The sequence below is a fragment of the Nocardia sp. MDA0666 genome, from assembly GCF_003023875.1.
GTDB classification, from domain to species: domain Bacteria; phylum Actinomycetota; class Actinomycetes; order Mycobacteriales; family Mycobacteriaceae; genus Nocardia; species Nocardia aobensis.
In genome coordinates, this window is record NZ_PYHT01000012.1 from 57,672 (window position 1) to 115,342 (window position 57,671).

Here is a 57,671-nt window from a genome sequence, read left to right on the forward strand (position 1 = left end):
CATCGCAACAACCTGATCGCGGCCTCGGTGAACGCCGACCCGGTTCCGGCGAAGAACCTGCTGAACACCGGCGAGGGCACACCTCCGGCCGGGACGAATCCGGCCGACACCGAATGGCGGCGGGTGATCGCCACCGGTAGCTATGTGCCGAATTCGATGGTGGTCGAGCGTTTGCAGCGGCTCAACGATCAGCCCGCCTACGGCGTGCTGGCCACGTTCCGGCTCGACGACGGCCGGGTCGTGCTGGTCGATCGCGGCCTGATCGCGGCGGTGAACGGCTCGGATCTGCCGATGATCGCGGAACCGCCGTCGGGTCCGCAGCACATCGAGGGACGGGTGCGCAGATCCGAGGGCGTCGTCCCCGGCAAGGATCCGATGGTCCGCGACGGCCTGCGTCAGGTGTACTCGGTCGATACCGCTCAGCTCTCCACCCTTCTCGGCACGCCGCTGGCCGGCTTCGCCACCGCCGAGCACGGCGGCTATCTGCAGTTGGACGCCGGCCAGCCCGGCGCCTTCACCCCGGAAGCACTCCCCCAGCTCGACGCGGGCCCGTATCTGTCCTACGGCCTGCAATGGATCGCATTCGGTGTCATGGCCCCGCTCGGCCTCGGCTATTTCGTCTACGCCGAACTCCGCGAACGCCGCCGCGACCGTGCCGCCGCGCAGGCGGCCACGGCCACACCGAGTGAACACGTTCCGGCGATGAGCACAGCCGGATCGCGCGCCGAATCAGCAAGCACCGCAACCGAAGACACGAGCACCGGTCCGGCCACCGCCCCCTCGGACCCGGCTCCGAAGGCGCAATCCGAGACCACGCCCGTATCCGACGAACCACCGGCGAAACCACGCACCACCGCGGACCGCCTCGCCGACCGCTACGGCAACGGCCGCCGCTGACCGCGAAGGTGGCCCGGGACCGGCAATACCTGGACACCGCGGCCCTACTCCGGCAATTCGGCCCGAACTGACCGGCGCCGGCCGAACGCATACGCAGCCGCTGCCACCGCGGCCGCCAGCTGCACGCCGTTCGACAATCGCACCGCTCGCCGCAGATCGGGCACCTGCGGAGTCCGCCCGCTGCCCAGCACCGGCCGTATCTCGATCCCGTGCCGGTACTCGGTCCGCCCGCCCAGCGCGATGCCCAGCGCACCGGCCATCGTGGCTTCGGCGACGCCCGCATTGGGGCTCGGATGTGATCCGGCGTCGCGGCGCCACGCCTGCCAGGCATCGCCGGGCCGGCCGCCCACCAGCGGCGCGAGCGCGACGGTCAGCGCACCGCTCACCCGCGCGGGCAGCAGATTCGCGAGATCGTCGACGCGCGCGGCGGCCCAGCCGAAGTTGCGGTACCGCTCGTTGCGATAGCCGACCATCGCGTCGAGGGTGTTGATCGCGCGGTAGCCCAAGATGCCCGGCACACCCGCGATCGCACCCCACACGAGCGGTGCGACGGTGGCGTCGGAGGTGTTCTCGGCGATGGATTCGACTGCGGCACGGGCCAATCCGTCGGCATCGAGCACCTCGGGATCGCGTCCGCACAGCGAGGGCAGCACCTCGCGCGCACCGCTCAACTCGCCCGCCTCCAGCCGATCCGCCATATCGCGTCCGGTCCGGGCGAGCGTGGTGCCGCCGAGCGCGATCCAGGTGCCGACCGCGGTGATCACGACGGTGCCGAGCCCACGGATAGTTCCCGACCGCCGGCCGACGATTTCCACACCGGCACCCAACGCTACGACCCCGCCCACCAAGACGATCTCGTGCGCGACCCCGGCGGCACGCGTATCGCGGTACCAGGGCGATTCCAGCGCGGCAGCCGCCGACCCGAACAGCGCCACCGGATGTCCCCGCCGCGGATCACCGCATATCCGATCCGCCGCGAATCCGATCAGCAGTCCCGCGGCCCGCGCCGTTCCATATCGCACCGGGCGAGACTATCGGCCGCGACCGGCACCCCGATGTCACACTCGGCACAGCCGCATCGTCACCATGGGGAAGCACCCGGGCGGCGGGCCCGCACGGCGAGACGAGGATGGCACCTGTGACGACCGGACACGACGATATCGACCAGACCGAACTGGCACGCCAGTTCGAGGAGCACCGCCAGTATCTGCGCCGGGTGGCCTACAGCACGCTGGGCAGCCTCAGCGATGCCGACGACGTCGTGCAGGAGGCGTGGCTGCGGCTGCAACGCTGGTACGAGACCCGTTCTCCCGGTGATCGAATCGACAATCTGCGGGCCTGGCTGACCACCGTCACCGGCCGCCTCGCCCTGGATCAGCTGGGTTCGGCCCGGGCGCGGCGCGAACAGTACGTCGGCGAATGGCTGCCCGAACCGGAGGTCACCAGCTGGGACGACCCCGCCGACCGCATCTCGCAGGACGAGCGCGTCACCACCGCCCTGCTGGTGGTCCTCGAATCGCTCTCGCCCGCCGAACGCACCGCCTTCGTACTGCAGGACATCTTCGGCATGACCGGTCCCGAGGTCGCCGACGTGGTCGGCCGCACCCCCGCCGCCGTCCGCCAGCTCGCCTCCCGCGCCCGCAAACACGTCGAGGACGGCACCCCGCGCTTCCCGGCGTCTCGCGACGAACACGAGCGGGTGGTCTCGGCCTTCTCGACGGCGTGGCGATCCGGCGATCTGAGCGGTCTGCTCGGTGTGCTCGACGAGAACGTCACCCTGACCGCCGACGGTGGCGGCCGCGTGCCGGCGATCCGGCAGCCGGTGCAGGGCGCCGAGTTGGTGGCCAAGCTGTACTTCGGCTGGTACCGCGCCGGAACCGGTGCGTGGGCGCGCATGGTTCAGGTCAACGGCCTGCCCGGGCTCATGGTGTTCGACGGCAACCACCTGGGAATCATGGCCTTCACCGTCGAAGAGGACCGCATCACCTCGATCGCGATCGTCCGCAATCCGGAGAAGCTGCACGATCTGCCCGAGGGCGAACCGGACTGGACGATGTGAGGCCGTGCTCGGTCAGCCCCGCCACCTCGCGCCGTGACCGGCACCGACCAGGCCGTGCGCTCGCGCCACCGCCGCGGAACAGAGCTGTCCCGCATCGGCATTGAGCCCGGCCTCGAGCCCCGCGTCGGCCCGGCAGGCCTCCCGCCAGCCGAGATCGGCGATGGTCCGCACATACGGCAGGGTGGCGTTGGTCAATGCGACGGTGGCGGTGTGCGGGACCGCGCCGGGCATGTTCGCGACACAGTAGAACAGCGAATCAGCCACGGCGAAGGTCGGTTCGGCGTGCGTGGTGGGATGCGAGCTCTGGAAACAACCACCCTGGTCGATGGCGATATCGACCAGTACGGTCCCCGGGCGCATCCGCTGCACCAGGGTGTCCGGAACCAGTTGCGGCGCACGGGCTCCCGGCACCAGCACCGAACCGATCACCAGATCCGCGGCGACGACGGCCCGCTCGATATCGGCGGCATTCGAGGCGAGCGGGGTGACGCGACCGGCGAACCGGACATCGAGTTCCCGCAATCGCACCGGATTGTTGTCGAGCACGATCACGCGCGCGCCCATTCCGACCGCGACCGTCGCCGCACTCGTTCCGGCCACCCCGCCGCCGATCACCACCACTTCCGCCGGCCGCACCCCCGGCACACCGCCCAGCAACACGCCGGCGCCGCCCTCGGGCGCCATCAGGTGGTAGGCGCCGACCTGCGGTGCGAGTTTGCCCGCGATCTCGCTCATCGGCGTCAGCAGCGGCAGCGATCCGTCGGGTCCGCGCACGGTTTCGTAGGCGATGGCGGTGATGCCGGAGGCCAGCACGGCGTCGGTGCATTTCCGGGAGGCCGCCAGGTGCAGGAAGGTGAACAGCACCTGCCCGGCGCGCATGCGTGAATATTCGGGCGCCACCGGCTCTTTCACCTTCAACACCAGTTCCGCCTCGTCCCACACGGCGTCGGCGGTCGCAGCGATCGTCGCCCCGGCGGCCGCGTAATCGGCGTCGGTGAATCCGGACTCGAGTCCGGCGCCGGATTCGATCAGCACCCGATGACCGTGCCGGGTGAGTTCGACGGCGCCGGCCGGGGCGAGGGCGACCCGGCTCTCCTGCGGTTTGATCTCGCGCGGAACACCGATTCTCATACCGCCATCGTGGCCCCGATCCGGGCGCGGCGCCATGATCATGTCGCGGTGATTCGCCGAACCGCAACCAATCGGCAATCGATTCGCGCCCGGCCGTCCGCCGTCCTCGTCACACCGTGATCGACTCGCCGAGCGGCGGGATCCGCAGCTGCTTCTCCCGCCCGCCGTAGCCGAAGGTGCGTCGCAGATGATCGAGGGTCTCGGTGAAGTGGGCCCAGCCCTCGGCGTGTACCGGCACCACGACCGCGTCGCCCAGCACCGCCGCCGCGGCCAGCGCCGTGCGCGCGTTGAGCGTGACGTCGCGATCCTCGAACCGGCCCACGTTCGCGGCGCCGACATTGAGCAGGGCGATGTCGATCCGGCCGAATCTCGCCACGATGCGCTCGACGTAGTCGACGGAGGCGTTGTCGCCGGAGATGTACACCGTCGGCAGATCCTCGGCCTGCAATACGAACCCGGTGACCGTGCCGCTCAACGCCTCGGCTCCCTCCGGACCGTGCAGGGCGGGTACCGCGGTGACGGTGACGGCGCCGATGCGCACCGACTCCCACACCGTCAGTCCCCGAACACCTTCCAGTCGTCCGGCCGCTTCCGGTGTGGACAGTACGGTTTCGACGCCGGCCATGACGTCGCGCCCGGCCGGATCGAGGTTGTCGGGATGCTGATCGTGCGACAGCAGCACCACGTCCACCGGACCCACCCGATCCGCGGCGATTGCCGGTCCGGTCAGTTTGTGCAGGGTGAGCGCGCCGGCGGAGTAGTCGCCGGGGTCGTCGAAGGTCGGATCGGTCAGCCAGACCAGCCCGCCGTAGTTCAGCCGGACGGTGGGGCCGCCGATGTGCAGGAGTTCGACCGTGGTGGAGAGCGTGTTCGTCATGAGCAACAGCCTGTACCGCTCCGGCACGTTCGAACAGTGGCCCGCAGGCCACGCTTCGATAAGATCGGGCCATGCATGTGGTCGCGGTGGTCGCCTTCGACGGGGTCAGCCCGTTTCATCTGTCCGTTCCCGGAATGGTGTTCGGGCGCATCGGCACCAGCGTGCAGCACAGCGCGCCCTACCAGGTGCTCACCTGCGCGGAAGTTCCCGGAATTCTCAGCACGCCCGGCGATTTCGACCTCGTCGTGCGCCACGGCCCCGAGGCGATCGACCGGGCGGAGACCGTGGTGATCCCCAGCTGGAACCCGGAACTGCCCGTGCCCGAGGTCATTTCGTCCGCCCTGTGGCGCGCGCACGACCGTGGCGTCCGCATCGTCGGATTGTGCCGCGGTTCCTGGGTCGTCGCGGCGACCGGTCTGGCGGACGGGCGCGAAGTCACCACCCACTGGGGTCTGGCCGCGAGCCTGGCTCGCGCGTTTCCCGCGGTGACCGTGCGCGCGGATCGGCTGTGGACCGATCTCGGCGATGTGGTCACCTCCGCGGGAGTCGCCGCGGCACTGGACTGTTGCCTGCACCTGGTGCGCGCCGACCACGGCGCCCGCGCCGCGACCGAACTCGCGCGCACGCTGGTCCTGGCTCCCTATCGCGCCGGTTCACAGGCACAGTACATACCGCTCGCGGTGCCCGACGCCGACGACGATGATCCGATCGAACACGCGATGGTCTGGGCGCGAACACATTTGGATCATCCGATCGATCTGGACGGCTGGGCCCGCACCGCCCTGATGTCGCGGCGCACCTTCACCCGCCGCTTCCGCGAACGCACCGGCTCCAGCCCGCAGCGCTGGCTGCTCGATCAGCGCATCGACCGCGCCCGGCTGCTGCTGGAATCCACCGACGACACGATGGACCGCATCGCCGCCGAGACCGGCCTGGGGACGGCGATGAATCTGCGCCACCATTTCCACCGCACCCTCGGGCTGCCACCGGCCGCACATCGCGCCCAGTTCCGGGCCAGCTATGTTGACCTGCATGAGGATCAAGCTGGGTGAGCACGAGCCGCAGATCGATGACACCGCGTGGGTGGCGCCGACGGCCGCGGTGATCGGCCGGGTGCGGCTGGGTGAACAGGTCAGCGTCTGGTACGGCGCGGTGATCCGCGGCGATATGGAGGACATCGAGATCGGCGCCGGCACCAACATCCAGGACGGGTGCGTCCTGCACGCCGATCCGGGATTCACACTACAGGTCGGCAGCGGAGTGTCGGTGGGCCACAACGCGATCCTGCACGGTTGCACGATCGGCGACGACGTCCTCGTCGGCATGGGCGCGACCGTGCTCAACGGCGCGGTGATCGGCGAGGGCAGTCTCATCGCCGCCAATGCCCTGATTCCCGAGGGGGCGAAGATCCCGCCCGGCTCCCTGGTCGCGGGTGTACCGGGCAAGGTGCGGCGCGAACTCGGCGATGCCGAACGCGATCGCATCAAGCTCAACGCCGCGGTCTATCTGCACAATATGACCACTCACCGCGACACCGGCAGCCAGCTGTGAGACGGGCCACATTGGTCAAGCGTCCAGGTTGATCTCTTGATAGCATCGTCGCAGCATGTTCGCGGTCCGCGGCAGTGAATCATCGCCTCGGGCGGCGTACTGCGACGTGGGTATGCAGGAGGTTAGACGGTGTCGTACGAGCAGTCCGGTATGCACCGACCCAAGGGGCGGATCAGTGTGGCCGATATCGCGGCCCAACCCGGTGGCATCGAGGCGCTACAGCGCCGGGTCCACGAATTACGTTCCAGCGGAAGCGATTTCGCCGCGAATGCGATCGAGCAGGAGATGGCCGCCTTGAATCTGCGATGAGCGCGGGCGGTCGACGACGTCGGTGGCGGTCCGGCGCGATGAGATAATGAGCGTCAGCCTTCCGCATCGACGCGGTCCTTCGCCGACTCGACTGGAGACCCCATGCCCCCTGTTCCGTCCATCCTGGCCCGCATCCTCGAGAAGCCCCGCTCCGACGGTGAGCAGCTGCTCGAGAGCGCTCTGTCGGCCTTCCTGGACTTCGGGATCAAGCGCACCAGCATGGGTGAGATCGCGCGTCGCGCCGGCATCAGTCCCGCGACGCTGTATCGCCGCTTCGAATCGAAGAACGATCTGGTCGAGGCGGTGAGCGTGCGCGAGGCGCAGCGCTTCGTCGCCGATATCGAACAGCGGGTCGGCAGCATCACCGACAACGAGGATCAGCTGGTGGAGATCTTCGTCGTCTTCATCACCGCGCTGGCGCACAACGAGCTGCTGCAGCGATTGCTGCGCACCGAACCGGAGCTGATCCTGCCCCGATTGACCACCGACGCCGGTCCGATCCTCGCGGTGGGCCGCGCCTATCTGGGCGACAAGCTGCGCGGTCTGCAGAAGGCCAACGCCGAGTTGGATTTCGATGCCGACCTCGTCGCCGAGATCATGGCCCGGCTGGCGCAATCGCTGGCGTTGACGCCCGACGGGCTGATCCCGCTCTCGGATGCGGAGGCCGCCCGCGTCTTCGCTAGACGGACCTTGCTGCCGATGGTCGGCGGCCGCACCGCCTGACTGCCTCCGGGCGGGCTATCCGGCTTCGCCGAGCCCGAACGCCGCTGCCACTCGCCGGTCGAGCAGCGCGGCATCGGGTTCGGCGCCGCCGTTCGCCAATTCGCGAGCCAGATCGGTGAGCTGCTGTCCCGCACCGGTATTCGGGTCGGGCAGCGGAAGCCGGGTGACATACTGCGTGATCCAGCGCCGCCGCCCGGCGTAGAGCCGATTCCCGCACACGGCATCGTAGAACCGCAGACCGAGCGTCGAATTGGCCACGCCCATCAGCAAATAGGCGATGTGCTCGTCGCCGATATCGGCCAGCGACATCCAGTAGCAGTCCCCGTTCACCACCGCACCGCTGCGATCGAGCGCGAACCGCGGCGCCACACTGATATCCGGGAACACCACCTTCGGCCGGCACCACAGATGCGGCCGCTGCGGCACCCAGATCTCGAACCACTCCCGCCCGGTGCCGGTGAGGTAGTCCCGAGCGGCCAAGGTGTCCTTGTGCTGAGCGAGATAGGCTGCGGCACGGGGGTATTCGTTCAGGTCGATCGGTGTGCGGCACGAACACGAAGCGTCATAGGGATACAGCACGCGGGTATCGTGGGCACGTGTGATCCGCCACGGAACGAGATCGTGATGAGTCAGTAGTCCCTGGAGCAATTCGGGCTCCGGACAGCAGGGCCGATCTTCCCACTGGTCCGAGATGAAGACTCGATCCGCATTCGTCTTGATTCCCACCCTGATTCGCGCGACCTCACCGAACGTGCGCCACGTGCCGGCTGCGATTCGCGCCAACCATTCATCCGTATCCGGTCGCGACATGCGCCACGGAGTAGCGGGATCGAAAGTGCTGGTACGCGATTCGTCTTCACACTTCACATCGGCGTCGACACCCTCGGCGGGTGTCCACGAAGGCGCGTCCGCGGGCGGTTGCCCAGGCTCGACCACATCCCCGCGCCGCCGGTCGATCGACGCCACGTGCCCTGCCATCCCGAATTCAGCGTCATGCTCGCGGCCGATCAAGGTGCTGCGATGCACCGGAACACCACCGGCAGGTCGGCTCGCCCCCGCTCGGCTTGCGACCACTGGTGACTCTTCACTCGCCGTGGACTTTTCGCTCGACGGTGACTTCCCGCCGGCCGATGCCACGGAGGGGGCCATACCGGGCTCCGGATTCCGCACTCGCCCCGCGCTGTCGTGCGCACCGGTCCACAGCGTTCCGCTCTCCACCGCGATGCGGCGCCCGCCGTGTTCCACCACGGAATCGGCCGGGCTGACCAAAGCGTCGAACAGGTTGGCATCGCCTGTCGGTTCGCGCTCCGACTCGTAGGCCGTGACAAACCGGCAGGTCCGCTGCTCGTGCCCGCGCACAGCGATCGTCACCGCCGGCAACACCGCCGCCTCGAACAGCCGAGTATCCCCGAGGTCGTAGAGCTCCACCGGCGTCAGCTCCGCATACAACAGCGCCCGCAGATTCGCTCCCGCCTTCGTGCTGAGGAATCGGTTGGCGCACAGCAGGCCCAGCACTCCGCCGGGCCGCAACAGCCGTGGAATCGTCGCGACGAATGGATGGGTCAAATCGATACGTCCCGACAACCCGAACTGCTTGCTCAGCATCTGCGCGGTCGCGCCGCCGAGCTGCTGAGTCCGCACATACGGCGGGTTCGTGATCACCGCGTCGAAGTGCGCGTCAGCCAACTCGGTTGCGGCACAGAGGAAATCGCCAACCCGCCAATCGATGACGACACGTTTCGACGGCGGCGCGACATCCGTCCCGGGCACCGAATCGAAAGAGGCACCGACGGCGCCCGCCACCCGCGATCCGGCCCACGATTCGGCGGCGCCCTCCTCCTGCCAGACCTGCGACCAGCTCCCGAATCGGCTGTTCCAGGCCCCACCCCGGGCCCGAGCTTCGTGAACCGCCGCGGCATTCAGGTCGTATCCCACCAGACGCAAGGATGTATCCGGAAAGCGTTGCGCCGCAACATGTGCCAATGCCGACAGCAACTCACCGTCCCCGCAGGCCGGGTCGAGCACCGACAACTCATCGCCCGGTCGCACATGCGCGAGCATCCGCTCCGCGAGAAACTCCGCCAACCGAGGCGGCGTGTAATGCCGCCCGTGTCGTTTCCGCGCACCACCCCCGCCCGGCTCCCGTCCCGCCCGGCGGTCTGCTGCTGGCTGCTCCCACCCGCCGCGCATGTCCGCATTGTGCCTGCTGCGAGCACAAATGTGGGCGAACTCGACGTATCGCGCCCCCGACGGTCAGCCCTACCCGCGTGCGGCGCCGGCGACAGCGACGCCCTCGTTCACCGGCGTTGAACGCGCTGCTCCGGCGGGCCGACCGCGCCCCGCTGACGCAGGTAGGTCTCCAAGGCGTCCAGATCGGTCGGGCCGACCGTCGTGTCCGTACCCCGCGTGAACACCGCGAAGCCGTCGCCGCCGGAGGCGAGGAAGTTGTTGGTGGTCACCCGGTAGGTCGCGACCGGATTTACAGGCCGGTCGCCGATGCGGACGGAGTCGGCGACCACCTTGTGCCCCGGCGCGGCCTTGTCGTCGTAGGCGTAGGAGATGCCCGCGACCGAGAGCACGGCGGGTTTGCTCTTGTTGTCCCACTGCTGTTCCAGCAGGTCCAGGATCTGGCGGCCGGTCAGGGTGACGGTGACGACCTGATTGCCGAACGGCTGCGTCTCGTAGATGCTGCCGTAGGTGATCGGCCCGGGACCGATATCGGCGCGCACCCCGCCCGGGTTCATGAACGCCGCGACCGCTCGAGCCGAATCGTGGGTGACGTCGAGCATCGCATCGGCGATCACCGCACCCAGCGGCGATTCACCGCCGCCGCGATCGCTGCGCGTCAGTGGCGCCGTGGCGGTGCCCACGACCCGTTGCGCACGCGGCGCTGCCTGACCGGAGAAGAACCCGATCAGCTCGTCCACCGCCGGATCGGGAGCGACATCGCGCGTGACCACCCGGTTCACCGCGTGCGCGGACACTTTCCCGTGGTCGAACCGCAGTGTGACGTCGGTGATCAGGCGGCCGTAGGACGCGGCCTGGGTCACCACCTTGCCGTCGAATTCGCAGTTGTACGCCTGGTGGCTGTGACCGGTGAGCAGCACCCGAACGGCAGGATCCGTATGCGCCGCCAATGCCGGCACATCGGGACTGATCTCGGCGCAACCGTTGTAGTCGGTGGTCTTCGCCGCTGTTCCCTGTGCACCGCCGTCGTGCACAAGGGCGACAACGGTTTCCGCACCGGCCTGTTTCATGGCAGGCACGTACTTGTTGATCGCCTCGGCCTCCTCGCCGAAGGTGTAGCCGCGAATGCCTTCCGGGAAAACGAGATTCACCGTATCCGGCGTCACCACACCGACCACGCCGATCTTGTGCCCGCCAACCGTCAGCATCGTCCACGGCCGCACCCCGGACGGGGGTTCACCACGGGAGTCGGTGAGATTGGCGGCGAGGAAATCGAACCGCGTACCCGTGAACGGCTCCCCCGGCGAGCACCCGTCGAGCGCACAACCGCCCGCCCGCAACCGTCCCAGCTCGACGACCCCGTGGTCGAGCTCATGATTACCCACCGCCGACGCCGCGACCCCCACCTGATTCAGGAAATCGATCGTCGGCTCGTCGTGGAACAGCGACGACACCAGCGGACTCGCCCCGATGTTGTCCCCCGCCGACACCACCGCGCTGTCCGGATACGCCGCCCGCAACCGCTGCAGATGCGTGGCCAGATACGCCGCCCCACCCGCGGTGTACTCCCCCACCTGCCCGTTGCTCGCCTCCGGCGGTTCCAGATGACCGTGCAGATCGTTGAAGCCGAACAGATGCACCTCACCGGGCTGCGCCGACGGGAGATCGCCGGTGGACACCAGAGGTATCGCGCCCTGATGCGCGGTGTCGCTACTCCCGCCGCATCCGGACAGTGCGACCAGACTCATCGCGACGACACCACCGGCCGCCATGCGCCGCAGAACACCCATACCGTCAGACTCTGACATACCGGAACGTCCCCGAGACGACAGTTCGGTGAACTCTGCTGCCGCACCGCACTTCCGCCGAATCGAAACGGCCGATCGCACGCACGAGTCGAGCGAGCGACCCGAGCCGACATTCCGTCCGGTCGGAATCTGTTGTCTCATCTCACTTTTCGATCGAAAATCGCCGCCGTAGCAGCCCACCAGCGATGACGTAGCGAAACCCCTTGCAGCGCAGTGTTATCACGCGGCTTTTCGTGGAAGAACTCGGTTAACGTTGATGTGTTACAACGCTTCTGGAGGTCGAACCGGCCATGCTGATAATCAACGGCGACATCACCAAACCGAAGACCGAACAGCAGGTCGTCGAATGGCTCGCGAACTACGTCACCCATCCCGGAATCGCTGTTTCCGGCGTCTACGTCCCGAGGCTGGACGGCGGGAGCACCGAAGCCGGTCTCCTGGTTTTCACTCCGCACGCGGTGGCTGTCATCGAGGTCGACGTGCTTCGCAAGAAGGCCCGCGGACCGCTGTCCTGTTCGATGAACGAGCGGTGGTCGGCCCCCGGCATCCACGGCGACCCGGTCCAACTCCGCGGCGACGCCCTCAACCCCCTGCACCAAGTGCGCAGGCCTGTCTCCGCGCTGAGAACCTTCGTCGCCGAACTGACACGAGGCCCGGAACCGTTCGTCGACGGCCTGATCCTGCTCATGCCCAAGTCCGGCAACACACTCACCCTCGACAAGGGCCCGATGCCCGGCGGTTTCACCGTCCTCCTCGGCGACAGCGCCTCCCAGCTGTACTCGTGGTTCGGCCGAACCGCCCAGCACCGCGACCGAACCCCATGGACCGCCGAATTGGTCGTCACCGTACTGACGGCCCTGCGAGTCGACCGCACCCGCGACGCCGAAAGCCGCCGGCGGCTCTACGCCGACCTGGTGGCGGAGGGCTTCCCGACCGAGGTGCCGGCGGCCCGGAAGCTGGAAGACCCGGACCCTGCTGCTTCGTCGGCCGCCCCCTCAGGCGCACCGACCGCCCAGCCGGATCCAGCAGGCCAAACCGAACCGAATTCACAAGCGGATCCAGCAAGTTCGCACATCCGGCCTGCACAAGACGAGTCAGCCCCCGCAGCCCCGTCGACCCCGGCCTACATCTCCACTCCGTCGGGCACACCGGACGCCCAGCCTGAGATAGCAGGCCAGGTCGAAGCGAATTCGCAAGCGGTCCCGACAGGTTCACCCATCCCGCCCGCACGGACAGATTCGATCTCCGCAGCCCCGCCGGCTCCAGCCCCCGTCTCTTCAGTCCCGCCGACCTCGTCGGCCGGACCGATTTCGTCGACCTCACCGGTCCCCTCCGCCAAGCCGCACCCCTCGACCTCGTCTACCTCGCACGCCGAACCACACCCCTCGACCGCGTCGGCCGCGCATGCCGAGCCGACACCCTCCTCTACACGAGCTTCGCAACCGTTCCCCAACGATCCAGCCGCAGCAGCCCCGGCAGCCACAACTCATCCTTCGAACTCTGCCCCGCTCCCCTCGTCCGGACCGCCCCGGAGATCGGCCGAGCCTATCCCCGCCCCTTTCCCATCCGGCACCACCGCCCACACCGCGCCGATCACATCCCCGCAAGCTGACGCACCGGAGCCCAACTGGCACGAGCCCGCCCCAGACGTCGACCCACGAACCCAACCGCCGGCAAACCACCGCCTCCGCACCGCACTCCTGGGAATCGCCGCCGCGCTGATCCTCGTCTGCGGCATCGGCTACATGGCCGGCAAAGACCACCCCCGTGCCCAACCCGGCTCTCAACCGGCACCATCCCAGGTTCACCCACCCGAGAGGACAACAACACCGATCCCGACGTCGCCCGTCGCGCCCACTGACCGGCAAGGCACCTCACCGCGTTCGGCAACGCCTACCGAAGGGGCAACCTGCTATCCGTTCCAAGCAGGCTGCTGACGCATTTCAGCCGCGAGTTCGGCATCAGCGTCGCTCGTTCACCGAGAAGGCTCTGCTATAACAAATAGGTTGTACTCGATGCGGTGACCTGGGAGATCAGTCTTCATCCGGAGGTGGAGTCGTGGTTCTTGGGAGTCTGCGCGGACGAGCCGACAAGCGCTTCACTGAGCATCTGGAAGCGTTGAAGGAGCAGCGATGAGTTCGAAGTTCAGCACTTGGAGCGAAGTAAAGGCCAAAGCGCGCCATGCCGATTCCCGAACCGAGCCAGAACGCGCTGCAGCACGAGATCGTGCCCGAGAACGGCACGAGGCTTATTTGCGTGGCCACCAGCTCGCCGAGATCCGAAAGTCGACCGGCCTCACGCAGACGGAAGTCGCTGAAGCTTTGGGGATTTCGCAGGCGAGAGTCTCGAAGATCGAGCGAGGCGAGGTGTCCGGCATCGACACGATCCGAGCGTATGTCTCGGCTCTGGGTGGATCGGTCGACCTTGTCGTCACGCTTGGCGACCGTACCTGGAAGGTCGCCTGAGACGAGACCTCTCGCCTTGCTCAACTACTTCGCGTGGACAGTGTCTATTCGAAGCCGGGCGGCGGGGTGAATCCGCCGAGCTCCTGCTCGAGCAATTCGGCGAATCGCAAGGTTGTCGGGTCTTCGAGATAGGGCCCGATGATCTGCATGCCGAAGGGCAGCCCTTCCGGTGAGCGTCCGATCGGCGCTGCGGTGGCCGGGAGGCCGAGCAGGGTGGCGATACTCGCCCAGACCAGGTTGTAGTTGTACGGGTAGGCGGTGCCGTCGATTTCGAGCGTGCGGGTGTCCATTGCCGAATGGTCGTGGGGGAAGGCGGGTGTCGGGGTGATCGGGCACAGCACCACGTCGAATTCGCCGAACAGCTGTCGCCACCTGTCGGCCAGGCCGATGCGGACGCGGTCGGCCTTCATCCAGTCGCCGTGGCTGGCGACGAACGCTCGTTGGATGACCGCCTCGAGGGTGTCGGTCTCCGGCGGGATCTCGGCAACGACGGCTTGGATCGCCCGGACGGCGTCGGGCGACGCATCGGCGCCGAATTGCGACATCAGCAGTGTGAAATAGGTTTTCGCCGTCAGCGTGAGGTCGGGCAGTAAAGCACTCTGCCGCGCGACCGAGGCACCGGCCTGCTCGAGTCCCTGCGCGATCCGTTCGAAACCGTCGCGAATCACGGTGGAAGTCGGCACCAGCGGATGACTGTCGATGATCAGCACGCGGAATTGTGCGAGTTCCTCGCCGCGCGGCGGTGGCAGCTCGAGCTTGTAGGCGACCGCTTCCACGTCGTCAGGCCCTGCCAAGAGCCGTGTCGCCAAGGTCAGGTCGGCGGCACTGCGAGTCATCGGCCCGACGACGGGAAGGTCCATCGGTGCCGCCAGCGCCGGGGTGCGCGGCGGTATATGTCCGCGCCCCGGCAGCAGGGTGCGGGAGGGTTTGTGTGAATAGACGCCGCAGAAATGCGCCGGAACCCGCAAGGAGCCGCCGATATCGGAGCCGAGCGCGAGCGAGACGTACCCCGCCGCGAGCGCGGCGGCCGACCCTCCGGACGAGCCCCCGGGCGAGCGGGTCAGATCCCAAGGATTGCTGGTCGTGCCGTAGATGTCGTTGTAGGACTGCCAATCACGCAGGAAGAACGGCACATTCGTTTTGCCGACGACAACCCCGCCCGCTGCCTTGACACGTGACACCAGCACCGCGTCCTCGGCCGGCTCCCAGCCCTTCGCGTCGGGGAGCCCCCACGTGGTCGGCAGACCGGCGATATTGAACGATTCCTTCACCGCGACCGGAACGCCGAGGAGCGGCGCATCCTCGCCCCGCGCCAATGCCGCATCGGCCTGTTTCGCCGCAACGCGAGCGCGCTCGAAGTCCCGCACCACAACGGCGTTGACCTTCTCGTCGAACTTCTCGATCCGCGCAATGCTCAGTTCGAGCAGTTCGGTCGCCGAGATGGTCTTGGCCTGCAACGCGGCTACCTGTTCCCGCAGCGTCGCAAACTCCGGTCCGGGCATCAGTTCTCCTTGCATCTCCGGGTGCGTGGCACCCGGTGTTCGTGGCCGAGGCATCGGTCCGGATCCGCCGTGACAGACGCGATCCTATACAACTGCGAGCAGACGAGACTTATTCCCACAGAGGGTAATTCGCACCTATGCGGGGCATGGGCAGGCACCTTCTGTCAACCTCGGAAGCCACGGCAATGTCCGCGGACGGCCAGTTCGAACCGATGCTCGGCGGAGCACGGTAGCCGGTGAACCATCCGTGATCCCGAGCAACAGAAGCGACTCCTCCGCAGGCGCGCTCAACTAGGCTGCCGATCATGCCCACTGTGAACCCGCGCCCCGTCCGGATCGGTGTGCAGATCGCGCCGCAACACGTCGACTACCCGGCTATCCGCAGCGCCGCCGCCCAGGCCGAAGACATCGGCGTGGACATCATCTTCAACTGGGACCACTTCCTGCCGATCTCCGGCGACGAGCACGGCACGCACTTCGAATGCTGGACCATGCTCGCCGCCTGGGCCGAGCAGACATCGCGTGTACACCTGGGCCCGATGGTCACCTCCGTCGGCTTCCGCAACCCGGACCTGGTCGCCGACATGGCCCGCACCATCGACCACATCAGCGGCGGCAGAATGCTCCTGGGCATCGGCGCCGGCGCGATGGAACGCGACTTCGCCGAGTACGGCTACGATTTCGGCACCCCCGCCGGCCGCCTGCAGACACTCGCCGATGCACTCCCCCGAATCGAACAGCGCTTCGCCAAGCTGAACCCACCGCCGACTCGCAAGATCCCGGTACTGATCGGCGGAGGCGGCGAGCAGAAAACCCTGCGCCTGGTAGCCGAGCACGCCGACATCTGGCACTGGTTCTCCTCCGGCGCCGAATTCGCCCGCAAGAAGCAGCTACTGATCAAACACTGCGCGGATATCGGCCGCGATCCGCGGGAGATCGAACTTTCGGCAGGGGTACAGGGCGACCCCGAGGTAGTCGGAGCCGAACTGCTGGAACAGGGCGTGACGATGTTCACATTAGAAGTCCACGGCCCCGACTTCGACATGTCGACCGTCCGCGCATGGCTTGCATGGCGTGACAAGCTCGCTGATCGACCATGAAGTATTTCTTCCGAATTTTTGGGGCTCTCCGGCGAATCAATCTCGCCCCAGAAGCCGTTCGATACTGGCCAACCCGATTCGGGCGTGAGCCGTCATCGTCTCCGAGGCAATCTCCGAGGCGATATCGAGAACGGGATACTCCCCCGTGCCCTCCATGCCGTAGAGCTGATAGGCGATGTAGTCGACGTCGGCATCATCGGACCGCCGTCCAATTTCCTCGAGAACGGCCAATAGGCCGGCCACACCTCCGCGTTTCGTCAACGCGCCGGCAGCGGCCGTCTGAACCGCCACATCTCCCGCATCATGCAGCAATTCGGTCAAGCGCGCCCGCGCCACCGGCTCGTCCACCATCTCACCAAGCTTCTCGGCCGCATCGACCCGCTTCCGCCAGTGCGTGCTGTACGACAAGTCGAGCAGCGCCCGCAACGCGACTCGGGAACGGCCTCGACTGATCACCGAACCTCCTCCTACAGCGACGTGATACGCACAGCAGTCGTCGTCCCCGCTACCGGTTGAAGACGGTGATTGCGTGACGCTCAGGCGTACAGGCACCGATATGCGCTTTGCGCGCGGGTCTCGGAGCTCGTCCGCGCTGATTCCGCCGACACTTCTGCGGCTACTGCAAACCCCTCAACTGTCGCAAGTTTTCCAGTCCGATCCGTGCGTTGCTCGTCATTTTCTCTGAATCGATTGCAGCCGCCATAGTCAGGACTGGTAGTTCGCCACCGGCATCCATTTCATAGAGACGATTGGCGATGTAGTCGACATCCGGGTCGTCGGTTCGTCGACCCATTTCTGTCAGCACCGCCAGCAGGCCTGCTTCACCGCCCTGCCTGACCAAGATATCGGCTGCGTCCACCTCGACCGTTACTACGTCGTCGCCGAGCATCTCCTCGACGCGCCTACGCACGTCCTGATTATCGAGTCGCTCCGCTAGCCGGGGTAGGGCATCCAATCGAACAAACACATTGGACGACTTCGATTGCTGGATTATGTCATCCAAACGGTAATCTTTGTTTTCCGAGTTCGTCATGGTATCTCCTCCGGCAGGGCTGGCCGCACGGTGTTGGGCAGTGTTTTCGCAAAAATCTCGCCGGTCTCCGGGTTCACATTCTTCTGAACGAGAACCACATGAGGTGTCGGGATCTCTTGCTGGGTCGACTTATCCACGTGTGAGCGACCAACCAAATCGACACGCTTCGTCGCTACGCCGTCCGCATCATAGTAAGAATAGTTCGTGATGTTGCCCTGGGCATCACGCTTTACGAGGTAGCCGTTCGGAGGCCCCTTGATCACCGGTAAGTTGCCCTTCGGCCAGTCCTGCGCTCCGTCAAGTTCCTGCTTGAGCGTCGCTTTGGGAACAGCGCGACCACCACGGGCCTTGATTCGTAGGCGCTCGTACAGGTCTCGCACGGCCGTACGCGCCTTGACCAGAGCATCTTTGGACTCCTGTTTGAGTCCGGCGATCTGCAGGGCCTTGCGCCCGCGCCAAGCGGTGATGCCCTCCTTGATCTTCGTCGCCCAGTGTTTGACCGTCTCCGCGCCCTTGACCGCCGTCACCGCGCCCGCACCGAAACTGATGAGGGACAGGCCGATTGTGATGGCGGCGTCGATCGCGAGTTCTTGGACCAGGCTTTCGAGGAAGCCTTTGATTTCGTCTCGGAGTTCCTTCAGGGCGTCTTTGTAGGCACGGCAGGAATCGCGGATCTGGGTGCAGGAGGTCAGGAGGGCATCGATGTTGTCGGACAAGGCTTTCAGGTCGTCTTTGATGTGGACCGCGTCCGGCGAGGTCACATCGTCGAACAATGTGGACGCGATGGTTACCTTGTCGCGGGCGTTGGTGTTCTGATAGATCGTTCCGAGCCGGTCCCATGCGTCTGCGGCCTTCTCCAGCTTTCCGGTATCGCCGTCAGGTACGGGGATGCCGATGTGGCTGGCCATGTCGATCCCGGCGTCGACGATGCCGTGGCCCGGACCGCCCGCCGATGCGGGGACCGAGAAGGGCCCGAAGACCGGAACGGGTGGGTCCGTGGGTCGATCCGGCTGCGGCGTGCCCTTCAAGGTTGCGTCGGACTGGGCGTGGTTGAAGCCGATATCGTTGAGCGCAGTACCGTATGCGTTGAGTGTGTTGTGGACGTCCTCGAAGAAGCCGACGGCCTCCCATGCCGCCGAGTTATAGGATTGGGCCCATTTCTGCCCGTCCTGGTCTACGCCGGCCATGGAACCGCAAGTGGATAACTCGTTGAAGATGAACAGGAAGCTGTCCCGAAGCGCGGCCGCCGCATCGAAGCAATTTGTCGCGGCCTGATAGTAAGTCTTCGGATCTACGTCCAGCTTCGTCATACGCCGAGAATCTTCAGGTTGTCGGAGACTGCAGTCGTGTGCGCTTCGTGGACATGCTTGACGGCGTCCTCGAGTGTCTTCAGGCCGTGTGCGAGTTCAGCCGCACCGGACAACCATTCGCGGTGCGCCTCGCTGTAGGCGGTCGCTGCCGCACCGGTCCAATGTCCTTCGGCCTCTTTGGCTTTACCGTCGATCGCCTTCAACTGGTCGTCGATGAAGCCGGCGAATCCTCGAATTCGCGCGGCCAGACCGTCGAGCTTGTCGAGGTCCACCGAGAATCGGCGTGCGTCCGGTGTCATGCGATCCCCCTCAGGACATGTTCAAGCTGATTCCGGTGGCCGATGATTGATCCGTCGTACGGAGAGTGTCGGCGGTTACGCCGAGCTTGGATGCCAACTCGACCAGCGCATCCCACACCTCGATCGCACCCTGATGAAACTCGTCCCACCCGGCGGAGAATGCATCGGAGTTGTTACCGGTCCAGCCTTCCAACACCTCTCGCACATCTGCCTCGAGGGCTGTCAGTCCGTCGCGGCACTGATTCGCGATCCCGAGCGCCGTAACGCCCAGCGCCTTCACCTGCTCCAGGTCCGCCGAGACAGCCGGTTCGGGTGTGCTCATCATTCCCCCTCTTCGCGCAAACCTTCCAGGACAACCTACCGAAGTTCAGAAACCGTGCGTCGGCGTCCAGGCCTTCACGCATAACTTGGATCGTTGTCCTCGCGGAAGCCCTGGACCGTCGCGTCGATGAGGCGTTGCAGGTGGTTCTGGACGATGGTTGTGTCGGCGGGGTCGGCGCGCAGGTCGTGTTTGGTGTGACGGACCAGGTAGCGGCCGTCGGAGTAGTCCATGATGTGGAAATCGCGGGCCGGGGATGGCGGCGAGCAGATGGCGGGTGAGGTTTTCGGCGCGCAGGAGCGACATCCGCACGGTCCCACCGGTTTCCGGGTCGGATGAGGGTTGCTGGGTGACCAGGACCGCCTGCCGGTAGTGCACGGCCGCGTGGATGCGGACGCGATGGCGCGGATCGCCCATCTGCTCGAGATCGCCCGAACCGTTCGCCGCGGCGGCGAATCCGGCGATCTCGATGCGTGATTCGGGACCGTGGAGGATGCGCACCGCGGCTTCGGCGTTGTCGTCGATGCGGCCGGCGAGGTCGGCGGCTTCGGCTTTCCACTGGGCTTCCAGCTCGTCCGACGTCTCGGCGGTGGAGCGGAACTGTAAGGGATACGGCAGGACGTCGTGTCCGGCGGCACGCCACAGGACGGTGAAGCCGAGCGCGCTGAAAGTCCAACCTGCCATGGGCTATTCACCCAGGACCGGCGGGACGGTCTTCTGCCGTTGTTCCTCGGAGAGGCCGGTCAGTTCGTCGCCGTTGTCCCGCGACACCAATTCCTCGCTGATCTTGGACTTGTGGGTCTTCTCGTCCTCTTTCTTCGACTTGGCGCCGGGCGGCATCATGCCGGGCATACCGTTCATCCCGGCTGCCCCCTTGCCCACTCCGGTCGCCAACCCACGAGCTGTCCCTTGCCCCGGCGCGCCGGCGCCTGGCACCGATGTACCGCGACCGGGGGAATTGCCGGAGCCGCCAACGGTTCCCGCCACGCCGGGCCCGCCCGAACCGTACGGGAGCCCGGTCCGTGGGTCGATACCCGAAGGCGTTACTGCCGACGGGGTGGTCTGTGTGCCGGCCGCTGACGGGTCCCATCCAGCCGGGTTGGCGCTCGCCGCGGCGGTATTCGCGGGATTCTGCGCCGAGTTGGTCAATGTCGACGGGTCGACCGCGCTCGGTTTGGTGCCGTCACCTGTACCTTGATCGGGATTCGGCGGTTTGGGCTGATTGGTATCGCCGGGGCCGTGGCCATCGTCGGGGCCCTTCGAGGGCGGGCCTACCGGCGGAACTCCCGACGGCTTCCATCCCGTGTTGTCGTCGGGAGTATTCACGGGATTGAATGGCCGAGGCGCCAACGGCACCTGCGTATCACTCTCGCGCACGGCCGGGTAGAACACGTTGTTGATCAAGTGCTCGTTCGCCGCGTTGGCCTGAGTTTTGCGGTGGTCGTTCAGTTTCCACGTCGGCCCCGGCACCCAACCGGCGAGATCGCTGGTCCAACTCGTGTGCGGCGTCGGCTGCGCGGCAGGTTTGGTGATCTCCACCGCCGAACGAACCAGCTTCACCTTCTCGCTGACCAACTGGGCAGAGCTCACCAGATCTTTCTCCTTGTCGGTGAAACTCTTGATGCCCTCGGCTGTCTTCTGAGCCGCCGCACCCTGCCACTTCTCCTGAATGGCCTTCTGAATCTGCGGCCCGAAAGTGTTGTGCCCGTTCTCGATTTTGTTCCGCAGCCCCTCCCAGAAGTTGTGCAACGTCACCACCGTGCTGGGCTGCATCTTCTGAATGCGGTCGTACAGATTGTCGATATTCTGCGGATTCTTGTACGCGTCCTGCCCGACCTGCGGGTTCTGGTATTGCCCTCCGAATCCGCCGTTCACGATCTGGTTGATCCGGTTGCGCGCCGCGGTCGCGTCCGGGCTCTGATCGCCCTGCGCATTCGCGAAAGAGTCGGGCGGGCCGCCCCTGTGCTGCTCCCAAAGGGCAGCAACCAGCGGCACGAGTGGAAGTACCATATGCTCCCCCGGTCAGTGGTTTTCGGAGCCGGCGATGGTGCCGGCGTTCTGCTGGTCGTGGTCGACGAGGCGGTCGACGGAGTGCTTGATGGTGTCGCGGATCAACTCCAGCACCTGGATGTGCTCGTCGAAGGCGGAGTCGAAATCACCTTCGCCACCGACAGCCTTGGCGCCCAACATCTTCGCGAGTTGATCAGCAGCCGGGAAGTCACCCAGCCCAGTCACGTTGGACATCTGCAGCAACATCGCCTTGCACTCTTTGTAGACCTGCAGCTGATCCTCACAAGCCTTCAAGCAGTCGCGCGAGACCGATGGATCGAGGTCCAGCCGACCAGCTTGGGACTCGCCGGCAAGGTACTTCCAGATTGTCACTTCTTCGGTGTGTCCCATGGTCCCCCTCTCAGGACGGAAACAACGGCACGATTGCCGCAGCGGCGCTCACGGCGTGGCTGCATGGCACTTCTGTTGCGCGAGAGCTCATGTTGTAGATGGAGATCTCGAAAGTCCCCTGACTTGCGGGGAAGGCCACGTAGCAGTTCGTGCCGTTCTTGTCCGAAGCGGTTCGATACTGGAAGCCGTTTCTTCCGGCAACGGTCACTGCCTGGAAATCGATGTTATCCGGCTTCTTCTTCAGATCATCGATGGTGAAGAGCGACGACCAAACCCCGAGCGTGTAGTAGTAGTCAGGGTTGTCGTGCCAGGAGCAAAGCTTCCACCCGTCCACTGCGACACCGCCGATGTTGACGGTCCTGGTCGCTGGGTCCATCCCGACCTGTCGCAACACGCCATCCGTAACCTGCGTGCACGGGTCCCATAACCCCGCCGTCGCCACCTTCGGATCACTCGTCTCCGGCGAAGCCGTCCCCGAAGTCGACGAGGAACACCCGGCCCCCACCAACACCACCGCAGCCGCCAGCACAGCCGTAGCCGCCTTACGTATCACCGATGCCTCCCGTTGATCCCCGCGCACACGTCCTCCTGGAGTCTAGGACGCACGCGACGCCCACTCGGTTCCACTTATTGATCATCACAAGAGATAAGGAAGTCAGGCGCACAGGAGAAGTTCACGATCCACCAACCGGTCGCAGGATCAGCGGGCGAGCAGATCGCATGTGGGTCACCCGTCCGCAGTACCTCGCGGACCTCGACGTTCATGCCCGTGGCAGCCGCGCCGCACCTCGAACGACCACACCCATTGACCAGGAATAGTTTTGTTGCAAAACTATCCGCCCATGAGGATTGTGATCGTCGGCGCCGGCATCGGTGGCCTCGCCGCGGCTCTGAGCCTGCATGCGGCCGGGTTCCGGGATGTCGCTGTGTACGAGCGCGCCGATGTGTTGCGGCCACTCGGCGTGGGGATCAATCTGCTTCCGCATGCCGTGCGTGAGCTGACCGAACTCGGCCTGGGCGAGCGGTTGGCCGCGCTGAGCGTGGTGCCGCGAAAACTGGTCTATTACAACCGGTTCGGACAAGAGATTTGGTGTGAGCCGCGCGGTCTCGAAGCCGGATACCGCTGGCCGCAGCTGTCGGTGCATCGCGGCACGCTGCAGAGGGAATTGCTCGAGGCCGTGAACGAAAGACTCGGCGCGCAGACCGTCCGCACCGGACATCGCTTACTCATCGCGAACACCGACGGTCGTGCCCACTTCGCCACGGCGACAGGCGAATTGACGGTCGACGCCGATCTCGTCATCGGCGCCGACGGCATCCATTCGGCCCTACGCCACCAGCATCAGCCGGACGAGGGCCCACCCGTCTGGAACGGACTGACGCTGTGGCGCGGGACAGCGAAGCTTCCCGGTTTCCTCGACGGTCGCACGATGATCATGGCCGGTGATGCCGAGCAGAAGTTCGTGGCGTATCCGATCCGCGACGCGATCAATGTCATCGCCGAGCGCCGGACAGTCGGATTCGGCGGGCAGAATGCCGACTGGAATCGCGCAGTCGCACCGGCGCAGATAGTGGATCTGTTCCGAGACTGGCGCTTCCCGTGGCTGGACGTACCCGAATTACTCGGTGCCGCAGACGAAATCCTCGAATATCCGATGGTCGACCGCGACCCGCTCGACCGCTGGACATACGGGCGGACCACCCTGCTCGGCGACGCGGCACATCCGATGTACCCGAACGGTTCGAACGGTGCGTCACAAGCCATCCTCGATGCCCGAACCCTCGCGTTCCACCTGGCCACCGCGCGCACTCCCGACGGGGCTCTCGCCGCCTATGAGCAGGATCGACGCCCCGCCACGACAGCCCTGGTGCACAGCAACCGCAAGCAGGGTCCCGAGCAAGTCATGGTTCTCGCCCACGAACGCGCGCCGAACGGGTTCGCGCACATCCACGACGTCATCTCACCGAAAGAGTTGGCCGCCATCGCCACCGGCTACAAAAAGGCCGCCGGATTCGATCGCGACACGCTCAACAACCGGCCGTCGCTGACCCCACCGTCCAGCGAGGGGCACGTCTCGTGACCGATCTCGATCCCGCCCGGCTGGCATCGGTCATCTCACCGCTGCGCCGGAGCTTGCTCTCCGCCGCCCGTGCCGCCGAACATCTCCCGGATATCCCGGATGCGCAGATCGAAATCGTGCGCGCCCTGCCGCCCGGCACCGTCAGCACCTCGAGCGAATTGGCCGGACGACTCGGGCTGAGCCGTCCCACGGTCAGCAATCTGCTCACCGCGATGGAGGCGAGCGGCTTGGTCGAACGCCGCCCCCGGCCCGGCGACCGCCGCCACGTCGAAATCGCGACGACCTCGCGGGCCCACAATCTGTTCGCTCGCTTCGACCAGGCAAGCGGCGCTCTCATCAACGCCGCGGCGGCGACTCTCGATCCCGAGGACCGCGCCGCCCTGGCCACCGCCCTCCCCGCGCTCGAACGCCTGCGCGAGGCTCTCCAACGACTCCAGACCACGGAGGAAACCGAATGAGCAGGCCCCGCCAGCGCCTTTCGCGGTGGATTCAAACGCGGATCATCAAGGGACTGGTTCCCGGTCCGCACGACATCGCCGTCCGCAAGAACCTGCGCGTCCCGATGGACGACGGTGTCGAGCTGCTCGCCGATCTGATCACGCCGATCGGCAACTCCGATCCGAGGCTGCCCACGATCGTGATCCGTGGCCCGTACGGGCGTAGCGGACCCGTCGCCGGCCATGCCCGCGCCCTGGCCCGCGAGGGTTTTCCGGTGCTGTTCCAGAGCTGCCGCGGAACCTGGGGTTCCCGCGGTGTGTTCACCCCGCAGATCGACGAGCAGCGCGACGGTATCGCGACCCATCGCTGGGTTCGCGAACAAGACTGGTGCACAGGGCCGGTGGTCACCTTCGGACCCAGCTATATGGGCTTCACCCAGTGGGCGGTGGCGGGAAAGCTGCAGAAGGAAAATCCGGACATCGCGCCCGATGCCCTCTGCCTGGTCGTGACGATGCCCGATTTCGGTGCCATCACCTGGGACAACGCGGCCTTCGCGCTGCGCAACGCACTCGGCTGGACGCAGATGATGGATCGGATGATCCACCGCGAGCTGCTCGCCCTGGTGCTGGGTCAGTTGCGTCCGGATCGCAAGCTGCGCAAGGCATTCGACGTGCTCCCGCTGTCCGGCGGCGATGTGGCCGCGAACGGTCGCACGGTGCACTGGTACCAGGACTGGGTCGGTCACGAGCGGCTCACCGACGAGTATTGGACCCAGCAGTCGCATACCGCCTCGGTCCCCGACGTCACGGCGCCGGTGTACATGATCACCGGCTGGTACGACATCTTCCTGCCGTGGCAGCTGCGCAACTACGCACAGCTCGCCGAAGCGGGACGACCACCGCGCCTCACTGTCGGCCCGTGGGGCCATCTCACCCGAGATATGGGCGCACCGACGGTCGCCGAGACGGTGGAATTCCTGAAGGAGCATTTCGCCGATGCTCCGAGCAAGCGGGTAGCACCGGTGCGCGCCTATCTCACCGGCGCCGAACAATGGCACGACCTGCAAACCTGGCCACCGTCGGGCACAGCGAGCGAAACGCTGTACCTGCACGCCGCACGCGAGCTCGGCCCGGATCGCCCGGAAGGCGGCATCACCAGCTACGTCTACGACCCCGCCGATCCCACACCCGCCGTCGGCGGCCCCAGCTTGGGTCCGACCTCGAGCCCGGTCGACAACGCCGCACATGAGCGTCGCGCCGACGTCACCGTATTCCGTGGCGAGCCGCTCACCACCTCGGTCACGGTCGCCGGAGAACCGGTGGCGCGCATCAGCTTTCGATCGTCGCAACCGAGCGCCGACATCTTCGTCCGGATCTGCGATCTCCACCCGGACGGGCGGTCGATGACCGTGTGCGACGGTATCCGCCGCATCGGCAGCATCGCCACGACCGAGACGGACCCGGCGCCGGACGCGGACGGTTTCCGGGATGTCGAGGTGCGGCTGTGGCCCACCTTCCACCGGTTCGCGGCCGGCCATCGCATCAGCGTGCAGATCAGTTCCGGCGCCCACCCGCGATACGCCCGCAATCCCGGATCCGGCGAGCCGGCCGCCACCGCAGCCACCATTCATCCTGCGACGCAAGAGATTTCACATGGCACAGTGTCTCCGTCGCGGTTCGAACTGCCGGTGTGGTCATCGTGAGCGCCCCGGCACTGCCCGGCTTGGAGGTGGCGTTCCGAGTGGAGGCACGCCTGGGCGCGCCGGAGGACCACGGCGTGACCCGCGCCGGCCACCGCCGCGTCGTACCGATCGTCGGCGGCCGGGTCAGCGGCCTGTTCGACGCCGACATCCTTCCCGGCGGTGCGGACTGGCAAGTGATCCGCCCCGACGGCGCCATCGAGATCGACACCCGTTACTCGGCGCGCACCGCGGACGGCGCCCACATCTACCTCCGGACCTCCGGCATCCGCAGCGGAGCGCCGGAGGTGCTGAAGGCGTTGCTGCGGGGAGACCCGGTCGATCCGTCGGACTACTATTTCCGCCTGGTCGTGCGGTTGGAGACGTCGAATCCGCGGCTCGCGGAACTGGAACGGTCCCTCTTCGTGGCATCGGCGATTCGGGAAGCGACCACGGTCCGCTACACCGCCTACCGCCTCACCTAGACCAGATGCAGCCGAGGTGACGGCGGGAACGTGACCGGCAGTGCCGTCATCGAGCGATGGAACGGCCCAGGCCGCCAACTGATCTCACTCGGATCGACAGCGAGGCGGATTTCCGGCAGCGCGTCGAGCAGCTGATCGATCGCATCCTGTACCACCAGATACGCCACCGAACGGGCCGGACACGCATGCGGGCCCGCACCCCAGGCCAGATGCGAGCGGTTACCGGTACGGTCGCCGCCCGCGATCTCGGGATCGTTATTGCACGCAGCCAGACTGATAATGACCGGTTGATTGGCAGGCAGCCAGGTGGTGTCGATCAGAATCGGCTGGCGAGGATAGGTCATGCAGAAGTTGGCCAGCGGCGGATCGGTGAACAGCACCTCGTCGAGCGCATCGCGCGTCGACAGGCTGCCCGCGAGGATGTCGCCGCCGAAACGCTCGTCGGTGATCATCAGCAACAGGGTGTTGGAAATCAGATTCTGCTGCGGCTCGATGCCCCCGCCGTAGAAAACGATCAGGTTGCGAACCATCTCCTCGTCGTTGAGCTTGGCCGGATGGTGGGCCAGATGTGAGGTGACATCGTCGGCGGGCGCGGCGCGGCGCAGCTGCACCTGCTCCATCAGCGCCTGACTCATATGGTCCATCCCCCATGCGGCGTTCACCGTGTCGAAGATCGCAGCCATCCCGGTGGCCACGCGCCGGCCCAGGTCCGCCGAACAGCCGACCATACGGTTCAGCACCTCGAAAGCCAGCGGAAATGCGTATTGCGACACCAGATCCGCCGAACCCGACTCGCAGAACTCGTTGATCAGCGGGATGGCGATCTTCTCGACGGTGGTGTGCAGTTCATGCAGGTCGACCCGTTCGAAAGCTGCCGTGAACGCCTGCCGATACCGCGCATGCGCACTGCCCGCACTGCGGATCACGTTCGGATACCACTCCATGATCGGCCGCACCGGACAATCCGCGGGAACGGTTCGCTCCCACGCCCGGGGGTCGGCCGGGAAATGGTCGGGATCGTTGAGGATCTGCAACGCGGTGTGATAGCCGATGACCAGCGTCGCCGGCACGCCGGGCGCCAGCTCGATCGGCACGATGGAGCCGTAGCGTCGGCGCATCGCCTCATAGGCGCTGTGGGGGTCGGCGACGAATGCCGGTGTGTCCAGCACGATTCGGGGGCCGTCGGTGTCGAAGGGGGTGCCGGCCTGATGAACAGGGCAGCCGGGGGCCGCAGGCAGGTCGGAAGGTGGGGTTGACAAAGGGGGTGACTCCAGAGAATGAACCAACAAGCGCCGCAGGGGATTCGCCGTCAGCCGACAGCGTCACCTCGTGCTTGGTGAGGATAGGGGCTCCGGCAGCCCCCCAGTTAGCGTTTTCGTAAAACGGACAGGCGTCCTGTGAGCAGAAGGCGCGCACCCTGCGGCAGCGTTATTCCACTGGTCGATTGACCACTTCGCGTAACACGGCACCCGCCTGGCTACACGCAGCGGGCCGTGCATATCGTCCAGACGTCCCGGACGAGCGAGAGGTGCGCCCGAAGGCGAACGCTGTGGTCTGAATTTTTCGTGCAAACCTCGCCCGATTAGTCAATGTTCTTGCGGTCGAAGCGCTGCACGAAGTCGGTGCCGAAAGACCGATCTTCCTCGCGAGTTATCGGACCGGCCCCTTCCTGGCGATGGGCCGAGGCGTGACCAGTCCCGGGTTTCGTGCAATCTGACCCGGGGATCAGCGCCAAGGCTGTCGACCTCTTCGCACCGGCTCACTTCCGCCGTGGGACAGCCTTTTTGGCGACCCGGCGCGCCCGGCCACCCATCACTGGCGACGCCTCGGCGGCCGGGGTCGCGCCCAGCACCTGCGCCGCCTCGGCCAACCACGCTTGCGCGTCTGCTCCCTGCAGGTCATCGGTCCACATGAGAGTGCCGTTCGGACCACCGCCCTCTTCGTGCGGAAGGATGCCGTTCTCGGCGTACCACTGCTTCTTGAGCTCCCATTTCCGGGCGTAGTCAGGCAGATCGAGCATCCCCGCGTGCTCCCAGTACACGGGACGACCGTGCCCCGTCGAGATGGTGAAGTCCGGATGGACAATTCGTCCGTCGCCCCCGGCAAGCGGCTGTTCGTAGGTCCAGCGGCCGGGCACCAGCCGGTCGAGCAGTCCGGCGATGATGACCTCGTTCTTCGACTGCATGGGGATTCCATTCGCCGACACGTGCATCAAGGTGCGGTCGAAGCGCCGGGCTTCGCCACGCACCTCCAAGTCGACCGGTTGCGGCGGCTGGAAAAGGTCGGTCAGACGCCGCGCCGTTTCCGATCGCCACGGGTGTGCCAGGTCCCGCAGGTCGGTCAGGGTGCCCTCGTGGAGTATGACGACCTTGTCCTGCTGACGGGTCAGCGCGGTATACATCAGTTCTCGTGAGACTCTCGCACGCGCGGGCAGCATCAAGAAGGTCGTCTTGAATTCCGACCCCTGTGATTTGTGCACCGTTACCGCCCACGCCAGTTCGAGCAGTGGATCATCGGAATCGGTTGGCCAATAGGAATATTCGAAGCCCAGCTGCGAGGAGAACTCCACCTTCAACGGGAGCTTCCGCTTGGGCATCTTGTATGCCGGCGTCACATAGCCGATTCCGACACCGATCTCGCCGTTTGCGACATAGTTCATCGCTCCGTCCTTGGGCCAGGCCCGCAGTCGTTTATTACTGGTCTGCATGACCTTGTCGCCTCGGACGATCATCTCCGGGCCGATGGGATAGGGGATGTTGCTGCGCGCCTGACGCTGAGCCCACGCCGTGTCACCCGCCCGAAATGTTCGCTTGATGTGCCTGTTGAGCTCGACGGTCCCGAACGCCCGAGAGCGCGTAGGTGACAGAATCTGCCAGTCTTCTGCGCGCTGGCCCGCTCCCTTGTTCCAGTTCAGATAGTCGCCGTTGACGACGCCGCCGTAGGTCTGCGCGAAGGCCCGCTCGAGATCTTCGGCATCCTCCAAACCCAGATGTCGATTGAGTTCGTCGGTGAGAACCTGGATCGCAGTGCGGTTTCCCCATTGCACATAACGCACGGTCGGGAGGTCGGCATCCGCCGCCAGTTCCGCCCAGATGTCCTCATCGCCGGCACCCCTGGTGTTGTCTCCGAACCAAGCGGCCAGTTCCAGATCGTGGCGCCGTCCGTGACTGCCGTCGGCGAGCTGGCGGCGCGGAATCTGGAGTTCCACATAACCTGGCGATACTCGCACCCACGTGCTGAACTCGTTGGGACGCATCGTATTCACCAAGTCGACGAACGGCCGCCCCGCACCGATCGGAGGCAACTGGCGCGGGTCGCCGACCAGGATCAGCCGCCCGACATCTCCCAGCGCGTCCAGGGTCGCCGCCAACATCTCCTCGGTGAGCATCGATGCCTCGTCGATGATCACCACGTCGTAGTTGCCACGCGGCCGGTCCTGTCCCCACAGCACGTAACGACCGGTGTCTGCCTCGTATCGGTCGGTCGCGGTCAAAAACGACGCCAGTGTCTTGGCCGGTAGCTTCCCCTTGGTGTCGAGCTGCACCTTTGTTTCGAGCTGCACCTTGGCTTTTCCGGTCGGCGCCAGGAGCAGAATCCGATCGGGCGACACGTCCACCTGCTCGACGAGCGCGCGCAACAACGTCGTCTTACCGGTTCCCGCGGGCCCGATGAGCACCGACAACGCCGCGTCGTGCAGTGCGGACAGACCTGCGGCCTTCTCCTCGCGGGCGCGATCTTCGAGCTCGTCGACCCGGTCGGAGACGGTCCGGTTGGCACGGAGGGAACGATCCAAAACATCTCGGGCAGAAGCGATCTCACCGAGAGCCAGCCGATTTCGCTGGCGCGAAATCCAGTCTCGGATCACCTCGGAGGTCGTCTCATAGCGTTCCAGTTTGTAGGCCGGCGTGCCGTCGGCAAGCTCGACGCCGCGAATGGGCGACCACTCCGACCAGTCCGCCATCCCGTCCTGATCGAGGTCGAGACCCGCGAGCATCTTCGCGGACAGATTCGGTGGCTGTGCCAGTGGCACACGATTCGCGAGCTCGACCGCCTCCCCTTGGGGAACAACGGTGTCACCGTCGCGGCCCCGATGTTCGAGCACATCGGTGATCAGCGCCTCGATTCGCCGACGATCCAGGTGCTCGCGCAGATCGACATCCTCCGGAATGGACGGACGCCAGCTGACGTGAGTCGGCGGGAAGAGGGCACGATCTACGGTCGTGAATCCGACATGGTCGGCCTGGCCATAGGTGCAGGTCGTGGCGAAGTACGGATTCGTCAGCAGGTCCGCACCTTCCATCTCGACTTCGGTTTCCCCCTCCAGCAACATCCGTGTCTGTGCCGGGGATATGTCCATTCCCGACAACAATCGCAAGACCGCACGCTCGGTGTCCGGCAGCTTGCTCCAAATGCGGGCTTGGATCGCACCGATGTGCGGCCGGACCGAATCCGGAGCACCGGCGGGCGACGCGAACACCGCGTCCAGCAACTCCCACGGGTCTTGTTCGTCGTCGCATTCGGCAAGTAGCGCTCGCGCCGCAACGTATGGTCGCTGAACGCCCACGATGCTCAGCACCCCGGGAAGCCCCGGCACCGGCCCGCGCAACTGCCACAGCCGCTCGATCTGCCGCTGCAACCAATCGGTTCCGGCATCGGGCACCGGGACACCCAGCTGCCGCATTCCTCGTGCCGCGGCTTGCAGTGAGGTCAACGCTTCGATCGCCGCGTCGTCGGAAAGGTGTTCGGTGACATAGGAGAATTCGGTCGCTCGTCCTTCCGGCGCCCACGCGAGCGCCACATCGATGTCCGCCCCGGCATCCAGCAGCGGGATCAGTTGCTGATAGGGCAAGAGGAATCCGTCGCGCATATCGGGGCGTAGCGAGTGCTCGACGATCGTCTCCCACATCACCGAACTGAACGGCGGGGTTCCGGACTGATTCCACAGTGGTGGCGGCGTTACTCGTGTGATGCGTGCCGCGCCTACCAGCAGCCGGTCGGCGCGCTCTTCCTGCAGCGGTGAATGCTTGAGGTACACGAATACCAGCGAGTCGTCCACGACGACCGGCTCGAAGAACGCCTCCATCACCGCTCGCTGGTTGTCGCCGTCCATGATCCACGGCGGCTGGTACGACAGTGCCGCGTCGGCGGCGTCTTCCGCCTCTTGGACGAACCCTGGGACACGATCGTGCCCGATCTCGTCACACAGCGACTGCCTGTTCAGCCATCGAAAGGGCACCGCCTCGAACGCGTAACCAGGCAGAGCCACAACGGAATCTTCGAGGTGCAGAGCCGAATTGTGACGGTAGGGATGTTGCTTGACCACCGAGTACCCGAGCGGCGACATGAACGTCCCGCGCTCGCTCAGACATGGCAGCCTTCCCTGCTCGATGCTGTCGATCCCGGCACCGGCGTGCTCGACCTCATACGTGTCGTCACGGTTCTTTCCGATCCCTGTCAACAACGTGCAGGACGAATTGCCCAGCGGGTCGTCACAGACGAACTGGTCCCACGCCCGGTCCCGCCACGGCACCCTCATCGACAGATGCTGAATCCTCGCCACCCGGCTGGTGTATCACGGGTCGCCGACAAGGTGCAGCGCTTTGAGAAGGCCGAAGTTCCATCTTTCGCGAGCGCGGCTCTCAATCCACCTCGTCCAGCGCCGACAGCGCCGCGCTTGCGGCGAGCCGGGCCAGGCAGTCGGGGAAGCAGTCGCGATGCGATTCCCACAGCAGCCGCGCGCAGTCACGTTCGAGCTGCGTGGGTTCCCATGTGCAATCGTTCAGCAAGAGACCCTGAACGGCAACGGGTTTCAGCGCTCCTCTGCGCCAGACACGCGGTGGCGTGACGGTCGCGAAGTCGAAGTCCGCGCTGATCCGCTCAGGCTGGTCGTCCACGTGAGCTACGTCGGGCGCGATGATCGCCGCAACTCCCAGGCCCGCGGCAACGGCCAGCGCATAGCCGACCGGGTCGCGAATACCTTCGGGCAGCCGGATCGTGGATAGCCAGTGGTAGCCGAGATGATGTGCCTGACATTGGATTTCGAGCGCATGAGCCGCAGCGGACGGCCCGGAGATCACGAGCCGAACCAGTCCGAGAGCATCGGGGAGCACCCGCGGCACCGTACCGATCGGCGACGCCTGCGAGGATCCGATCCGATTCGTCACGGGCGCTCCCCAGCGGGCCGACCGCACCACCGGCACGTCACCGGCGAACAACCCGCCGCCATCGCGAGGTCGGCCCAGAATTCGCGCTGCACCAGATCCCACAACCGGTTCCACCTCGGATAGCGCTCACGTACTTCGACCAGATCGGTGCCCGCGGCGAATTCGACGATCCGCCCCGACACCACGCCCGTGTCGTACACCGCCGCGACCTCGATCCATCCGCGCGGCCCGCGGCGCATCCGCCAGACGGCCCGCAACCCGCCGAACTCGGTGAATCGTTCACCACCCATACCGGGCCCGCCCTCCCGGAGTCCGGCTGTACAACGCCATTCCACGCTCGCCGGCTCGATCAGCCGCGGTGACTGCGGGCGGTGTCAGCCTGCCGTCCGTCACCAGCCGGGTGAGCGCGCTGGACTTGCGCGCGCATTCCAGCACCGAACACTGCCGATGCTGCTGCATGACGCGCGCCGCCTCCTGCACTGACAGTGAGTGATCGGGAAAATCGTGCGCCCGTGCATCATTCATGCACACCCGCGCCCAGGTCTCCGGCGGGCAGACTGTCTCCAGATCGCAGATCTCACACACCCGCGCCGGCGAATGATCCACCGCCTCGAGGTCGAACACGATCACCGCCGCGACGGACATGCCGCAGACGACATCGAGGAGGTACCCGATCGGATCGTCGAGATGATCGGGCGGACCCACCGTGTACACGTATCGGTACCCGAGCATGGCGGCGTGCCGACGCATCGCGACGATGTGACGCGAATTGTCCAGTCTCGCAACGTTATTTCGTATAAAACCGACTGCTCTCGGTGTGCCGTCGTCGCCGGACACCTCACAGGCGAACGGCGGCCCCGATTGCGGCCTCGATAGCGCAGACATGGAAAACCTCGTTGATGTGACGGATATTTGGTGACATTCGGAGCGCGGCACCCGGCATCCGACTTCCCACCGACCACCGCGATGACGGGTTCAGTGATCGGCGAGGGCTCCCTGCTCGAGCCGGGTGCCGCGCATCCCCAACGACAGCACCTGCCCTGACCAGGAACAACCTCGCCACGGAAATCCATTGGAGAAGCGGCGAATCCGCAGAATCATTTCCGTCGGCTATGGCAAACTGGTTCCGCTCCCTGCTGTCCACTGTTCCGTCTACCGAGGGGTAACCAGAAGAGATGGCTGAGGAAGACAGCACCCTGCCACGCCGCCAATTGGGCCGGCTGCTGCGCCAGTATCGCGAGGAGATCGGGCTCACGATGGCGCAAGCCGCCCGGCTGGTGGAGGTTGGCACGACGACGTTGCATCGGCTCGAGAGGGGGACTGCCGATAAGGTTCGAGTGCGGATCGTGCAGCACTTGTGCGAGATATACGAGCGTTCGGCGTCCGAGACCGCGACGTTGAAGCATTTGGCCGAGCAGGCCTCGGTGAAGAACTGGTATCAGGAGTACGCGGGGCTCCTTCCGAACAACTTTAACCACTATGTCGAGTTGGAAAGTGCTGCACAGCAGTTATTTTCGTATCAAGAACTGATACCTGGACAACTGCAAACCGAGGCATACGCAAGGACGATGATGTCCGGCTTCCTCGCCGAGACTCAGCCCGAATTGGAACGTCGCGTCGATCTCCGCATGAAGCGCCAGATCATCATCAAGCGGAAGGCCGCGCCGGTCACGTTGAACGTGGTGCTGCACGAATCTGCGCTCTACCGCCTCGTCGGAAGCCGGAAGATAATGAGCACACAACTGCGGCACGTCGCGGACGCGAGCACCTGGCCGAACGTCGAGGTCCGCATCCTGCCGTACAGCGCTGGTATGCCGATGGGCGTCCTGCCGGGACCATTCATAATCATGGATTTCGGCCTCGACAGGAAGGGGAGGCCAGTCGAGCCCACCATCGTCTATATCGAGGCGGTGACCGCGAACATCTTTCTGCAGAAGGAACATGATGTGGCCCGCTATCGCGCGATAGCGGCAGCGGTGCGCGACGCCTCCCTGAGTCCCATGGATAGCAGGATCTTGTTGCGGAAAGCGGCAAAGGAGTACCACCAGTGACCGTAAACCTCTGCGGCGCAGAGTGGTTCAAGAGCAGTTACAGCCAGGCACACGGTGAATGCGTGGAGGTCGCCTGGTTAGCTGACGGCGCGGTCGGCATCCGCGACTCGAAGAATCCGACCGGCCCGGCCCTCGTATTCGCGGCGGGTGACTGGGCCGCATTCACCATCTCGGTCCGCAACGATCGGTTCGCACAATGATGAGCGCCGTTCTCTCGACGGTCAGTTGATGAAAGAACAGCCACAGCCAGAGCCACACCTCGGGTACGTGGAAGTTGCATGGCCCGCGGATGTGGCTCTCGGCGTTGGTGACTCGAAGACATCCCACCGGCCCCGCAGCGTCGAGGTAATGCCGTGCCTGCATGGTTCCTCTCGACCGACCCCGACCGACCATCTCCGCACACCCCTCGGCTGCTCTCCACTGTGGTTGCAGGACAATACCTTCGAGCCACGGGGTCGACCGGACGCAGTAGGATTGAGCCGCGTAACTGCCGCTGGCTCGAGGCCGGGCGAACACCGTGCCCGACCGGTGGGGAGGAGCGAGCGACCGTGGGGGACGCAACCCAATGGGAGGAATCGAGCCTCGCTGAGGTTCGCCGGTCTTACAAGGGAACGCAGGAAATTCCGAAGACAGTTGAGACGTGGCTGGCCAAGGGCTGGAGAATTCGCAAGCAGGGACACGGATACGCGCTTTGGCCGCCGGATCCAGGTTTTCGATGGGCTCCGCCCCCGGCTCCGTTCGCTCGCTTCGACCACACGCCGAAGGGTGACGGTGCGAGCCAGGCCAGGACCCTCGATCGCGCCTGCCGATACCTCGAGAAAACTATCTCCGAACTGCGGAAAGACCACAGCTGCGAAGCCGGGTGCGACACCGTTGTCGATTGACAACAGCACGGATGGCACGGAGAATACAACCATGACTGCCCACGAGTTCGAGATTGCTTTTGTGATCGAGACGGTCGAGGCTGACGATCCCCGCATCGATCGAGCGATGGAAGCGCTCCCGGGCACGACTATCAGCGGTGCGCTCGGATTGACAATTGCCACGACTCTCGTCGATGCGCACAGCGCGATCGAGGCAGGCCTGCACGCAGCAAAAGAGCTCGCCGCGGCCGACCTCGCGCCGCTACGTACGTACCCGGACCTCGTCTCTCGGCAGGACATCGCCGATCGAGTGGGTATGTCACGCCAAGCGGTCGGCAACTGGGTTCGCGGTGAGCGCCACAACGCCAAGCCGTTCCCGGTCCCCGTTACGTTGGTTGCCGGGGGTGCATGGCTGTGGGCCAGCGTCGTTCGCTGGATCGAGGAAACCGGTGCCGCGGAACTGAACGAGTCGGCCCTGCCGACTCTTGCCGACCATTGCGTCCTCGACACGATGATGCGGCAGGGGCTTTCCCGGTTCAACGTCTTCACTTTGCCGGTCGGTGAGCCTCGGTTCACGGCCCCGGAGGTCGCTGTCACGGTGCACAGCGACGACGCGTACGTCGCGATGGGCTCGATCGACACCTACACGCTGGCAGCATGACCGACCCGGCCGGCAAGGAACACGTCTACGTGGCCGTAGGCGATCTCGTGGACCATGTGGAGCTGACCGATGTGCGTTTCTACGAAATCGCCGGGCGCCGCTCCGACACCGAAGACAAACAGTTTTCGCTTCAAGTAGTGAGCCGCATCGAGCCGACCGAGATCGAGATCCGCTGCCAGACTGCCGTCGAAGGCGGTGGTGCACAGTACAAGGTCGACGCCGGCGCGGTATTCGCTATCGATCCTCCGGGGACCGTCCCACCCGAGGTTGCGCATGAGTTCGCCGAGAAGGTCGGCGTGATGTCGGTTTACCCGTACGCCCGATCGGCAGTCGCCAATCTCGGCGCTCAGCTCAACGTCGATCGACCCACGCTGCCGCTGTTGCGCGCCGACAATGTCCGACTGAACACGCCGGACGCTGCGCCGGAAAGCGATTCCGGATAGTCGGCGGCGGCGCACCGTCGGACGCTTTCCGCCCGACACCTACCTGGACTACCGAGCGCACACCGGTGGCAAATCCGCAAGATCGCCACGGCACTGCGTCAGAAGGCCGAGAAGCGAGGTAGGCAGCATCCCACAAGGGCCGACCAGCTGGATCGAGCAGGTTCACTCGGTGCCGCTGGCAGCCTGAACACCGAGGACTTCGCGAGAGCCACCATCGCCATGTTCGTGTTCACAGTCAACAACATGCTCGGTTGATATGCTATCGTTGCTGAACGAGTCGAGGTGGTGGCATGTCAGACGAATTGTTGGTGACCTCATCCGAGATCGCCGAACTGGCCGGCGTGGGGCGCGCGGCGGTGAGTAATTGGCGTCGCCGGTACGCCGATTTCCCCGATCCCGTCGCCGGGGCCGGGGCCGGCCCGATGTTCCGGTACTCGGAGGTAACAGGGTGGCTTCGCGCAAAGGGCCGCCTCACGGCCCCATCATCCGAGAAGTTGTGGCGGACAATCGAATCCGCCGTCGGCGACTCCGGCCTGCCGGGTTCCGTTGCACGGTTGGCCGCCCACCTGGCCGAGCTGTCCGACGGAGCGCACATACAGCCGCAGATCCTCAGGCAGACGGCCGAGCTGGATGGCCCCGCGCGCGCTGACACGGTGGAGTACCTGATCAGTCGGCTATTCGAACGACAGCAGCGGCAACATCTTTCGACACCACAGGGCCTCGCCGATCTGATGATCGAGCTTGCCGAACCACTCACCGGCAGCGTGTTCGACCCGGCTTGTGGCTGCGCCACAGTGTTACGCACGGCAGCGCGCCACGGAGCGCACGTCGTGCACGGTCAGGAACTCGACCCTGCGCTCGCCCAGTTGGCAACGGCCCGGCTGAGCTTCACCGGCGCGAGCGTCGAAACGGTCGTGGCGGGTGACTCACTGCGTGCAGACGCTCACGAACGATTGCGCGCCGATGTGGTTGTATGTGATCCGCCGTTCGGGTACCGCGCCTGGGGCAGCGAAGATCTGATGATCGATCCGCGCTGGACGTACGGGGTACCGCCGAAGACCGAGCCGGAGCTGGCATGGGTGCAACACTGCCTGGCCCGGACCGCGACCGGTGGCACCGTGGTGATAGTCATGCCTGCGAGCGCCTCCGCACGCCGGGCCGGGCGCTCGATTCGCAAGCAGCTGTTGCGGGCCGGAGCGCTGCGTGCGGTCGTCGGCCTACCGGCAGGTGTATTGAAGTCGACCGCGATCGCGCTGCACGTGTGGGTTTTGCGTAATCCCGACGATTCCGGGGTCGGCCCGGTACTTCTGGTCGACACGAACCACCTCGCGCCGCGTCGCCGCGGCGACGCGGATTGGCGTGCCATCGCTGCCGCGGTGACGGGCCCGTGGCGAGAATTCCGCGAAACCGCAGCGGTTACCGAGATCGCCGGCCGCCAGCGCACGGTCGACGTCATCGATCTCCTCGACGAAGAGGTCGATTTGACTCCTTCGCGCTATCTACCGCCGCCCACGGCACCATTGGATGTCGAGCGAATGCAGCGGGAAAACTCCCGCCTGGCCTCGGATCTCCGAGCGCTGGCCGCGCACCTGCCGAAAACCGTGATCCGGACGAAGCCCGACAGTCGCGGCACAACAACGATCAACGACCTCGCGCGTGCCGGCGCCGTCACTGTCCGGCAGCAGGCCCGCGGGCTGGAGACTACCGATGCCCTCGACGCGAGCGGACCACATGTCTTGTCCGGCCGGGACGTCGCAACCGGATCGCCGCCCTCGTTACGACTGATCGCAGCCCCAGACGATGTCATCGAACTTCGCCGAGGCGATGTCGTCGCCCCCGCAGTCTTCGGGGGTGAACGGCCCTGCGCCGAGGTCATCGACGCCGACGGCTGGATATTGGGGCACAGCGTGCACCTATTACGAGCCGACCCTGATCGCCTCGACCCGCAGTTCCTGGCCGGGATGCTGCGAACACGGGCCCTGCTGCGCAGCGCGTCCACATCGTCGGGGTCACATCGAGTCGACTTCCGCAAAGTAGAGATGCCGCTGCTCGACATCCACGAACAGCGCCGGATCGGCGAAAACCTGAGGCGTATCCACGATTTCGACCGCGGTCTGCGCGAACTGGCCGATCGTGGTCACGCATTCGCCACGGATCTGACCGACGCCATCGCCGCCGGGAACCTGGATTGCGGATCGATCACGAAGCCCGGCAACGTGTTACGAAATCGTGTCGGCAACGACACCATCAGTGACCGCAATACCGATGGGGAGGACGGAAATGCCCGCGAATCATGAGCTCGTGGCCGGCAGGTTTCGGCTGCTCGGCCCGCTCGGCAAGGGCAATATGGGCGAGGTCCACGAGGCGGAGGACCTGCGCGCGCCGCAGGATTCGATGGACCGGAAACTGGCCGTCAAGCAGATTCTGCGTGAGAGAGCCGGTTCGGCAGACGACACAAAGCTGGTCGAGCGATTCGACCGCGAAGTCCGCATCATGCGAAAACTCGTACACCCTAACCTGCCTCGCACCATTGATGGCGGCGTGGCTCCGGACGGCTCGCCGTATCTGGCGATGGAGCTACTCGACGGGTACTCCTTGCACGACCTCATAGGTGAGTGCCCGCAGCTTCCCGTCGGCTGGGCGGCCGCACTCGGCGCACAGATCGCGGATGGTCTGTCCGCGGCGCACGCGGCGGGGGTTGTGCATCGTGACCTCAAGCCGTCGAATGTCATGCTGTTGCGCGGCGGTCTGGTGAAGGTCCTCGACTTCGGCATGGGCCGGATGCTCGAGGATGTCAAGAACCCGCGTATCACCAGTACCGGCATCACCGTCGGGACCGCCCGCTACATGGCCCCGGAGCAGTTCCGCGAATCGGCGGTCGGTCCGGCGGCCGACCTGTACGCGTTGGGCTGTGTGCTGTTCGAGCTGCTCGCGGGCGTCCCGCCGTTCCACAGCGAGTCCGCGCACGCCCTTGGTGAAAAGCACCTCAATGACGCTCCCCCCGCCCTGCGTCCGATCCGCGCGGAGGTGCCCGCCGATCTGGCCAGGCTGATCTACCAGCTGCTCGCAAAGGACCCGGCCGATCGGCCCGTCGACGCAGTCGCCGTCCGAGATGCGCTGATACCGCTTGCCACTGATGACGTGAGCGTCCCGGGCTGGGATGCCTTCGATCCGGTGCGGCGGCTCACCCAGAACGAGACCGTCCAACCGGCAGGCGAGGCACTCATCCGCGAGGCCCCACGACAGCCGGTCGGGATGGACGTCTTCGATGTGCACCGCAGGCTGATATCGGACTACCGCGCATTCACCGAGGGCGGCACGGTGATCCGTGATGAACGGATCGCCGCGTACGTCGAGCAGGACTTGGATTCCAAGTCGCAGTGGCCCGACCCGTGGTTGTCGCTCAACCCGTTCTTCGCCTCCGGCGGCACCGTGCTGGAGCTCGCCAACGCCGGCGTCCTGCACGACGAGTGCACCCGAATCTTTCAGGCGGGCAAGACCGAAGGCGGCGCCGTCAGCGATGGCCGGCCGCTCACCCTGCACCGCCACCAGCGCGAGGCCATCGATCTCGCGGCTTCCGGCGAGTCCTATGTTCTGACCACCGGCACCGGTTCCGGCAAGTCGCTGTCGTACATCGTGCCGATCGTCCACAAGGTGCTCGAGGCCAGGCAACGGGAGGGTTCCGGCGCCGCCAAGCGGGTCCGCGCGATCATCGTCTACCCGATGAACGCGCTGGCCAACAGCCAGCTCAAGGAGCTGGACAAATTTCTGCTCGACGGATACGGCAAAGGCCGTGAGCCGGTGACCTACGCGCGCTACACCGGCCAGGAAGATGACCAGCGGCGCAAGCAGATCCGCGACGACCCGCCCGATATCCTGCTCACTAATTACGTGATGCTGGAATTGATGTTGACCCGCCCCGACGACCGGCGTTCGCTGATCAAGATGGCACGCGGGCTGGAGTTCCTGGTCTTCGACGAGCTGCACACCTACCGCGGCCGCCAGGGTGCGGATGTGGCGCTGCTGATCCGACGGGTCCGACAGGCCTGCGAGGCCGCGCAGCTGCAGTGTGTGGGCACGTCCGCCACCATGTCCAGCGAAGGCACCTTCGCCGATCAGCAGCGAGTGGTCGCGCAGGTCGCCTCGACCCTGTTCGGTACGCCCGTACGGCCCGAGAACGTGATCGGCGAGACCCTGGTGCGGGCTACCGGTGAGCCTCCCGCCACGGTGCCCGCCGAACGGTTGCGGCGACTCGACGCGCCGCGGACGTACGCGGAATTGGTTGGCGATCCACTCGCGCGATGGATCGAGACGCGCTTCGGCCTGACGACCGAGCAGACAACCGGCAGGCTGGTTCGGCAGCACCCGGCCAAGATCGAAGAGGCGGCCGCCGAATTGGCCCGCACCAGCGGCGAATCCGAGGAGATCTGCGCCGAGGCAATCCGCCGGACGCTCAAATCGGGTTCCGAGGCCCGTAATCCGGTGACGGACCGCCCCCTGTTCGCGTTTCGTCTGCACCAATTCTTGTCCAAGGGCGACACCGTGCATGTCACCCTCGAAGATCCTTCGATTCGCCATCTCACCCGGGACTATCAACGCGTACAACCCGGAACCGACGGCAAAGTCCTCCTGCCACTGTCATTTTGCCGCGAGTGCGGTCAGGAGTACCTGACGGTCTGGCGGACGCTCGAGGACGGCCGCTACCGATACGAACCACGCCCGGACACGTCCGCGACCGGCGGGCGGACCGGGGACGGTTACCTCTACGTCGATTCCGACCGGCCGTGGCCGGCCACGACCGAGGAGGCGATCGCCGAACGGCGGCTGCCCGAATCATGGCTCGACGTCGACGATCACGGGTATGAAAGCGTACGCGAGTCCTACCAGCGACGGTTGCCGCGCGCGGTCACCGTGGACCCGTACGGGAACGAAGACGTCGGGGAGCTGAAGGCCGCGTTCATCCCGGCCCCGTTCCTGTTCTGCCTACACTGCGCGGTGAGCTACGAGCAGGTGCGCGGTAAAGACTTCGCCAAGCTGGCCCGCCTCGACCAAGAGGGCCGCTCGTCGGCGACGTCACTGGTATCCGCCTCCATCGTGCGTTCGCTCAGCGAAATCGCGCCCGAGGCGCTCGACCGCCGGGCACGCAAGTTGCTGACCTTTGTCGACAACCGGCAGGACGCCTCGCTGCAAGCGGGACACTTCAACGACTTCGTCCAGATCACTCAGCTGCGCGCGGCCCTGTACGAGGCAACCCGCACCGCCGGCGAGGAGGGGATTCGGCACGAAGAGCTGGCCGCCCGCGTCACCGACACTCTCGGGTTGCGCGTCACCGACTACGCGGGTGCCGAGGTGGATCTGCCGCCGTCTCTGGCCCGCAACGCCGCCAAAACTCTGCGCGATGTCGTCGCGTTCCGGCTCTACCTCGATCTGCAGCGTGGGTGGCGGGTCACGATGCCCAATCTGGAGCAGACCGGTCTGCTTCGCATCCACTACGAGGATCTGGACTGGCTCGCCGAAAATCAGGCCCGCTGGGCGGACGCCGTACCCGCGCTGCGGGACGCCGAGCCGGGGCGGCGTGCCGAGATCATGCGCGTGCTCCTGGACGAGATGCGCCGGGCACTCGCCATCGATGTGCAGTACTTCCGCGACGATTTCGACAATCTGCTCCGTGCCAGTGAGGAGCGGCTCGTCGATCCGTGGGTGCTTTCCGCCTCCGACCGTCCGCAGGTCGGCACCGCCTATCCGCGGGGCTCTCGACCGGGGATGGACCGCTCCGGACTGTTCCTGTCCGGGCGGGGAAAATTCGGAAAGTATTTGCGCCGAGTGCATTTCACCGATCTGACCACCGACGACGCACAGCAGGTGATCGTGGATCTACTGAAGGTGCTGGCTGGTGCCAACTTGGTACGCGAGGTCGAGACGACCCCGCAGCGGGCCGGTCGCTTCCGCCGCGGCGGCGGGTCGACGATGACCGGCTATCGCATCTGCGCGGCGGCCCTCGTCTGGCGAGCGGGAACCGGGGAGTTCGGCACCCACGATCCGTTGACTCGCACCTATGCCAGTGGGGACGGTCCGAGAGTCAACACGTTCTTCCGCGACCTGTATCGCAATGCGGCCGGCACCCTCGCCGGGATGTACGCGCGCGAGCACACCGCGCAGGTCGACCCGGTGGAACGCGAACGGCGCGAGGATGCTTTCCGCAATGGTGATCTCAAACTGCTCTATTGTTCGCCCACAATGGAATTGGGTGTCGACATCGCCGAACTCAACGCCGTGATGATGCGCAATGTGCCGCCCACTCCGGCCAATTACGCGCAGCGTAGTGGTCGCGCCGGGCGTTCGGGCCAGCCGGCGTTGGTCACCACCTACTGCGCCACCGGTAACAGCCACGACCAGTACTATTTCAGGCGCTCCGATCGGATGGTCGCCGGCGCTGTGGCGCCGCCGCGACTCGATCTGACCAACGAGGATCTGGTTCGCTCGCATGTGCAAGCGATCTGGCTCGCCGAGGCGGGACTCAAACTGAGCCAATCCATTCCGGACATCATCGACATCGGCTATCCGGAAGACACCCGCCGCCCCGATCCGGCTTTGCTGCTCCACGAGCACATCAGAGCCGCGCTGCACGACAGTGATGCGCAGGAGCGAGCGATCGAGGCGACCCGTGCGGCGCTCGGCGATCTCGGCCCCGCGCTGGCCGATACCGCTTGGTGGCACGACAAGTGGATCACCGACGCGGTCCGTGCCGCCGGTCGGCAATTCGACCGGGCCTTCGATCGTTGGCGTGACCTGTTTCGCGCCGCACTGGTCGATCAGGCCGAGCAGAACCTCCGGGTGCTCGACCACACGCTGTCCGAGCGCGACCGCAATGCGGCGGTTCGGCGGCGCAAGGAGGCCGAGACACAGCTCAATCTGCTGAAGAACGAAACCGCGGAGCACCGTTCGGTGCTGTCGGACTTCTATCCGTACCGGTACCTGGCCAGCGAGGGTTTTCTGCCGGGCTATTCGTTTCCACGTCTGCCGCTGGCCGCCTACATCCCCGAATCCGGCCGCCGCCTCGGCAACGGTGACTACATCCAACGCCCGCGCTTCCTGGCGATCCGTGAATTCGGCCCCGGCGCGCTCATCTATCACGAGGGCGCGCGCTACCAGGTCACCCGGATTCAGCTGCCGGTCGATATCGGGGGCGAGTTGGCGACCTCCGAAGCCAAGCGCTGCACCGCGTGCGGCTATCACCACGACGAGCAGCACAATGCCGACAGATGTCAGATGTGTGATGAACCGTTACGCGAGGTCACCCATGGACTGCTGCAGCTGCATACGGTCTATACCCGGCGGCGTGAACGGATTTCCTCCGACGAGGAGGAACGCCGGCGCGCCGGCTTCCGGCTCGTCACGAGCTATCGATTCCACGACCATGGCGCCCGTCCAGGCCGCCGGGACGCGAAGGTCAGCGATGAACGCGGCGCGATCGCCACGCTGTCCTACGGAGACTCCGCGACGGTCCGCATCACCAACATCGGTCGACTGCGAGCCGCACCCGACGACCCGCCCGGCTATTGGCTGGACCCGGCGGACGGCCGCTGGATGAACGAGCGCGACGCGAACGAGGCCTCCGGAGACTCGACCGAGATGCCGATTATCGACGCCGACGGCAACGAACGACGCCGCAAGAAGCGCGTCATCCCGTTCGTGCAGGACCGCCGCAATATCGCGGTGCTGCGGCTCGCCGAAGCCCTGCCCACGGACCAGGCACTGTCGTTGATGTATGCCCTGGAACGGGGTATCGAAGCGGCCTTCGAACTCGAGGATGCCGAACTGACCAGCGAGTTGCTGCCTCCCGACGACGGAGACCGTGACCGGATGCTGTTCACCGAGGCCGCCGAGGGCGGAGCCGGCGTCCTGCGCCAGTTGCAGGCCGACCCCCTCGCCTTGCGTACGGCGGCGCTCGTCGCACTCGAGATCTGCCATTTCGCGCCCGACGGTACCGATCTCGGCGGTCCGCATCCCGGTCGGCCCTGCGCGCGGGGCTGTTACGACTGTCTGCTCACCTACGGCAATCAGGCCCATCATGGGGCCATCGACCGCCACGGGATCAGGGACTTGCTGTTGCGCTTCGCCGATGCCACCGCGCTGGCGGCCGGGCGCGGCGAATCCCGCTCCGAGCAGTTGTCCCGGCTGGCCGGCCAATCCGATACCCGGCTCGAGGAGCGGTTGGTCGCCTGGCTCGGGGACAACGGCCTGCGACTTCCGGACGAGGCGCAGACGCTCGTCCCGGAGGCTCACGCCCGACCCGACTTCGCCTACCGTCTACCCGGTGTCAATGTCGCGATCTTCGTCGACGGCCCGGTGCACGAGCATGCCGAGGTCGCCGAACGCGATCACGCAGCTGAGAACCGGTTGCTCGATCAAGGATGGGACGTTGTGCGGTTCCCGCATGATGGCGACTGGATCGCCATCATCTCGGAGTTTCAACGCTACTTCGGGCCCGGTACGGGCATTCGACCTGGAAGTGGAGCACAGTAGCCGATGACAACCACCTTTTCGCCGGGTTCGCTGGTCACCGCCCGCGGCCGCGACTGGGTCGTGCAGCCCGACAGCGCCGACGACATGCTGGTGCTGCGCCCGCTCGGCGGCAGCGACGACGACATCTCGGCCGTCTTCCCGGCATTCGAAGAAGTACGTAGCGCCGAATTCGCGCGGCCGTCGGCACGCGATCTCGGTGACGCACTGTCGGCGGGCCTGCTGCGCACGGCGCTGCGGATCGGATTCCGTTCGGGCGCCGGGCCGTTCCGGTCACTGGCCGCCATCGCCGTGGAACCGCGCGCTTATCAGCTCGTACCACTGATGATGGCGTTGCGGCAACAGACCGTACGACTGCTCATCGCCGACGATGTCGGGATCGGCAAGACCATCGAGGCCGGGCTCATCGCCGGTGAGCTCCTCGCCCAGGGCAGCGCTTCGCGGCTCGCAGTGTTGTGCTCACCGGCACTGGCCGAGCAGTGGCAGTCCGAACTTCGCACCAAGTTCGGTATCGACGCCGAACTGGTCCTCGCCTCCACCGTGTCGCGACTCGAACGCGGCCTCGATCTGGGGCAGTCGCTGTTCGACCGGCACCCGCACGTGATCGTGTCCACCGATTTCATCAAGTCCACCCGCCACCGTGACGACTTCGTGCGGCACTGCCCGGATCTGGTCATCGTTGACGAGGCGCACACCTGTGTCGTCGCCACCGAGAACGCCCCCGCGCAGAACCAGCTCCGGCACGAGTTGCTCGAACGGATCGCCGCGGACTCGCGTCGGCATCTGCTGTTGATGACCGCGACCCCGCACAGCGGTAAGGAAAGTGCCTTTCGTGCCCTGCTCGGTCTGGTGAAGGCCGAGTTGGCCCACGCAGATCTCGATTCCGAAGCCGGACGCCGGACACTGGCCGCGCACTTCGTGCAGCGCAAGCGCGCGGACGTGCGCCACTTCCTCACCAAATCCGATGGGCTGCCCGACGAAAGCCTGCGTGAGGATACCGTTTTCCCGTCGGACCGCTTGTTCAAGGACGAGACCTACCGGCTCTCCGCCGAGTACCGAGCATTGCTGGACGACGCCATCGCCTATGCGGGAGAACGTGTCACGGCGGCCGGCGACCGCGGCACGCGTGATGCTCGCATCGCCTGGTGGTCTGCGATCGCACTGTTGCGGTCGCTGGTCTCCTCACCGCGAGCCGCGGCGCAAACCTTGCGCACCCGCTCCGCCTCGGCGCTCGCCGCCACCGCCGCCGAAGCCGACCGGCTCGGCGCGCCGCTGACACGCGACACCAGCGACGACGACGCTTTGGAAGGGTGCGATGTCGCACCCGGCGCCGAAATCGACGACGCGGGCGGGCGGCTCGCGGAACTGGCCGAACGGGCCCAACGGCTGGAGGGAAAAGCTGCCGACAAGAAGCTGGCGGCCCTGCTGAAGCACCTGAAAGCGCTACTGGCCGAGGGCTACCATCCCATCGTCTTCTGCCGCTACATCCCGACCGCCGAATATCTCGCCGAGCACCTCGACGGAAAACTCGGCGCTCGTACCGTGGTTCGGGCGGTCACCGGAGCGCTGTCCCCACAGCAACGCCTGCAGCGCATCGAGCACCTGGCGCACGAAGCGGGCGAGCACGACGATTCCCGCCGGGTGCTGATCGCCACCGACTGCCTGTCCGAAGGCGTGAATCTGCAACACCACTTCGATGCCGTGATCCACTACGACCTGGCGTGGAACCCCACCCGTCACGATCAGCGCGAAGGCCGGGTCGACCGGTACGGACAACAGCGTGACATCGTGCGGGTCATCACCCTCGTCGGCAGCGATACCGGCATCGACGGCAAGGTGCTCGAGGTTCTGATCACCAAACACCGCCAGATCCAGAAGGATTTGGGCATCTCGGTCTCTGTTCCCGACGCGGCCTCCGCCGCGGTGACCGACGCGATCGTGGAATGGCTGTTGATGCGCAATCAGCGCGCCGAACAGGATGCGCTGTTCGAACTCGAGACCGTCGACCGCCGGGCGCGGGAACTGGAGGCGGACTGGAAGTCGGCCGCGGAACGGGAAAGGGCCTCTCGTTCACGATTCGCCCAACGCTCCATCCACCCTGAGGAGATCGCCCGGGAGGTCGCCGCGATCCGCGAGACCCTGGGCCGGGCGGACGAGGTCCGCGGGTTCGCGCGATACGCGTTGACCGCACTGGAGGCGGTGCTGCGCGATGACGGGTCGGGCGGATTCACCGCCGATCTCAGCGGCACTCCGATCGGGCTGCGCGACGCGCTGGCGCCGATGCTCGGCGGTGACGCGGTGGAGGCCGGGCGGCCGGTGCCCTTCCGCGACACCGCGGCGGTGGCGCGCGGGGAGGCCGCGTTGGTCCGCACCGACCCCGCCGTCGCGGCGATCGCCGGATACGTTCTCGACGCCGCACTCGACGACAAGACCTCCGGCGCGCGGCCCGCTCGCCGCTGCGGGGTGGTGCGCACCCGCGGCGTCGATACCCGCACAACCATGCTGCTGGTGCGCTATCGCTTCCGTTTGACCCTCCCGACCCGGGCGAGCGAGCGGGAGTTGATCGCCGAGGACGCGCGCCTGCTCGCATTCCAGGGCTCACCTGCGGCGGCCACGTGGCTCTCGCCCGAACAATCGCTGAGCTTGCTGGATGTCGTCGCCGACGAGAACACCGACCCGGTATTCGGCACCCGCACCACACAGCGTGTGCTGGACGAACTCGATGCCACCACAACACATCTGGACAGTTTCGGAGAGCAGCTCGCCGCCGAGCTGCTCTCCTCGCACCGCCGGGTCCGCAGCGCGGCCGGCGAGATCGTCCGAGGTGTCGGCGTGACCGTCCAGAAACCCGCCGACATCCTCGGCGTCTACGTGTACCTGCCAGTGTCCGGGAGTCCCCGCTGATGTCCGTCGTCGCCCGCAACCAGGTCTTCTCCGCCGTGCACACCGTCGGCGGGCTGCTGCCCACCGATATGCTCGTCCGCATCGGCGAAGGCGCCGATGTCGCCGGCAGCGAGCCGTCGAGCTACCGGGTGATCGGTTCCCGTTCGGTCGCCGACGAGGCGGAACGGCATTGGGATTATCTGGTCTCGGTGTGGAAGGAATTGCGCGAGCACCTGATTCTCACCGCGCCTGCCGAAACCCCGCCCGACCCGACCGGCCGCGCTATCACCCAGTGGCTCATACCTTTGTTCGCCGAATTGGGTTTCGGTGAGCTCACCACCGTCGGCCCGGCCGGGATCCGATCCGATGACGGCAGCAAGGCCTTCGACATCAGCCACCGGTGGAATCATGTGCCGATCCACGTGATCCCGTGGCAGCACTGGCTCGACAAGCGCCCCGGCGGCGCCGGTACCGTCCCACCGCAATCGCTGGTGCAGGAATGTCTCAACCGCACCGAGGCGCACCTGTGGGCGCTGGTCACCAACGGGCGCCAGTTGCGGCTGTTGCGCGACTCGAGCGCCCTGGCCACCGCGTCCTATATCGAGTTCGATCTGGAGGCGATCTTCGACGGCGAGCTGTTCAGCGAGTTCGTCCTGCTGTATCGGCTGCTGCACGTCTCCCGCTTCGCGATCGCCGACGGCGCCGCCCCGGCCGGCTGCTGGCTCGAGACTTGGCGGCTCGACGCGATCGCATCCGGAACTCGGGCCCTGGACCAGTTGCGCGACGGTGTGGCCAAGGCGATCACCACGCTGGGCACCGGATTCCTCCGGCATCCGGACAACTCTGCTCTGCGTGCGGATCTCGACGTCGACGCCCTGCACAACGCCCTGTTGCGGCTGGTCTACCGGCTGCTGTTCGTCTTCGTCGCGGAGGACCGCGATGTCCTCCACCGGCCGGATGCCGACCCGCTGGCCCGCGAACGCTACGCTCGATACTTCGCCACGGCCCGGTTACGTGCCCAGGCGCGACGCCGCCGCGGCACCGCACACGACGACCTTTACCGCACCCTGCGAATCGTTCTTGACGCGCTCGGTGAGGAGGACGGCCGCCCGGAACTGGGCCTGCCGGGTCTCGGCGGTATCTTCGACGACACCGATGCCGATGCACCCTTGCGCGGTGTGGCGCTATCCAACGAATACCTGCTCGGCGCGGTACGACATCTCGCCCAGGTGCGCGACCCGGGTTCGCAGCGGGTGCGGCCGGTCGATTACCAGCACCTCGACGCCGAGGAGCTCGGATCGATCTACGAATCGTTGCTGGAGCTGATCCCCCGCTACAGCCCGATCGAGCGGACCTTAGAGCTGGAGCTGTTGGCGGGTAATACCCGCAAAACCACCGGCTCGTACTACACACCCTCCTCGTTGATCGACAACCTGCTCGATTCGTCCCTGGACCCGATCATCGACGACGCGGTCAAACGTGGGGAGGCGATGGCCACCGCGGCGGGGCAACCCGATCCCTCCGACGCCGTCATCGAACAACTGCTGTCGTTGACTGTCTGCGACCCCGCCTGCGGCTCGGGGCATTTCCTAGTCGCTGCGGCACGCCGCATCGCGAAAAAGGTTGCGGCCGTGCGCGAACACAACCCCGAGCCGACACCGGACGCGGTTCGGCACGCGCTGCACGAGGTCATCGCCCGCTGCGTGTACGGCGTCGATCTCAATCCGTTGGCGGTCGAACTCGCCAAGGTGTCGTTGTGGCTGGAGGCGCTCGAGCCCGGTCAGCCACTGAGCTTCCTGGACGCACATGTGAAGTGCGGCAACGGGCTCATCGGCGCCACTCCGGCGTTACTGCGCGGCGGTATCCCGGACAAGGCGTTCAAGAAGGTGGAAGGCGATGACGACGCCTATGTGAAACGCTTCGCCGACCAGAACGAGGCCGAGCGAGCGGGGCAAGGCGGGTTGTTCGACCTCATCGCGGAAACCAAGGTCGCCAATACCACTCTCGCCGAGGACCTTCGCCGTATCACCGCCGCACCGGCCGACACCCTGCCCCGCGTCCGCCATCAGGCCGCCGCGTACCGGGAATGGGAGAACTCCCCCGACTACCGCCGGGCCCGCCACATCGCCGATGCCTGGTGCGCGGCGTTCATGTGGCACAAAACCGAGGACGCGCCCACGCCAGTGACCGACGGAGTGTTTCGCGCACTACAGAATCCGAGCGACTCGGCGGCCCCGCAGGAGACCCATCTCGAGATCGTGCGGCTGCGCAACGAGTATCGTTTTTTCCACTGGCATGTCGAGTTTCCAGAGATTTTCGTTGTGCCCGTGGACAATTCCGGTGTCGACTCGGTCACCGGATGGTCCGGTGGCTTCTCCTGCGTGCTCGGCAATCCGCCATGGGACAAGGTCGATTTCGAGGACAAGAAATATTTCGCGGCCGCGCAGCCGTCCATCGCGGCGATGTCAGGGGCCGCGCGGCGTGCTGAAATACAGCGCTGGATCGCCGAGGTCCCGGAGGCCGGGAGCAGGTACATGGAGGCGCGCCGCAAGGTGAAATCCACATTCTTGTTCGCGGGCAGTTCCGGGGCATTCCCACTGTGCGGGCGGGGGCTGACGGTCAAGGGGGTCAACTCACTGGCGACCGATCAGCTTTTCGCCGAACGGTTTACGACCATCGTCGCGCCACAGGGCCGAATCGGATGCATCATTCCCACCGCGATCGCGACCGGCGCGGGTGCGCAACACCTGTTCGGTGATTTCACCGACCGCGCGGCCATTTCCATGCTTTACGACTTCGAGAACCGTAAACCGCTGTTCCCAGGCGTGGATTCCAGACAAAAGTTCTGCCTGCTCGCCCTTGTCGGCAAAGGCCAGCGGGAACCGTCGACCACCTTCTCCTTCTACCTCACCGACACAAGCGATCTCGACGACACCGACCGGCGGTTCACGCTGTCGCCCGAAGAAATTCGCCTGATCAATCCCAACACAGGGAACCTGCCGGTGTTTCGTAGCCGTCGCGACGCCGACCTGACCGCGGCCATCTACCATCGCGTGCCGGTGCTGTGGAATGAGGCGGTCAAGGGCGGCAATCACTGGCAGATCACCTTCAAGAATCTCTTCAACATGACCGATGACTCCGATCTCTTCCGTACGGCCGACCGCCTCGAAGCCGAGGGCTGGGAGTTGCGGGGGAACACCTTCACTCGCGATGGCAAACGTATGCTTCCGCTGTATGAGTCGAAAATGATCCACCACTTCGACCACCGCTGGAACTCATTTCACGGGACCGGCAACGAAGACCGTCGGCGTCTCTCGGCATCGGAAAAGAGCGACTCATCCGTGGCTGCCGCCCCGCGCTACTGGATCGCTGAGGATGGACTCATAGACACTGTCCGAAATAACAAGGCTACGGAGATTCCAGGCGTCGCGAAACGGTTGGAGCAACTGCATTGGGATCGGCAATGGCTCTGCGGGTGGCGCGACGTCTGTCGCGCCACCGATGAACGTACGGCTATCCCCGGCTTCCTCCCGCGTACCGCAGCCGGGCATACCCTCCCCCTGATGTTTCCGCGCGTTTCCCCTCCTCTCGTCGCGGCCCTCATCGCCGTCCAGAGCTCGTTCGTGTTCGACTTCGTCAGCCGGCAGAAGGTCGGCGGTATCCACATGGCGCTCATGACATGGAAACAGCTTCCGGTCCCCACGCCCGGCGAGATGGAACCGCACACCCCGTTCCTCACTCCGCGAGTACTCGAATTGGTCTATACCGCATGGGATATGGCGGGACTCGCCCGCGATCTCGACGATACCGACCCACCGTTCCGATGGGACGAGCAGCGCCGCGCCCGTATCCGCGCCGAACTGGACGCATATTTCTTCCACCTGTACGGAATCGAGCGCCCGGATGTGGAGTACATCATGGAAAGCTTTCAATCCGCCTCCGGCGGCGGACTCAAGAACTCCGAAATAGCCACCTACGGCAGTTACCGTTCGAAGGATTGGATCCTGGCCGAATACGACCGGATGGCGACGGCCGGCCTCACGCTCACCAGCCCGCTCACCGAGGGCGAGAACTACACCAGCGCCCTCACCCCGCCACCCGGATGCGGTCCGCGCCACCCCGCTCAAACCGTGCCGCAGTGGTGATACCGCGTCTCGTGGGCCTGTAACCGTGGGGCGTTCAGATCTCGGCTCGAGCACGGTCACCATCAATCACCCGTTTCCCATCAGCACCCCCGGTCAGAGGTGGAGTTCTGAGCCGAGGCCGACGCTGCCTCGGCTACGCCGCTGCATCCAGCTCCGATCCATTCCACGCGAACCGACTCTCCTCACAGCATCGCTGTCGCTGCGAGTCACCGACATGACCCGCAGCAAAGCGGACGTAATCACAGCGTTTTCGTCAGCAGCACTCGAGCCCCGCGAACGATCTGGCTGGTTGGTAGTCTGGGTCGGATCGAAATTCTCTGCGCCTCAATGAGTTTGACGCGCCGGATCGGAGGATACCGGGGGATGCTGGAACAGGAACTGCAGGACTTCGTCGAAGATCTCGTCAACCGGGGGCAGCTCGTCACGGCTACGACCGGCTGGGAAGATGTACGGGCTATCGCGGCAGACCAGCATCGTAACGGGGAATCGCTCCTACTTCTCGACGATTTGGTACTGCACCGTGCAGCCGAGGCCGCGCTTATGGTAGAAGGCAGACTGGGCACACTCACACCTGTGGCAGATAGCCGAGCATCGATCTCCCTCAATAGAAAAGAGGCTCTCTTTACCGATTTGCTGTACATTTCGCCGAGTACAGGCACGGTCGTGGTTTTCGAACTCAAAAGAAACCGCAAAGTCGCACGTGAGACCGCCACAGAGCTCTTGGCCTATGAACAGGAACTGCGAAACCACCTGCATTTCGCAGCCCGCACTGACATCTGTTTCGTCGTCGTCTCAACCGATTACTCGCCACTGCTCGATCATTCCCTTCTCTCGTTGACGGCTTGGCACGGACTACGGATACTGTGCCTGAAAGCTGGACCTGACAAATCACTGAGTGTGCACATTCCTGAGGCATGGAGCAGCTTGGGGCAGTCGCTCATATCTCCGCAGTACATAGAGACGATGACCCTGACCTTCACTCCACACGATGCAGAAATGGCAGCGGAGAAGGTCGGAACCCTGGTAAGCGGCGCTATGGATATCATCGCCCGCAATTCCGATCGCAACGGCGCGACCGGCTTCGGGATCGTTTGGGAGGACACGCGATATCTAGTCGAAACGCGGAACCCAGTCGGTCTGACGGTCGCACGGGTAAACCCTGCAGGGTTTCTCGCCGACACCCGCGCTGGCAACTTCCTAGGTGATGTGCCCCGCAGTCCGCTGCACCGCAAGATCACGGGGTCCTTCAGCGGCAACGGCTGGCATCCGACGTCACCCGAAATAGAGGACGCTACAAGGTATTTGGCGCACCATGGAGTAGCCGAGTGGGAGCGTACGCCATCATGGGAAGATTTGCGGTCCGACCACCGACATCGCCGGCGTGCACGAATGCTGGACGACTACGCAGTGCCGGTCATATGTAGCACATGGGGGCTCGTTGGCGACTATGTCCGCGACCTGCTCACAGCACCTGAAAGGTCTTCGATCCCCCTCGAATTCAGAAACCACGTCATCGATACGAGGACCCCTGAGTTCACACTCCGAGTGCTGGACACCGTGGCAGCCGAAGACCGTACCCCGACATTCGGTGCTCATTGGCTGTGTAGCTTCGGGTTCCGATTGGCGCGTCTGTGGATTTACGTCACCATTTACCCGGAGCTGCAAACCCTCCGCGCACGCGAACGCGCACGCGCATGTTTGTCATGGGCTCGCATCGATTTAGGGGAGCCAATGGGGGCAGTACAGTCACTTTCGCTGCCTGGAACTCCTCCGCCACCGCCAATGATATTCGGCGCAGACGGCGATGGTGCTCCCATGGAGGATCCCGGCGCTATCGCAGCATTCATCAAATGGTTCGGCGAGCACGCGATTACTGATCGCAACCCACTTCACCGAGCCATATTCGACGGCGCGGCCAGCGACGCTCAGGCGCTCGACTCTGCGCTGACTGAGATGCTGCCCACCATCGACTTAAAAGACGAGATTGCGGCCGCAAGAGGACGAGCTGCCACAACCCTGATGAGGGCGGTCATGGACGCCCCCAGCCGACCGTATGCGAGCGAAGCGCTTACCGCACACCTCGCCAGCTGTTTCTCTCTCGCATGCACTGCTACCACTAGCTCCGACGACCTCATGCGGATGATCGATCAAATCCCGACCCCGGTTCTGCTCGATGAATATACCCGCGCGGTTCCTCAGGCACTAGACATTGCAGTTGCGCCACCCCACCTTGACCGTGGGAGGACGCCTTATGTTTTCACCAACGGTATGCTGTCCATATTCCGGCGGCGCGTGCTTAAGCAGCGAGCGCTCGGCAATAATCCAGGTCTCTATATTCGAAATAACGGCGAGTGCGGCCTGGTGCTGCTTTCTCCGAACATCGTCGGCCCTTTTGGCCCGTTGACCGACGAAGATGTTCTTCTTGAGTACTCACCAACAGCAAATACATTGCTTCACGAACTCACGACGTGGGACGCACTCCGTCGACGTAAATTGTTCCTTTGAGATGCGATTGGCCCATTTTGACCCAACTGCGGCCGTCGTCGTTGGCTCAAACAGTCGGAGAAGACAGAAGTTGAGGAGGCGATGAAGCGCAGGACTCGGCGGTGAATAGGGCCAGCTTCGCTGGTGGACCGTTCTGCGATGAGGGAACGACCATTGCGACTTCTGCCTCGATCTTACGGTAGGCCACTCTGCGTGCGACCACGGCTATATGGGCAAGCGCAACGGTGGGAGCGGCAAAGAGCCGAAGATCCCGAGCAAGCGCGAACGGGTCGCACGTGCGGAGCTTAAACGCGTTGAGGACTTTCTGCGTTCAGCCAAGCGAACAGAATCTACCCGGCCACTCACTGCCCAGGAGCGGGCGCTTGTAGATAAGGCACGCCAACTTCGTCGTCGCCTGTACGCGCGACTGGGTCCAAAACCGTTGCCGGGGAATAATAAATTGGTACGGGTCGGCCGCCCGATGCCCAAAGTCGGGGTCCGGTCTATTGTATCCGACGGGCTCCCTGACCTCGGGCGGCGGCGGTGAATTCGGGAGGGCTAACGCGAATCGCGCCTGATCTTCGGGTCGACCCAGACCGTCCCGTCTGGATAGACGACGACGGCGGGTGTACGGCGCTGTGGGTGCTGGCCATTCGCTTTCAGGGGGAGCTCAACATCCGTCTGGACAACGCGGATTGAGTGCCCGATCGGGCGCGGTTCGCCTTCGCTCCTGGTCGTCATTTCGAACGACACTGAACTGACCTTGACACTCTTGTCGTCGACAAACAGATGGGCCTGCACGTCGCTGTCCGAAAATCCGACGACGACGGACGGTCCCTTGGGTGGTGGCATGCGGTCACAGTACCTAGTGCAGAGCGGAGCCGGTTGCGTCCTTCGCAATCCAACCCCTTCCGGCGAGTCGGCCGGGGAGGGATGCTTATTGCGTCGCAATGCATTTCGCCTTTCGCACACCTCCGCAAATCTGCGCGCAAGGCCGTACCTAGATCGCCTTTCGGTGAGACGGAAAATTGCTCCCGCCACCCCAACCTGCCTCGTGTCTCTCCCGCCGTGGGTTCCGAGGTCGCTATCTGGCAAAGCTTTTCGCAGTTAGTTTAGCTGGCCGAAACTGGATCGGCAGTCGTACCAGCTATCATGACTGCATGTCCGCCCCACAGGCGAGGCGGCCCAAGCTCCCGGAGCACTTGACCTGGGACGAACTGTCGGCGCTTCCCGATGAGATCGTCGAGCGCATCGAGCTCTGGGACGGGCGCGTGGTGTGGACACCACACTGCCCATCCGAACATCACGAATTCACCAACTTGCTCTGGAATCGCCTGCGGACCTGCGTCAAAGCGCTGGAGGCGGATCCCGAGCAATGCTGGCGGGTGAGTACCGGGACCAGCGTGTTCTTCGGATGCATCGGCATGTCGGATTTCGTCACACCGGACTTCATGATCTACCGGTGTCTGCCGGAGCCGTACCAGTATGTCCGATCCGATCGGGTGGTTCTGGTGGGCGAAGTGCTAACGCCTTCCAATTCGGATGCCGATACGGAAGCGAAGAAGGCTCGCTACGCACGAGCGGGAATCCCGTGGTACTGGGAGGTTACGCTCGCCACACATCGCAGCGAGATCGCGCACATCCACGCCTACACGCTGATCCCGGAGGTGAAACCGCCGGATCCCGGCATCCCAGTGTTGCACCGCGCGAACTACGTCCTCGCCGGAGCCTGGTTTCCCGCCGACGCGGGTGCTGCCACCATCAACCACCCGTTCCCCATCAGTATCCCCTGGTCCGAGCTGGAATTTTGAGCTCAGCCGCTGCCTCCCGGCTACGCCGCTGCTTCCAGCTCCGACCCATTCCAGGTGAACCGGACCGTCGTCACAGCATCGCTGTCATCGCCCGTGACGATCTGGTGGATGGCGATTCCGCTCAGTTCGGGGTAGGTGCACCATTCGTGGTCGGAGGTGAGGACCAGGTCGAGTGACAGTGCGGACAGCAGGGCGAAGATCTGGCCGCGGTTGGCGGTGTCGACGCCGACGAACACTTCGTCCAGCAGAATCACTCGGGGTGCTGTGGGGCTGGCGTGGTAGTGCGCGGCGACCGCTGCGAACAGTGGCAGATGAAGGGCGATGGCCTTCTCGCCGCCGGAGAGGGCGCCGTGCAGTTTCTTGGTGAGTTCCTGGAAGCCTTCTCCGCGCCCGCGGTCGATGCGGACGGTGAACTGATGCCATCGGGTGTAGTCGAATACCTCGGCCAGTTGCTGTTCCCAGCTGGTGGCGGAGTCAGCGGCTTTGGCTTCCTCGATGCGGTCGCGCAGGAACCTGTGCAGGGCTTCACGATCGGCATCATTGAGACGAGCGGGGTCCTTCAAGAGCAGTTCGCGGGCCGCAGCAGTGCCCGGTGGCAGGTCTTTGCCGACTTGCCACCGTAGTTGCACGCCGACGTCGGAGGCGGTGCGCACGCGGGACAGATGCTCGTTCATGGCGTCGACGAGTGCATTCGCCTGCCGGATTCTCGACGCGAGATGACGGCGGGTGTCTCCGGTGAGGGTCTTGTCGAACAGTTCGTGTTCCTGCTGGGTTATGTCGTTGCGGCTCTGGTCTGCTTCTCGCCGCAGGATGTCCTTCAGGCCGGCGGCGCCGACGCGCACGCCATCGACTACGGCGGTGAAAAGCTGGACGTCGCCGTCGGATTCGAGGTCCAGGTCGGCGCGAGCGCTCAGTGAGGTGCGGCATTCGTGCACGGATTCGCTGAGGCGGCGCAGGGCGTCGCCGATATTGTTGGCGGTGTGCGGGACGG

46 protein-coding genes and 1 pseudogene (2 of these 47 cut by a window edge) are annotated in these 57,671 nt (G+C 65.4%); 23 read left to right on the plus strand and 24 right to left on the minus strand.

The features are described 5' to 3' along the window. On the plus strand, window positions 1-897 hold the 3' portion of the coding sequence (locus tag C8258_RS18165; RefSeq protein WP_369974766.1) for an SURF1 family protein. It extends 135 nt beyond the left edge of the window; only the last 897 of its 1,032 coding nucleotides appear in the window; the start codon falls outside the window, past its left edge; its stop codon occupies window positions 895-897. Between the two features lie 44 nt (window positions 898-941). Here the strand turns inward: C8258_RS18165 and C8258_RS18170 are convergent, their stop codons facing one another. Beyond that, window positions 942-1,919 (minus strand): cobalamin biosynthesis protein, encoded by a 978-nt coding sequence (locus C8258_RS18170; RefSeq protein ID WP_106956201.1) that lies wholly within the window; start codon window positions 1,917-1,919, stop codon window positions 942-944. A 116-nt stretch (window positions 1,920-2,035) separates the two neighbouring features. On the opposite strand from C8258_RS18170, the gene sigJ reads away from it, so the two are divergent. Next, a complete protein-coding gene (sigJ, locus tag C8258_RS18175) occupies window positions 2,036-2,956 on the plus strand; it encodes an RNA polymerase sigma factor SigJ (RefSeq protein WP_223273418.1) in 921 nt (306 codons plus the stop codon). 12 nt (window positions 2,957-2,968) lie between these two features. Here sigJ and ald read toward each other — a convergent pair whose 3' ends face one another. Further along, window positions 2,969-4,087: an alanine dehydrogenase gene (ald, locus tag C8258_RS18180; protein WP_106956303.1), complete on the minus strand. Its 1,119-nt coding sequence runs from the start codon at window positions 4,085-4,087 to the stop codon at window positions 2,969-2,971. Window positions 4,088-4,196: 109 nt separating this feature from the next. After that, window positions 4,197-4,964, minus strand: a complete 768-nt coding sequence (locus C8258_RS18185; RefSeq protein ID WP_106956202.1) for an MBL fold metallo-hydrolase — start codon at window positions 4,962-4,964, stop codon at window positions 4,197-4,199. Window positions 4,965-5,035: 71 nt separating this feature from the next. On the opposite strand from C8258_RS18185, the gene C8258_RS18190 reads away from it, so the two are divergent. The 4 genes from C8258_RS18190 (at window position 5,036) to C8258_RS18205 (ending at window position 7,547) form a co-directional block, all read left to right on the plus strand. Next, window positions 5,036-6,016 (plus strand): GlxA family transcriptional regulator, encoded by a 981-nt coding sequence (locus C8258_RS18190; RefSeq protein WP_106956203.1) that lies wholly within the window; start codon window positions 5,036-5,038, stop codon window positions 6,014-6,016. Then, on the plus strand, window positions 5,997-6,515 hold the full coding sequence (locus C8258_RS18195; protein WP_199195750.1) for a gamma carbonic anhydrase family protein: 519 nt from the start codon (window positions 5,997-5,999) through the stop codon (window positions 6,513-6,515). Before C8258_RS18190 ends, C8258_RS18195 begins: the two co-directional genes overlap by 20 nt. Before the next feature lie 129 nt (window positions 6,516-6,644). Continuing rightward, complete coding sequence (locus C8258_RS18200; protein ID WP_036499925.1) at window positions 6,645-6,824, plus strand: hypothetical protein; 180 nt, start codon at window positions 6,645-6,647, stop codon at window positions 6,822-6,824. A 102-nt stretch (window positions 6,825-6,926) separates the two neighbouring features. Further along, window positions 6,927-7,547, plus strand: a complete 621-nt coding sequence (locus tag C8258_RS18205; protein ID WP_106956205.1) for a TetR/AcrR family transcriptional regulator — start codon at window positions 6,927-6,929, stop codon at window positions 7,545-7,547. A 15-nt stretch (window positions 7,548-7,562) separates the two neighbouring features. Here the strand turns inward: C8258_RS18205 and C8258_RS33240 are convergent, their stop codons facing one another. Both C8258_RS33240 and C8258_RS18220 read right to left on the minus strand, forming a co-directional pair. Next, the gene (locus C8258_RS33240; RefSeq protein WP_233225169.1) at window positions 7,563-9,737 is read right to left on the minus strand and encodes an N-6 DNA methylase; all 2,175 of its coding nucleotides are present in this window, start codon (window positions 9,735-9,737) and stop codon (window positions 7,563-7,565) included. A gap of 107 nt (window positions 9,738-9,844) precedes the next feature. Continuing rightward, on the minus strand, window positions 9,845-11,524 hold the full coding sequence (locus C8258_RS18220) for a bifunctional UDP-sugar hydrolase/5'-nucleotidase (RefSeq protein ID WP_233225170.1): 1,680 nt from the start codon (window positions 11,522-11,524) through the stop codon (window positions 9,845-9,847). A 308-nt stretch (window positions 11,525-11,832) separates the two neighbouring features. Between C8258_RS18220 and C8258_RS18225 the strand changes: the two genes are divergently transcribed. Both C8258_RS18225 and C8258_RS18230 read left to right on the plus strand, forming a co-directional pair. Continuing rightward, window positions 11,833-13,479 (plus strand): nuclease-related domain-containing protein, encoded by a 1,647-nt coding sequence (locus C8258_RS18225; protein ID WP_106956206.1) that lies wholly within the window; start codon window positions 11,833-11,835, stop codon window positions 13,477-13,479. Between the two features lie 195 nt (window positions 13,480-13,674). Then, on the plus strand, window positions 13,675-14,007 hold the full coding sequence (locus tag C8258_RS18230; protein ID WP_106956207.1) for a helix-turn-helix domain-containing protein: 333 nt from the start codon (window positions 13,675-13,677) through the stop codon (window positions 14,005-14,007). 44 nt (window positions 14,008-14,051) lie between these two features. Here the strand turns inward: C8258_RS18230 and C8258_RS18235 are convergent, their stop codons facing one another. Beyond that, window positions 14,052-15,509 carry an amidase gene (locus tag C8258_RS18235; protein ID WP_106956305.1) on the minus strand — a complete coding sequence of 486 codons (1,458 nt, stop codon included), beginning with the start codon at window positions 15,507-15,509 and terminating at the stop codon, window positions 14,052-14,054. 305 nt (window positions 15,510-15,814) lie between these two features. Here C8258_RS18235 and C8258_RS18240 point away from each other — a divergent pair, with 305 nt between their 5' ends. Then, entirely contained in the window at window positions 15,815-16,609 is a 795-nt protein-coding gene (locus tag C8258_RS18240) for an LLM class F420-dependent oxidoreductase (RefSeq protein WP_106956208.1), read from the plus strand. A gap of 36 nt (window positions 16,610-16,645) precedes the next feature. Here C8258_RS18240 and C8258_RS18245 read toward each other — a convergent pair whose 3' ends face one another. The 10 genes and pseudogenes from C8258_RS18245 to C8258_RS18285 all read right to left on the minus strand — a co-directional run bounded on the left by C8258_RS18245 (window position 16,646) and on the right by C8258_RS18285 (window position 22,550). Continuing rightward, window positions 16,646-17,035: a HEAT repeat domain-containing protein gene (locus tag C8258_RS18245; RefSeq protein WP_158271278.1), complete on the minus strand. Its 390-nt coding sequence runs from the start codon at window positions 17,033-17,035 to the stop codon at window positions 16,646-16,648. A gap of 190 nt (window positions 17,036-17,225) precedes the next feature. Beyond that, a complete protein-coding gene (locus tag C8258_RS18250; RefSeq protein WP_146161260.1) occupies window positions 17,226-17,642 on the minus strand; it encodes a hypothetical protein in 417 nt (138 codons plus the stop codon). After that, on the minus strand, window positions 17,639-18,952 hold the full coding sequence (locus C8258_RS18255; RefSeq protein ID WP_106956211.1) for a polymorphic toxin type 24 domain-containing protein: 1,314 nt from the start codon (window positions 18,950-18,952) through the stop codon (window positions 17,639-17,641). The genes C8258_RS18250 and C8258_RS18255 overlap by 4 nt, the downstream gene beginning before the upstream one ends. Beyond that, on the minus strand, window positions 18,949-19,251 hold the full coding sequence (locus tag C8258_RS18260) for a WXG100 family type VII secretion target (RefSeq protein WP_106956212.1): 303 nt from the start codon (window positions 19,249-19,251) through the stop codon (window positions 18,949-18,951). Before C8258_RS18260 ends, C8258_RS18255 begins: the two co-directional genes overlap by 4 nt. Window positions 19,252-19,261: 10 nt before the next feature. Further along, window positions 19,262-19,576 (minus strand): WXG100 family type VII secretion target, encoded by a 315-nt coding sequence (locus C8258_RS18265; protein WP_106956213.1) that lies wholly within the window; start codon window positions 19,574-19,576, stop codon window positions 19,262-19,264. Between the two features lie 71 nt (window positions 19,577-19,647). Continuing rightward, window positions 19,648-19,803: a hypothetical protein gene (locus C8258_RS33245; protein WP_157170186.1), complete on the minus strand. Its 156-nt coding sequence runs from the start codon at window positions 19,801-19,803 to the stop codon at window positions 19,648-19,650. Between the two features lies 1 nt (window position 19,804). Further along, window positions 19,805-20,254 (minus strand): annotated as a pseudogene (locus C8258_RS33655) (ESX secretion-associated protein EspG); the annotation flags it as partial. Between the two features lie 3 nt (window positions 20,255-20,257). Continuing rightward, a complete protein-coding gene (locus C8258_RS18275; RefSeq protein ID WP_158271279.1) occupies window positions 20,258-21,565 on the minus strand; it encodes a hypothetical protein in 1,308 nt (435 codons plus the stop codon). Between the two features lie 27 nt (window positions 21,566-21,592). Beyond that, window positions 21,593-21,970, minus strand: a complete 378-nt coding sequence (locus tag C8258_RS18280; protein WP_146161261.1) for a hypothetical protein — start codon at window positions 21,968-21,970, stop codon at window positions 21,593-21,595. Window positions 21,971-21,980: 10 nt separating this feature from the next. After that, window positions 21,981-22,550: a DUF3558 domain-containing protein gene (locus C8258_RS18285; RefSeq protein WP_106956217.1), complete on the minus strand. Its 570-nt coding sequence runs from the start codon at window positions 22,548-22,550 to the stop codon at window positions 21,981-21,983. 262 nt (window positions 22,551-22,812) lie between these two features. Here C8258_RS18285 and C8258_RS18290 point away from each other — a divergent pair, with 262 nt between their 5' ends. The 4 genes from C8258_RS18290 to C8258_RS18305 are packed head-to-tail and all read left to right on the plus strand — an operon-like array spanning window position 22,813 to window position 26,652. After that, the gene (locus C8258_RS18290; RefSeq protein WP_106956218.1) at window positions 22,813-24,051 is read left to right on the plus strand and encodes a flavin-dependent oxidoreductase; all 1,239 of its coding nucleotides are present in this window, start codon (window positions 22,813-22,815) and stop codon (window positions 24,049-24,051) included. Then, window positions 24,048-24,509, plus strand: coding sequence for a MarR family winged helix-turn-helix transcriptional regulator (locus tag C8258_RS18295; protein ID WP_158271280.1), 462 nt, complete (start codon window positions 24,048-24,050; stop codon window positions 24,507-24,509). Before C8258_RS18290 ends, C8258_RS18295 begins: the two co-directional genes overlap by 4 nt. Continuing rightward, entirely contained in the window at window positions 24,506-26,191 is a 1,686-nt protein-coding gene (locus C8258_RS18300) for a CocE/NonD family hydrolase (RefSeq protein ID WP_106956220.1), read from the plus strand. The genes C8258_RS18295 and C8258_RS18300 overlap by 4 nt, the downstream gene beginning before the upstream one ends. Next, the gene (locus C8258_RS18305; protein ID WP_199195751.1) at window positions 26,188-26,652 is read left to right on the plus strand and encodes a DUF3237 domain-containing protein; all 465 of its coding nucleotides are present in this window, start codon (window positions 26,188-26,190) and stop codon (window positions 26,650-26,652) included. Before C8258_RS18300 ends, C8258_RS18305 begins: the two co-directional genes overlap by 4 nt. On the opposite strand, the gene C8258_RS18310 is transcribed toward C8258_RS18305, so the two are convergent. The 5 genes from C8258_RS18310 to C8258_RS18330 form a co-directional block, all read right to left on the minus strand. Next, complete coding sequence (locus C8258_RS18310; protein ID WP_106956221.1) at window positions 26,649-27,911, minus strand: cytochrome P450; 1,263 nt, start codon at window positions 27,909-27,911, stop codon at window positions 26,649-26,651. The genes C8258_RS18305 and C8258_RS18310 overlap by 4 nt on opposite strands. A gap of 500 nt (window positions 27,912-28,411) precedes the next feature. Then, complete coding sequence (locus tag C8258_RS18315; protein WP_233225171.1) at window positions 28,412-32,188, minus strand: AAA family ATPase; 3,777 nt, start codon at window positions 32,186-32,188, stop codon at window positions 28,412-28,414. A 103-nt stretch (window positions 32,189-32,291) separates the two neighbouring features. Then, the gene (locus tag C8258_RS18320) at window positions 32,292-32,816 is read right to left on the minus strand and encodes a hypothetical protein (RefSeq protein WP_146161262.1); all 525 of its coding nucleotides are present in this window, start codon (window positions 32,814-32,816) and stop codon (window positions 32,292-32,294) included. Continuing rightward, on the minus strand, window positions 32,813-33,106 hold the full coding sequence (locus C8258_RS18325; RefSeq protein WP_106956224.1) for a hypothetical protein: 294 nt from the start codon (window positions 33,104-33,106) through the stop codon (window positions 32,813-32,815). The genes C8258_RS18320 and C8258_RS18325 overlap by 4 nt, the downstream gene beginning before the upstream one ends. Beyond that, a complete protein-coding gene (locus tag C8258_RS18330) occupies window positions 33,096-33,752 on the minus strand; it encodes a hypothetical protein (protein WP_146161263.1) in 657 nt (218 codons plus the stop codon). The genes C8258_RS18325 and C8258_RS18330 overlap by 11 nt, the downstream gene beginning before the upstream one ends. Window positions 33,753-33,991: 239 nt before the next feature. Between C8258_RS18330 and C8258_RS18335 the strand changes: the two genes are divergently transcribed. The 7 genes from C8258_RS18335 (at window position 33,992) to C8258_RS18365 (ending at window position 48,261) form a co-directional block, all read left to right on the plus strand. Next, complete coding sequence (locus C8258_RS18335; RefSeq protein WP_106956226.1) at window positions 33,992-34,867, plus strand: helix-turn-helix transcriptional regulator; 876 nt, start codon at window positions 33,992-33,994, stop codon at window positions 34,865-34,867. After that, window positions 34,864-35,067 carry a DUF397 domain-containing protein gene (locus C8258_RS18340; RefSeq protein ID WP_106956227.1) on the plus strand — a complete coding sequence of 68 codons (204 nt, stop codon included), beginning with the start codon at window positions 34,864-34,866 and terminating at the stop codon, window positions 35,065-35,067. The genes C8258_RS18335 and C8258_RS18340 overlap by 4 nt, the downstream gene beginning before the upstream one ends. A gap of 715 nt (window positions 35,068-35,782) precedes the next feature. Further along, complete coding sequence (locus C8258_RS18345) at window positions 35,783-36,391, plus strand: AlpA family transcriptional regulator (protein WP_106956228.1); 609 nt, start codon at window positions 35,783-35,785, stop codon at window positions 36,389-36,391. Beyond that, on the plus strand, window positions 36,388-36,834 hold the full coding sequence (locus tag C8258_RS18350; RefSeq protein ID WP_106956229.1) for a hypothetical protein: 447 nt from the start codon (window positions 36,388-36,390) through the stop codon (window positions 36,832-36,834). The genes C8258_RS18345 and C8258_RS18350 overlap by 4 nt, the downstream gene beginning before the upstream one ends. A gap of 290 nt (window positions 36,835-37,124) precedes the next feature. Next, on the plus strand, window positions 37,125-39,131 hold the full coding sequence (locus C8258_RS18355) for an N-6 DNA methylase (protein ID WP_106956230.1): 2,007 nt from the start codon (window positions 37,125-37,127) through the stop codon (window positions 39,129-39,131). Then, window positions 39,115-45,360 (plus strand): protein kinase, encoded by a 6,246-nt coding sequence (locus tag C8258_RS18360; protein ID WP_106956231.1) that lies wholly within the window; start codon window positions 39,115-39,117, stop codon window positions 45,358-45,360. The genes C8258_RS18355 and C8258_RS18360 overlap by 17 nt, the downstream gene beginning before the upstream one ends. A 3-nt stretch (window positions 45,361-45,363) precedes the next feature. Further along, a complete protein-coding gene (locus C8258_RS18365) occupies window positions 45,364-48,261 on the plus strand; it encodes a DEAD/DEAH box helicase (RefSeq protein WP_106956232.1) in 2,898 nt (965 codons plus the stop codon). Here the strand turns inward: C8258_RS18365 and C8258_RS33250 are convergent. Continuing rightward, on the minus strand, window positions 48,225-49,190 hold the full coding sequence (locus tag C8258_RS33250) for a hypothetical protein (protein ID WP_233225172.1): 966 nt from the start codon (window positions 49,188-49,190) through the stop codon (window positions 48,225-48,227). The two genes, C8258_RS18365 and C8258_RS33250, sit on opposite strands and share 37 nt — an antisense overlap. Between C8258_RS33250 and C8258_RS18370 the strand changes: the two genes are divergently transcribed. Together C8258_RS18370 and C8258_RS32300 are read left to right on the plus strand one after the other, a co-directional pair. Beyond that, window positions 49,131-52,385 carry a DNA methyltransferase gene (locus tag C8258_RS18370; RefSeq protein ID WP_233225173.1) on the plus strand — a complete coding sequence of 1,085 codons (3,255 nt, stop codon included), beginning with the start codon at window positions 49,131-49,133 and terminating at the stop codon, window positions 52,383-52,385. The genes C8258_RS33250 and C8258_RS18370 overlap by 60 nt on opposite strands. Before the next feature lie 363 nt (window positions 52,386-52,748). After that, on the plus strand, window positions 52,749-54,890 hold the full coding sequence (locus tag C8258_RS32300; RefSeq protein WP_146161264.1) for a hypothetical protein: 2,142 nt from the start codon (window positions 52,749-52,751) through the stop codon (window positions 54,888-54,890). 537 nt (window positions 54,891-55,427) lie between these two features. Here the strand turns inward: C8258_RS32300 and C8258_RS18380 are convergent. After that, the gene (locus tag C8258_RS18380) at window positions 55,428-55,721 is read right to left on the minus strand and encodes a hypothetical protein (protein ID WP_146161265.1); all 294 of its coding nucleotides are present in this window, start codon (window positions 55,719-55,721) and stop codon (window positions 55,428-55,430) included. 308 nt (window positions 55,722-56,029) lie between these two features. Here C8258_RS18380 and C8258_RS18385 point away from each other — a divergent pair, with 308 nt between their 5' ends. Beyond that, window positions 56,030-56,680, plus strand: a complete 651-nt coding sequence (locus C8258_RS18385; RefSeq protein WP_106956236.1) for a Uma2 family endonuclease — start codon at window positions 56,030-56,032, stop codon at window positions 56,678-56,680. Window positions 56,681-56,700: 20 nt separating this feature from the next. On the opposite strand, the gene C8258_RS18390 is transcribed toward C8258_RS18385, so the two are convergent. After that, window positions 56,701-57,671 carry the 3' portion of a TIGR02680 family protein gene (locus tag C8258_RS18390; RefSeq protein WP_106956237.1) on the minus strand. 3,019 nt of this gene lie beyond the right edge of the window, so the window shows 971 of its 3,990 coding nt (coding positions 3,020-3,990); the start codon falls outside the window, past its right edge — the gene reads right to left on this strand; its stop codon occupies window positions 56,701-56,703.

What these genes read in the sequence shown, in the direction of transcription:
- ald (WP_106956303.1), bottom strand. Translation starts at nt 4,087, where the DNA reads ATGAGAATCGGTGTTCCGCGCGAGATCAAACCGCAGGAGAGCCGGGTC.
- C8258_RS18185 (WP_106956202.1), bottom strand. Translation starts at nt 4,964, where the DNA reads ATGACGAACACGCTCTCCACCACGGTCGAACTCCTGCACATCGGCGGC.
- C8258_RS18190 (WP_106956203.1), top strand. Translation starts at nt 5,036, where the DNA reads ATGCATGTGGTCGCGGTGGTCGCCTTCGACGGGGTCAGCCCGTTTCAT.
- C8258_RS18195 (WP_199195750.1), top strand. Translation starts at nt 5,997, where the DNA reads ATGAGGATCAAGCTGGGTGAGCACGAGCCGCAGATCGATGACACCGCG.
- C8258_RS18205 (WP_106956205.1), top strand. Translation starts at nt 6,927, where the DNA reads ATGCCCCCTGTTCCGTCCATCCTGGCCCGCATCCTCGAGAAGCCCCGC.
- C8258_RS33240 (WP_233225169.1), bottom strand. Translation starts at nt 9,737, where the DNA reads ATGCGCGGCGGGTGGGAGCAGCCAGCAGCAGACCGCCGGGCGGGACGG.
- C8258_RS18220 (WP_233225170.1), bottom strand. Translation starts at nt 11,524, where the DNA reads ATGGGTGTTCTGCGGCGCATGGCGGCCGGTGGTGTCGTCGCGATGAGT.
- C8258_RS18225 (WP_106956206.1), top strand. Translation starts at nt 11,833, where the DNA reads ATGCTGATAATCAACGGCGACATCACCAAACCGAAGACCGAACAGCAG.
- C8258_RS18230 (WP_106956207.1), top strand. Translation starts at nt 13,675, where the DNA reads ATGAGTTCGAAGTTCAGCACTTGGAGCGAAGTAAAGGCCAAAGCGCGC.
- C8258_RS18235 (WP_106956305.1), bottom strand. Translation starts at nt 15,509, where the DNA reads ATGCCCGGACCGGAGTTTGCGACGCTGCGGGAACAGGTAGCCGCGTTG.
- C8258_RS18240 (WP_106956208.1), top strand. Translation starts at nt 15,815, where the DNA reads ATGCCCACTGTGAACCCGCGCCCCGTCCGGATCGGTGTGCAGATCGCG.
- C8258_RS18250 (WP_146161260.1), bottom strand. Translation starts at nt 17,642, where the DNA reads ATGACGAACTCGGAAAACAAAGATTACCGTTTGGATGACATAATCCAG.
- C8258_RS18255 (WP_106956211.1), bottom strand. Translation starts at nt 18,952, where the DNA reads ATGACGAAGCTGGACGTAGATCCGAAGACTTACTATCAGGCCGCGACA.
- C8258_RS18260 (WP_106956212.1), bottom strand. Translation starts at nt 19,251, where the DNA reads ATGACACCGGACGCACGCCGATTCTCGGTGGACCTCGACAAGCTCGAC.
- C8258_RS18265 (WP_106956213.1), bottom strand. Translation starts at nt 19,576, where the DNA reads ATGATGAGCACACCCGAACCGGCTGTCTCGGCGGACCTGGAGCAGGTG.
- C8258_RS33245 (WP_157170186.1), bottom strand. Translation starts at nt 19,803, where the DNA reads ATGGACTACTCCGACGGCCGCTACCTGGTCCGTCACACCAAACACGAC.
- C8258_RS18280 (WP_146161261.1), bottom strand. Translation starts at nt 21,970, where the DNA reads ATGGGACACACCGAAGAAGTGACAATCTGGAAGTACCTTGCCGGCGAG.
- C8258_RS18290 (WP_106956218.1), top strand. Translation starts at nt 22,813, where the DNA reads ATGAGGATTGTGATCGTCGGCGCCGGCATCGGTGGCCTCGCCGCGGCT.
- C8258_RS18300 (WP_106956220.1), top strand. Translation starts at nt 24,506, where the DNA reads ATGAGCAGGCCCCGCCAGCGCCTTTCGCGGTGGATTCAAACGCGGATC.
- C8258_RS18315 (WP_233225171.1), bottom strand. Translation starts at nt 32,188, where the DNA reads ATGAGGGTGCCGTGGCGGGACCGGGCGTGGGACCAGTTCGTCTGTGAC.
- C8258_RS18325 (WP_106956224.1), bottom strand. Translation starts at nt 33,106, where the DNA reads ATGGGTGGTGAACGATTCACCGAGTTCGGCGGGTTGCGGGCCGTCTGG.
- C8258_RS18335 (WP_106956226.1), top strand. Translation starts at nt 33,992, where the DNA reads ATGGCTGAGGAAGACAGCACCCTGCCACGCCGCCAATTGGGCCGGCTG.
- C8258_RS18345 (WP_106956228.1), top strand. Translation starts at nt 35,783, where the DNA reads ATGACTGCCCACGAGTTCGAGATTGCTTTTGTGATCGAGACGGTCGAG.
- C8258_RS18350 (WP_106956229.1), top strand. Translation starts at nt 36,388, where the DNA reads ATGACCGACCCGGCCGGCAAGGAACACGTCTACGTGGCCGTAGGCGAT.
- C8258_RS18355 (WP_106956230.1), top strand. Translation starts at nt 37,125, where the DNA reads ATGTCAGACGAATTGTTGGTGACCTCATCCGAGATCGCCGAACTGGCC.
- C8258_RS18360 (WP_106956231.1), top strand. Translation starts at nt 39,115, where the DNA reads ATGCCCGCGAATCATGAGCTCGTGGCCGGCAGGTTTCGGCTGCTCGGC.
- C8258_RS18365 (WP_106956232.1), top strand. Translation starts at nt 45,364, where the DNA reads ATGACAACCACCTTTTCGCCGGGTTCGCTGGTCACCGCCCGCGGCCGC.
- C8258_RS32300 (WP_146161264.1), top strand. Translation starts at nt 52,749, where the DNA reads ATGCTGGAACAGGAACTGCAGGACTTCGTCGAAGATCTCGTCAACCGG.
- C8258_RS18380 (WP_146161265.1), bottom strand. Translation starts at nt 55,721, where the DNA reads ATGCCACCACCCAAGGGACCGTCCGTCGTCGTCGGATTTTCGGACAGC.
- C8258_RS18385 (WP_106956236.1), top strand. Translation starts at nt 56,030, where the DNA reads ATGTCCGCCCCACAGGCGAGGCGGCCCAAGCTCCCGGAGCACTTGACC.